Source organism: Nonomuraea sp. NPDC050786 (assembly GCF_040654115.1).
Lineage (GTDB): Bacteria > Actinomycetota > Actinomycetes > Streptosporangiales > Streptosporangiaceae > Nonomuraea.
This window is the reverse complement of record NZ_JBFAHJ010000001.1, coordinates 163,359-219,641: the sequence shown is the minus strand read 5'-3', so window position 1 is coordinate 219,641 and position 56,283 is coordinate 163,359. Positions and strand designations below refer to the sequence as shown.

Annotated in this window: 53 protein-coding genes (2 of these 53 running past the window's edge); 32 read left to right on the top strand and 21 right to left on the bottom strand. The window is 70.4% G+C overall.

Annotated elements, in window-relative coordinates; genetic code table 11:
* A protein-coding gene (locus tag AB0H84_RS01210) for an RHS repeat-associated core domain-containing protein (RefSeq protein WP_357596283.1) crosses the window boundary here: on the top strand, positions 1-361 show its final stretch. Its footprint begins 7,199 nt before the window's first position; only the last 361 of its 7,560 coding nucleotides appear in the window; its start codon lies beyond the left edge, outside the window; the stop codon is at positions 359-361.
* A 16-nt stretch (positions 362-377) separates the two neighbouring features.
* The gene (locus tag AB0H84_RS01205; protein WP_357596280.1) at positions 378-920 is read left to right on the top strand and encodes a hypothetical protein; all 543 of its coding nucleotides are present in this window, start codon (positions 378-380) and stop codon (positions 918-920) included.
* 1,007 nt (positions 921-1,927) lie between these two features.
* Here the strand turns inward: AB0H84_RS01205 and AB0H84_RS01200 are convergent.
* Positions 1,928-2,149, bottom strand: a complete 222-nt coding sequence (locus AB0H84_RS01200) for a hypothetical protein (protein ID WP_357596277.1) — start codon at positions 2,147-2,149, stop codon at positions 1,928-1,930.
* A 422-nt stretch (positions 2,150-2,571) separates the two neighbouring features.
* On the opposite strand from AB0H84_RS01200, the gene AB0H84_RS01195 reads away from it, so the two are divergent.
* Positions 2,572-3,036, top strand: a complete 465-nt coding sequence (locus AB0H84_RS01195; RefSeq protein ID WP_357596274.1) for a GNAT family N-acetyltransferase — start codon at positions 2,572-2,574, stop codon at positions 3,034-3,036.
* An 88-nt stretch (positions 3,037-3,124) separates the two neighbouring features.
* Here the strand turns inward: AB0H84_RS01195 and AB0H84_RS01190 are convergent, their stop codons facing one another.
* Both AB0H84_RS01190 and AB0H84_RS01185 read right to left on the bottom strand, forming a co-directional pair.
* Entirely contained in the window at positions 3,125-4,174 is a 1,050-nt protein-coding gene (locus tag AB0H84_RS01190) for an IS630 family transposase (RefSeq protein WP_357596271.1), read from the bottom strand.
* Between the two features lie 298 nt (positions 4,175-4,472).
* The gene (locus AB0H84_RS01185; protein ID WP_357596268.1) at positions 4,473-4,982 is read right to left on the bottom strand and encodes a MarR family transcriptional regulator; all 510 of its coding nucleotides are present in this window, start codon (positions 4,980-4,982) and stop codon (positions 4,473-4,475) included.
* Between the two features lie 76 nt (positions 4,983-5,058).
* Between AB0H84_RS01185 and AB0H84_RS01180 the strand changes: the two genes are divergently transcribed.
* The 7 genes from AB0H84_RS01180 (at position 5,059) to AB0H84_RS01150 (ending at position 15,261) form a co-directional block, all read left to right on the top strand.
* Entirely contained in the window at positions 5,059-5,514 is a 456-nt protein-coding gene (locus AB0H84_RS01180) for an NAD(P)-binding protein (protein ID WP_357596266.1), read from the top strand.
* The gene (locus AB0H84_RS01175; protein WP_357596263.1) at positions 5,450-6,001 is read left to right on the top strand and encodes an RNA polymerase sigma factor; all 552 of its coding nucleotides are present in this window, start codon (positions 5,450-5,452) and stop codon (positions 5,999-6,001) included. The genes AB0H84_RS01180 and AB0H84_RS01175 overlap by 65 nt, the downstream gene beginning before the upstream one ends.
* Complete coding sequence (locus tag AB0H84_RS01170) at positions 6,001-6,894, top strand: CU044_5270 family protein (RefSeq protein WP_357596260.1); 894 nt, start codon at positions 6,001-6,003, stop codon at positions 6,892-6,894. The genes AB0H84_RS01175 and AB0H84_RS01170 overlap by 1 nt, the downstream gene beginning before the upstream one ends.
* Positions 6,895-7,129: 235 nt before the next feature.
* A complete protein-coding gene (locus tag AB0H84_RS01165; protein ID WP_357596257.1) occupies positions 7,130-11,380 on the top strand; it encodes a HAMP domain-containing protein in 4,251 nt (1,416 codons plus the stop codon).
* Positions 11,381-11,494: 114 nt separating this feature from the next.
* A complete protein-coding gene (locus tag AB0H84_RS01160; RefSeq protein WP_357596255.1) occupies positions 11,495-13,795 on the top strand; it encodes a SpoIIE family protein phosphatase in 2,301 nt (766 codons plus the stop codon).
* 119 nt (positions 13,796-13,914) lie between these two features.
* On the top strand, positions 13,915-14,412 hold the full coding sequence (locus AB0H84_RS01155) for a sigma-70 family RNA polymerase sigma factor (protein WP_357597876.1): 498 nt from the start codon (positions 13,915-13,917) through the stop codon (positions 14,410-14,412).
* 153 nt (positions 14,413-14,565) lie between these two features.
* A complete protein-coding gene (locus tag AB0H84_RS01150; protein ID WP_357596252.1) occupies positions 14,566-15,261 on the top strand; it encodes a zf-HC2 domain-containing protein in 696 nt (231 codons plus the stop codon).
* Between the two features lie 2 nt (positions 15,262-15,263).
* On the opposite strand, the gene AB0H84_RS01145 is transcribed toward AB0H84_RS01150, so the two are convergent.
* The 5 genes from AB0H84_RS01145 to AB0H84_RS01125 form a co-directional block, all read right to left on the bottom strand.
* Entirely contained in the window at positions 15,264-17,534 is a 2,271-nt protein-coding gene (locus tag AB0H84_RS01145) for a hypothetical protein (protein ID WP_357596249.1), read from the bottom strand.
* Positions 17,531-19,216 carry an ABC transporter permease subunit gene (locus AB0H84_RS01140; RefSeq protein ID WP_357596247.1) on the bottom strand — a complete coding sequence of 562 codons (1,686 nt, stop codon included), beginning with the start codon at positions 19,214-19,216 and terminating at the stop codon, positions 17,531-17,533. Before AB0H84_RS01140 ends, AB0H84_RS01145 begins: the two co-directional genes overlap by 4 nt.
* On the bottom strand, positions 19,213-20,415 hold the full coding sequence (locus AB0H84_RS01135) for a hypothetical protein (protein WP_357596244.1): 1,203 nt from the start codon (positions 20,413-20,415) through the stop codon (positions 19,213-19,215). Before AB0H84_RS01135 ends, AB0H84_RS01140 begins: the two co-directional genes overlap by 4 nt.
* Entirely contained in the window at positions 20,399-21,037 is a 639-nt protein-coding gene (locus tag AB0H84_RS01130) for an ATP-binding cassette domain-containing protein (RefSeq protein ID WP_357596241.1), read from the bottom strand. Before AB0H84_RS01130 ends, AB0H84_RS01135 begins: the two co-directional genes overlap by 17 nt.
* A gap of 85 nt (positions 21,038-21,122) precedes the next feature.
* Positions 21,123-21,725, bottom strand: coding sequence for an alpha/beta family hydrolase (locus AB0H84_RS01125; protein WP_357596238.1), 603 nt, complete (start codon positions 21,723-21,725; stop codon positions 21,123-21,125).
* A gap of 104 nt (positions 21,726-21,829) precedes the next feature.
* Here AB0H84_RS01125 and AB0H84_RS01120 point away from each other — a divergent pair, with 104 nt between their 5' ends.
* Positions 21,830-22,492 (top strand): hypothetical protein, encoded by a 663-nt coding sequence (locus AB0H84_RS01120; protein ID WP_357596235.1) that lies wholly within the window; start codon positions 21,830-21,832, stop codon positions 22,490-22,492.
* 56 nt (positions 22,493-22,548) lie between these two features.
* Here the strand turns inward: AB0H84_RS01120 and AB0H84_RS01115 are convergent, their stop codons facing one another.
* The 3 genes from AB0H84_RS01115 to AB0H84_RS01105 form a co-directional block, all read right to left on the bottom strand.
* The gene (locus tag AB0H84_RS01115; RefSeq protein WP_357596232.1) at positions 22,549-22,917 is read right to left on the bottom strand and encodes a hypothetical protein; all 369 of its coding nucleotides are present in this window, start codon (positions 22,915-22,917) and stop codon (positions 22,549-22,551) included.
* A 68-nt stretch (positions 22,918-22,985) separates the two neighbouring features.
* Positions 22,986-26,477 carry a tetratricopeptide repeat protein gene (locus tag AB0H84_RS01110; RefSeq protein ID WP_357596229.1) on the bottom strand — a complete coding sequence of 1,164 codons (3,492 nt, stop codon included), beginning with the start codon at positions 26,475-26,477 and terminating at the stop codon, positions 22,986-22,988.
* Between the two features lie 104 nt (positions 26,478-26,581).
* A complete protein-coding gene (locus tag AB0H84_RS01105; protein WP_344997929.1) occupies positions 26,582-27,274 on the bottom strand; it encodes a response regulator transcription factor in 693 nt (230 codons plus the stop codon).
* Between the two features lie 176 nt (positions 27,275-27,450).
* On the opposite strand from AB0H84_RS01105, the gene AB0H84_RS01100 reads away from it, so the two are divergent.
* From AB0H84_RS01100 to AB0H84_RS01055, 10 genes are all read left to right on the top strand, one after another.
* Positions 27,451-27,702 (top strand): MoaD/ThiS family protein, encoded by a 252-nt coding sequence (locus AB0H84_RS01100; RefSeq protein WP_357596226.1) that lies wholly within the window; start codon positions 27,451-27,453, stop codon positions 27,700-27,702.
* A 73-nt stretch (positions 27,703-27,775) separates the two neighbouring features.
* Positions 27,776-28,441 carry a DUF2993 domain-containing protein gene (locus tag AB0H84_RS01095; protein ID WP_357596223.1) on the top strand — a complete coding sequence of 222 codons (666 nt, stop codon included), beginning with the start codon at positions 27,776-27,778 and terminating at the stop codon, positions 28,439-28,441.
* Between the two features lie 37 nt (positions 28,442-28,478).
* A complete protein-coding gene (locus AB0H84_RS01090; protein ID WP_357596220.1) occupies positions 28,479-28,991 on the top strand; it encodes a sigma-70 family RNA polymerase sigma factor in 513 nt (170 codons plus the stop codon).
* Positions 28,988-29,791, top strand: a complete 804-nt coding sequence (locus tag AB0H84_RS01085) for a zf-HC2 domain-containing protein (protein ID WP_357596217.1) — start codon at positions 28,988-28,990, stop codon at positions 29,789-29,791. Before AB0H84_RS01090 ends, AB0H84_RS01085 begins: the two co-directional genes overlap by 4 nt.
* Positions 29,792-29,819: 28 nt before the next feature.
* Entirely contained in the window at positions 29,820-30,269 is a 450-nt protein-coding gene (locus AB0H84_RS01080) for a thioredoxin family protein (protein ID WP_357596215.1), read from the top strand.
* A gap of 171 nt (positions 30,270-30,440) precedes the next feature.
* A complete protein-coding gene (locus tag AB0H84_RS01075; protein ID WP_357596212.1) occupies positions 30,441-30,854 on the top strand; it encodes a DUF4395 domain-containing protein in 414 nt (137 codons plus the stop codon).
* Positions 30,851-31,690 carry a sulfurtransferase gene (locus AB0H84_RS01070; protein ID WP_357596209.1) on the top strand — a complete coding sequence of 280 codons (840 nt, stop codon included), beginning with the start codon at positions 30,851-30,853 and terminating at the stop codon, positions 31,688-31,690. The genes AB0H84_RS01075 and AB0H84_RS01070 overlap by 4 nt, the downstream gene beginning before the upstream one ends.
* Complete coding sequence (locus AB0H84_RS01065) at positions 31,690-31,992, top strand: DUF1416 domain-containing protein (protein WP_357596207.1); 303 nt, start codon at positions 31,690-31,692, stop codon at positions 31,990-31,992. Before AB0H84_RS01070 ends, AB0H84_RS01065 begins: the two co-directional genes overlap by 1 nt.
* Before the next feature lie 100 nt (positions 31,993-32,092).
* Complete coding sequence (locus AB0H84_RS01060; RefSeq protein ID WP_357596204.1) at positions 32,093-32,653, top strand: RNA polymerase sigma factor; 561 nt, start codon at positions 32,093-32,095, stop codon at positions 32,651-32,653.
* Complete coding sequence (locus AB0H84_RS01055) at positions 32,650-33,417, top strand: methylated-DNA--[protein]-cysteine S-methyltransferase (protein ID WP_357596201.1); 768 nt, start codon at positions 32,650-32,652, stop codon at positions 33,415-33,417. Before AB0H84_RS01060 ends, AB0H84_RS01055 begins: the two co-directional genes overlap by 4 nt.
* Before the next feature lie 20 nt (positions 33,418-33,437).
* Here AB0H84_RS01055 and AB0H84_RS01050 read toward each other — a convergent pair whose 3' ends face one another.
* Complete coding sequence (locus tag AB0H84_RS01050) at positions 33,438-33,986, bottom strand: XRE family transcriptional regulator (RefSeq protein ID WP_357596198.1); 549 nt, start codon at positions 33,984-33,986, stop codon at positions 33,438-33,440.
* A gap of 146 nt (positions 33,987-34,132) precedes the next feature.
* Here AB0H84_RS01050 and AB0H84_RS01045 point away from each other — a divergent pair, with 146 nt between their 5' ends.
* Positions 34,133-35,434 carry a hypothetical protein gene (locus AB0H84_RS01045; RefSeq protein ID WP_357596195.1) on the top strand — a complete coding sequence of 434 codons (1,302 nt, stop codon included), beginning with the start codon at positions 34,133-34,135 and terminating at the stop codon, positions 35,432-35,434.
* Between the two features lie 6 nt (positions 35,435-35,440).
* On the opposite strand, the gene AB0H84_RS01040 is transcribed toward AB0H84_RS01045, so the two are convergent.
* From AB0H84_RS01040 to AB0H84_RS01030, 3 genes are read right to left on the bottom strand one after another with little or no spacing between them, the layout of a single operon-like run.
* Positions 35,441-37,165 (bottom strand): hypothetical protein, encoded by a 1,725-nt coding sequence (locus AB0H84_RS01040; RefSeq protein WP_357596192.1) that lies wholly within the window; start codon positions 37,163-37,165, stop codon positions 35,441-35,443.
* Positions 37,166-37,172: 7 nt separating this feature from the next.
* A complete protein-coding gene (locus AB0H84_RS01035; protein WP_357596189.1) occupies positions 37,173-37,826 on the bottom strand; it encodes a hypothetical protein in 654 nt (217 codons plus the stop codon).
* Complete coding sequence (locus AB0H84_RS01030) at positions 37,823-38,485, bottom strand: DUF5067 domain-containing protein (protein ID WP_357596187.1); 663 nt, start codon at positions 38,483-38,485, stop codon at positions 37,823-37,825. The genes AB0H84_RS01035 and AB0H84_RS01030 overlap by 4 nt, the downstream gene beginning before the upstream one ends.
* A 169-nt stretch (positions 38,486-38,654) precedes the next feature.
* Between AB0H84_RS01030 and AB0H84_RS01025 the strand changes: the two genes are divergently transcribed.
* Together AB0H84_RS01025 and AB0H84_RS01020 are read left to right on the top strand one after the other, a co-directional pair.
* Entirely contained in the window at positions 38,655-40,601 is a 1,947-nt protein-coding gene (locus AB0H84_RS01025; protein WP_357596184.1) for a hypothetical protein, read from the top strand.
* A gap of 71 nt (positions 40,602-40,672) precedes the next feature.
* Positions 40,673-43,645 (top strand): ATP-binding protein, encoded by a 2,973-nt coding sequence (locus AB0H84_RS01020; RefSeq protein WP_357596181.1) that lies wholly within the window; start codon positions 40,673-40,675, stop codon positions 43,643-43,645.
* Between the two features lie 157 nt (positions 43,646-43,802).
* Here the strand turns inward: AB0H84_RS01020 and AB0H84_RS01015 are convergent, their stop codons facing one another.
* Positions 43,803-44,237, bottom strand: coding sequence for a YjdF family protein (locus AB0H84_RS01015; protein WP_357596178.1), 435 nt, complete (start codon positions 44,235-44,237; stop codon positions 43,803-43,805).
* Between the two features lie 157 nt (positions 44,238-44,394).
* Between AB0H84_RS01015 and AB0H84_RS01010 the strand changes: the two genes are divergently transcribed.
* The gene (locus AB0H84_RS01010) at positions 44,395-45,624 is read left to right on the top strand and encodes a MurT ligase domain-containing protein (RefSeq protein ID WP_357596175.1); all 1,230 of its coding nucleotides are present in this window, start codon (positions 44,395-44,397) and stop codon (positions 45,622-45,624) included.
* Entirely contained in the window at positions 45,614-46,327 is a 714-nt protein-coding gene (locus tag AB0H84_RS01005; protein ID WP_357596172.1) for a glutamine amidotransferase, read from the top strand. Before AB0H84_RS01010 ends, AB0H84_RS01005 begins: the two co-directional genes overlap by 11 nt.
* A 70-nt stretch (positions 46,328-46,397) precedes the next feature.
* Here AB0H84_RS01005 and AB0H84_RS01000 read toward each other — a convergent pair whose 3' ends face one another.
* Positions 46,398-46,760 carry a DsrE family protein gene (locus AB0H84_RS01000; protein WP_357596169.1) on the bottom strand — a complete coding sequence of 121 codons (363 nt, stop codon included), beginning with the start codon at positions 46,758-46,760 and terminating at the stop codon, positions 46,398-46,400.
* A gap of 42 nt (positions 46,761-46,802) precedes the next feature.
* Positions 46,803-48,932 (bottom strand): transglycosylase domain-containing protein, encoded by a 2,130-nt coding sequence (locus AB0H84_RS00995; protein ID WP_357596167.1) that lies wholly within the window; start codon positions 48,930-48,932, stop codon positions 46,803-46,805.
* 117 nt (positions 48,933-49,049) lie between these two features.
* Here AB0H84_RS00995 and AB0H84_RS00990 point away from each other — a divergent pair, with 117 nt between their 5' ends.
* From AB0H84_RS00990 to AB0H84_RS00975, 4 genes are all read left to right on the top strand, one after another.
* Positions 49,050-49,538, top strand: a complete 489-nt coding sequence (locus AB0H84_RS00990; protein WP_357596164.1) for an FABP family protein — start codon at positions 49,050-49,052, stop codon at positions 49,536-49,538.
* 6 nt (positions 49,539-49,544) lie between these two features.
* Positions 49,545-49,841 (top strand): DUF2470 domain-containing protein, encoded by a 297-nt coding sequence (locus AB0H84_RS00985; RefSeq protein WP_357596162.1) that lies wholly within the window; start codon positions 49,545-49,547, stop codon positions 49,839-49,841.
* A 323-nt stretch (positions 49,842-50,164) separates the two neighbouring features.
* Complete coding sequence (locus tag AB0H84_RS00980; protein ID WP_344997875.1) at positions 50,165-50,578, top strand: Fur family transcriptional regulator; 414 nt, start codon at positions 50,165-50,167, stop codon at positions 50,576-50,578.
* Positions 50,579-50,645: 67 nt separating this feature from the next.
* A complete protein-coding gene (locus AB0H84_RS00975; protein ID WP_357596159.1) occupies positions 50,646-51,584 on the top strand; it encodes a glycine cleavage T C-terminal barrel domain-containing protein in 939 nt (312 codons plus the stop codon).
* 7 nt (positions 51,585-51,591) lie between these two features.
* Here AB0H84_RS00975 and dtd read toward each other — a convergent pair whose 3' ends face one another.
* A complete protein-coding gene (gene dtd / locus AB0H84_RS00970) occupies positions 51,592-52,017 on the bottom strand; it encodes a D-aminoacyl-tRNA deacylase (RefSeq protein WP_344997871.1) in 426 nt (141 codons plus the stop codon).
* A 59-nt stretch (positions 52,018-52,076) separates the two neighbouring features.
* Between dtd and AB0H84_RS00965 the strand changes: the two genes are divergently transcribed.
* The gene (locus AB0H84_RS00965) at positions 52,077-52,985 is read left to right on the top strand and encodes an asparaginase (RefSeq protein WP_357596156.1); all 909 of its coding nucleotides are present in this window, start codon (positions 52,077-52,079) and stop codon (positions 52,983-52,985) included.
* A 6-nt stretch (positions 52,986-52,991) separates the two neighbouring features.
* Here AB0H84_RS00965 and AB0H84_RS00960 read toward each other — a convergent pair whose 3' ends face one another.
* Together AB0H84_RS00960 and AB0H84_RS00955 are read right to left on the bottom strand one after the other, a co-directional pair.
* The gene (locus AB0H84_RS00960; protein WP_357596153.1) at positions 52,992-54,599 is read right to left on the bottom strand and encodes a DUF2207 domain-containing protein; all 1,608 of its coding nucleotides are present in this window, start codon (positions 54,597-54,599) and stop codon (positions 52,992-52,994) included.
* Between the two features lie 28 nt (positions 54,600-54,627).
* The gene (locus tag AB0H84_RS00955; RefSeq protein WP_357596150.1) at positions 54,628-55,719 is read right to left on the bottom strand and encodes an FAD-dependent monooxygenase; all 1,092 of its coding nucleotides are present in this window, start codon (positions 55,717-55,719) and stop codon (positions 54,628-54,630) included.
* Positions 55,720-55,821: 102 nt separating this feature from the next.
* Here AB0H84_RS00955 and AB0H84_RS00950 point away from each other — a divergent pair, with 102 nt between their 5' ends.
* Positions 55,822-56,283 carry the 5' portion of a TetR/AcrR family transcriptional regulator C-terminal domain-containing protein gene (locus AB0H84_RS00950; protein WP_357596147.1) on the top strand. 450 nt of this gene lie beyond the right edge of the window, so only the first 462 of its 912 coding nucleotides appear in the window; it begins with the start codon at positions 55,822-55,824; its stop codon lies off the right edge, out of view.

The following is a 56,283-nucleotide window of genomic DNA, read 5'->3' as shown; positions in this document are numbered from 1 at the left end:
AACGTTGAGAGATGTTGCAAGGCAGCTGTTTAATGCGGTCAGAGCCATCCATCTAACTGCCGCCTGGTTGAAGCATCTCAAGCAGAACATTGTCGTCACAGATTCGGACACTGGAGTCACTCGTCATATCAGTGACAAAGAAGCCGCATACGCTTATTGTGGATGCTCTGGAGTGGTGTTCAGAAACAAGGACGGGTCGGTAAACTACCCGGTTCCGAAATATGACAGATTCCGCGTCTGGGTACAAAGTGGCTACCGTTATCTCAACACCACTAATGCGGGCAACGCGATCCAGCGTAAGAAAGACCTGGACGCCATGCTGGAGCCAGGTACCGGCGAGGCTTGGATATTCGCACGGTAAGTCGAAGGAGACAGCTTTGGTCACGGTCGGCGGCGGCGGAGAAGTTCGCCGTCAAGGCATAAAAGATCACGCACTGCGAGGCAAAGCATGGAGGCTGGTTGCTCTGCTTGTCGCAGTAGTCTTCTTTGCCGCCGGATGCGGAGCAAAGGATCTGACTGCCCACCAGATGGCTACTGCTACTTATAGGGTGACTCCTGCAGCTCTCGATGATATACGAAGCATTGGATTGGTACAGGCAGAGTCCAGTGTAGAAGTAGACATGGACGAGTCGGTCGCGGTCACGAATACGTTCGTCATCGACGTTGGCAGTGCGAGCGCCAATGCAGCGACGGCAAAATCGGCCAGCCTCCTCCGTGAGCGCGGGTGGGAGATAATCGGCAAGGAGCGGCCGTGGTTCATCACGATGAAATCCACTAAATGGGACGCCTTTTTGGCTATCGATTCTTTCCAGTCTGTACATTTAGCGAGCCACCCTGACATCTTGAAGGCGCTCAAGGACAAGTCCGCGAACACCAAAGCGTCTGTGATCATAAATGTCGAGGTATATCAAGGGGGGTAACAAGTCGTCAGGCCACGCACGTTGTCCCGATCAACGGTATATCTGTATATGCCTATGTGCAGACGAGTCATCATGAGTTGGTCTCTCGATGACCGCTTGTGATCCTGCTCGTGCTGACACGTATGCAATGGCAGGGATTCGCCGGACTTTCTCTTATTGGGACAAGATTTTAATTCCAGACGGCGGGTTCCTCCGACAGCGAGCAGAGGACATCGGCCCGACCCGGCACATGCCTAAGCCCAGCCCGTGCTCCGAGCATCTCCGGTAGTCCTTTGTTCACCCAGGAGCCGATTGACCGTCTGCCTGTCCGCAGGCTTCACGTCAAGGTCAACGACGCATACGTCCGAAAGGGCCGGTGCGCCTGTCGACACTCAGCTCGTTCCTACGCGCCTTCGCTTGGGGCAACTCCGCCGGCCGGAGAAGAGCGCGGGTGAGATCCTGGTCAGACTGGCCAGGCACACACCGCTGCTACCGGGCGCGGACGTGCTGGCCTTACTCGACATCGACTCCATGCAGCGTGCACCTACGGCCATGTCAAGCAAGGCTCGGGCTTCGGCCACACCAAGATTGCGGGCAAGGGCGTCCTGGTGCGCGGGCTGAACGTGCTGGACGCCACCCGGTCCACGCCGCTGGCCGCCTCCATCATTTGCGGCACGCGGCTGCGGGGCGGCCGCGCTAACTCCGCCCGCGGCGCGGCGCCGTTCCTGCGTGAGTCGATTCCGCTGGCCCGCGCCAACGGCGCGATGGTCACGCTGATAGTGCGGGGCGATAGCGTGTTCTACGCCGCCGAAGCGGTGGCCGTCTGCCGCGACCACGACGCCCGTTTCTCCATCACCGCCAAGCTGAACCCAAGGTCAAACAGGCGATTGCCGCCATCGGCGAGGACACCTGGACGCCCATCAAGTATCCGCTCGCCCTCTTGGATGAGCAGGCCGGCGGCGGGGTCTCCGATGCCGAGGTGGCCGAGACCTCCTGCACCGCCTTCACCAGCAAGAAGGATAAGGCCGCTACCGCCCGGCTGATCGTGCGCCGCATCCGGCGGCGCGGGCGGTGGCGATCCACGCTTCGAGGCGGTCGGCGTTGTCTTCGCGTGGCCGGAGCAGGCCGGCGAAGCCGCGGACGACTTCAGCCAGCTTGATCATCTCGGAGCAGGTGGTGATGAGCTCGTCGAGCAGGGGACTGTGGTGGGCGCGGTCGTAGGCGCGGGTGGCGCAGGTCGGCGTGGCCAATGGCGTCCTGGACGTCGCCTAGCGCAGCGCCGACGTTCAGAGCGATGGCGGCGAAGATGTGACGCAGGCCGCGCGGCATGAGCTCGGCGGCGGGGCTGCGGGCGTACGGGCGATGCGGCGGATGAGTTGGTGATGGCCGAGGGGTCCATCCGCTTGCCGCCCGGGTGTGGGTCGGACTGTTCAATGGCAAGCAACGGCATGGATCAGTTGGTCGCGAGGCATGCCAGCGAGGTGGGCTGCTGCTCGCGAGCGGTGATGGGTGGTGAAGTTGGCGAGGAGGGCTACGGCGCCTGTGCCCTTGCATCAGGCTTCCGCTGTGGAACCGCAGGGTGATTCGTGAGGATTGGCCAGAGATCTACTAGTGCCGCAGCAGGCAACGTTTGCCCCGTTGAATTGTCGGGGGTGATCCGTAGGGTGGCGGAATGACTTCATCGCTGCGCCTGGAAACGATCACGCCGGACAATGTCGATGCTGCCTGCCGGTTGAGAGTTCGGCCCGAGCAGGAGGATTTCGTGGCCCCGGTCGCGTGGTCGCTCGCCGAGGCGTATGCGAACGGCGAGACGGCCTGGCCTCGGCTCATCTTCGATGCCGACGAGCTCGTGGGCTTCGTCATGGGCGGCTTCGATCCGCAAAGTCCGGTCGACGTGTTCCGCTGTGGGATCTGGCGGTTGAACATCGCGGCCGGTCAGCAGGGCCGGGGTTACGGGCGTTTCGCGGTGGAGTCGGTATGTGCGGAAGCCCGCCGTCGCGGGCAGGATCGGGTAACGGTGCTGTGGTTGGCAGGCGAGCATGGCCCCGAGCAGTTCTATCTGCGGCTCGGGTTCCGTCCGACCGGGCAGGAGATCCACGGACAGATCGTCGGCGAGTTGCTGCTCGCCGAGCGCTGAGGCGATCAGGCGACGCTTGCCCGTGCGACCACCTTGCGGAGGCGCTCGTCGGCGGCGTGCTCGTTCCGCCAGATGATGTAGCGGCGGATCATGCTGCCCTGGGCCTTGTGGGTGAGGTGTCGGTGCCGTCCAGGGCGAAGTAGGGCAAGGCGGTGAACTGGGCCTCGATGCGATTGAGCCAGGAGCTGTTGGTGGGTGTGTAGGCGATCTCAACATTGTTCGCCTCGGCCCAGTCGGCCACCCTGCGGCACCGTTTGGTGGCCAGATGCGGGGAGAAGTTGTCGCAGACGATCGCGATGCGCACATCCGTTGGGTAGAGGGTGCGCAGGTAGCGGCAGAACTCCAGAAACTTCATCCGCGTCTTGGCTTTCTTCACGTGGCCATAGAGCTTGTCCTTGCCCAGGTCGTAGGCGGCGAACAGGTGCCGCACTCCAGGCGGGCGGGTGTAGGTGGCCCGGCGTCGGGGCCGCGGCTCGCGGTCGGGGTCCTTGCCCCTGCCCCCGCGTTCGGCCCATTGCCGGCCGGGGTGGGGCTGGAGGTTGAGTGGCCCGAACTCGTCCAGGCAGAACGTAACCTCAGGCTCGCCCACTTCGGGGATGACCTCGCCGTCGGCGATGGCGTAGAGGTGCTCGACGCGGGCCTTCTTGGCGGCGTAGTCCGGGTCTCGGGAGGTCTTCCAGGTCTTCACGCGTTGAAAGGAGACGCCTTCCTCGCGGAGCAGGATGCGCAGGCCCTCGTGGCTGATGTCGTCGACCACCCCCTCGGCGACCAGGAAGTCGGCCAGCTTGGCCAGGCTCCAGGTCGAGAACGGCAGGCCGTGCTCGGCCGGCTTGGATTTCGCGATCTTCTTGATCTCCCGGCGTTCGGGAAGCGTGAAGGTTTTGGGCCGCCCGCCTCGGTACTTCGGGTAGAGGGAGTCGAAGCCGTCGGCGTTGAAGTTGTGCAGCACGTCGCGGACCCGGTCGGGGCTGGTAAACGTCACCGTTGCGATCTTGTTGACGTCCATGCCCTGTGCGGACAGCAGTACCATCGGGGCGCGCCGCCAGGTGACAACTGACCCGGTGCCTCGGCGGATGATCCGCAGCAGTCGTTGTCCCTCGTCGTCATCGATCTCTCGAACCCGCACGCGTTCTGCCACGAGGACAGCATGGCGCGTCCGCGCCGCCCGGGGCGGCACCCGGACAGCGCGTTACCTCACAACAGGGCAAACGTTGCCTGCTGCGGCACTAGCTCGATCCAGCTCTTTAGACCGTCAGCGGGGGCCAACGGGGAGCCAAGCAGGGGAGCCAACGGAGTCAAACATGCGACGACCGTATCCGACAGCTTGAGACGTTCATGCAGGTGGATAGCTCCCCGCTCGACTCCCTCAGACCTCCCCGGACTCCTGTTCCTTGCCGTCGCGTCAAGGTCAAGCCGCTGCCACCTGCCGTCCGCCGTCAGCCATCCGGTCGGTTGGGGTCGAGGCGGGTGATCCGCCGCGTGTTGGCAAGCAGTGCGTCGGTGGTCCTGCGTACGAAGTCGAGGATCGCGCTGAGCTCGTCGGCGTCGTATCGGCCCATGATCGCGGTGATGTCCCCCACGAACGGGCCGAACGCCGCTGCCATCAGGGCGTCCATCCGCTCGTTGGGCAGCAGCTGCACCACGACCTTGCGGCGGTCGTGCGGATCGGGACAGCGCTGCACATAGCCGGCCTTGCTTAGCCGGTCGACCATGCGGGTGACGGCTCCCGTGGTGAGCCCGGTGTGTTCGCCGATGGCCCCCGCTGTCACCGGCCCCAGCCGTTGCAGCAGGTCCAGGCATTTGCGCTCGACCGCGCTGAGCCCCAAGAGCTGACCGACGGCCTCGTGGAACACCACGATCGCCATGGCGAACTCGCGACCGATGAGCTCTCCGGCTGCGGCCTGATCGACGGGGTCGCCGCCGTCGCGGCGCGGGGCTTGCCTCACTCATCCAGCATATCTTACCGTTGCAGTATCTTGAGATCGTGATAATGACGAACGCAGATAATGAACAGGACATGTAATGAGAGTCGTCGTGGTAGGAGCAGGGCTCGGCGGGTTATGCGTGGCCAACGCGCTACGCCGCATCGGCGCGGACGTCGAGGTGCTGGAGGCGCGCGACAGCATCACCGACGCCGCACAGGGCTACCGGATCAACATCAACGCGACCGGGCATGACGCGCTGCACGCCTGCCTCGAGGCCGGACAGTTCGAGGACTACGAGCGCATCCTGCACCGCCAGGACGACACCGCGACGTACCTGTTCTCACCTGCCTTGCAGCTGCTGTCCCGCGACGAGACGGGGCCCGTTCCCGGGGCCGTCGATCGGGCGGCGCTACGGCGCGTGCTGGCCGAGGGTGTGGCAGACCGGATCACCTTCGGCCGTGAGGTCAATCCGAGAAGGGCTCATATGCATGACCGTCACCCGCGAAGTCGACCAGTCCGACGACGCGACCCTCATCCAAGAGTCACTCCGTGAACCGGAGATCTTCGCGGCGCTCTTCGACAGGCACGCACCCCTGTTGCACCGCTATGCCGTACGCAGGTTAGGCCCGGACGCGGCCGAGGACGTCGTCTCCGACACCTTCCTCGCCGCCTTCAAGCACCGGGACCGCTACGACCGCTCGCGTCCCGACGCGCGCCCTTGGTTGTACGGCATCGCCTCGAATGTCATCGGCAAGCAGAAACGCACCGAGCTGAGCCTGTACCAGGCATATGTCCGCAGTGGCGTGCATCCGGGGGTGCCGCCGGTGGAGGACGAGGTCAACACGCTGGCCGTCAATCGGCCGCTGGCCGCGGCGCTGCTGAAGCTCAAGCGCGGCGACCGCGACGTGCTGCTGCTGGTCGCCTGGGCGGAGCTCACCTACGAAGAGGTGGCCACGGCGCTCGGCATCCCGGTGGGAACAGTGCGCTCCCGGCTGAACCGGGCCCGCACCAAGATTCGCGAGACGTTGGGAGAAAAGTGATGGACGACCTCAAGGCCATGTGGGCGGAAGTTCCCGCGGGCACTGAGCGCGACCTGGCCGGGGCCCGGCACCGGCTGCTGAACGGCATGCGGCAGCCCCGGCGCAGCCGCGGGAAGGTCAGGTTCGCGGTCGCAGGGGGGCTGGCCGCGGCGCTGACCGTGGGGTTCGCCGCCGTACAGGTGACCACGGACGCCAGGCCGGCCAATGCGCAGGAGCTGCTGGCGCGGGCGGCGGAGTCGGCCGGGTCGGAGCCGGATCTCAACCCGCGTCCGGGCCAGATCGTGCACACGGTGGGCCGCGACCTCTACTCCAGCGGCGCCAGGTCCGGCGGCTCCGGGGGCATCGAGGCCGAGGCCCGGGAGGACTGGCAGCCCGCCGACGGCTCACGCGAGTTCATGATGCGCCAGGGCGATCAGGTCACCCTCATGAAGCTCTGCTCCGACAGCTTCATCAAAACCGTGGGCATGACCTACGCCGACCTCTCGAACTGGCCCACGGACGTCGCGGCACTCAAAGAGCGGGTACGGCAGGTGGCGGCCAAGCACCCCGCGGAGCCGCGGCTGCGCGAGACGTTCACGCTCCAGGATCTGATCAACATGTCCGCGGTACGGCCCAGCCTGCGTGCCTCGCTGTTCAAGCTGATCTCGGAGATGAAGGGGGTCTCCATCCAGCCGTCGGTCACCGACGCCCTGGGACGTAGTGGCATCGGCGTGCAGACCCCCGACCGCATGGTCCTCATCTTCGAGCCGGAGACCTACCGCTACCTGGGCTACAACTCGCTGGACGAGCAGGGACGGCTGGTCGGGGGAGGCGCGGTCGAAAAGGTGGAGCTGCTCGACAGGCTCCCGAAGGAGAAGGTGACCTTCACCGAGCCGAAGTGCATACCGGCCTGACGCCGCGGCGTCCGTACAGCCATGGAGATTGTCCCCTCTAACTGCGACGTCACCCTCCCGACACAGCCCGGCGGATTACAAACGCGCCCCCATCAAGTAATCTCACGTACAAAGATTCAGGAAACGAAGCTCCCTCTTTGGCCGTGTGGGCGTCGATCGGGGCGCGGTGATCGCCCCGTGGCGGGTTGCAGCATCGCACCGGGCTTGACCGTGAGGCAGAACAGCGAGGTGGACAATGAGTGGCTCGACCATCGAGGGGTCCCGTTCGGCCGGTGCTCCCGGGGCCGAGGTGGGGGAGCCAGAGCTGCGGCAGCTGCTCGCCGGATTGACCGCGATCAAGGACGGCAATTTCGGCACGAGGTTGCCCGGCGACGCCGACGGTCTCTTCGGCGAGATCGCCTCCGTCTTCAACGGCATGGTCGACCAGCTGGCCCTGGTCACCTCTGAGGTGACCAGGGTCGCCCGCGAGGTGGGCACCGACGGGCGGCTGGGCGGCCAGGCCGAGGTCAAGGGTCTGTCGGGCACCTGGCGGGATCTGACGGAGTCCGTCAACGCCATGGCCGGCAACCTGACCGACCAGGTCCGCAGCATCGCCCAGGTGACCACCGCCGTGGCCAAGGGTGACCTGACGCAGAAGATCACCGTGGACGCCCGGGGCGAGATCCTGGAGCTGAAGAACACCGTCAACACGATGGTGGACCAGCTGTCGTCGTTCGCCGACGAGGTGACACGGGTCGCCCGCGAGGTGGGTACCGAGGGCGAGCTCGGCGGCCAGGCCGACGTCAAGGGCGTGGCCGGCACCTGGCGGGATCTGACCGACTCGGTCAACTTCATGGCCGGCAACCTCACCGACCAGGTCCGCAACATCTCCCAGGTGGCCACGGCGGTGGCACGCGGCGACCTGTCGCAGAAGATCACCGTGTCGGCCCGGGGCGAGATCCTGGAGCTGAAGAACACGCTCAACACGATGGTGGACCAGCTGTCGTCGTTCGCCGACGAGGTGACGCGGGTCGCCCGCGAGGTGGGCACCGATGGGCGGCTGGGCGGTCAGGCCGACGTCAAGGGCGTCTCGGGCACCTGGAAGGCGTTGACGGAGTCGGTCAACGTGATGGCCGACAACCTCACCGCCCAGGTACGCAACATCGCCGAAGTGACCACGGCCGTGGCCAAGGGCGACCTGTCGCAGAAGATCCGGGTGGACGCGCGCGGCGAGATCCTGGAGCTGAAGGAGACCATCAACACGATGGTCGACCAGCTCTCATCGTTCGCCGACGAGGTGACGCGGGTCGCCCGCGAGGTCGGCACCGAGGGCAACCTGGGCGGCCAGGCGACTGTGCGCGGGGTGTCGGGCACCTGGAAGGACCTCACCGACAACGTCAATGTGATGGCCTCCAACCTGACCAGCCAGGTGCGGAGCATCGCCCAGGTGGCCACGGCGGTGGCGCGTGGCGACCTGTCACAGAAGATCACCGTGGAGGCCAAGGGCGAGGTGGCCGCCCTGGCGCAGACGATCAACACCATGGTCGACACGCTGAGCGCGTTCGCCGACGAGGTGACGCGGGTGGCCCGCGAGGTGGGCACCGAGGGGCAGCTGGGCGGCCAGGCGCGGGTGCCCAACGTGGCCGGCACCTGGAAGGACCTCACCGACAGCGTCAACTCCATGGCCGACAACCTGACCAACCAGGTGCGCAGCATCGCCCAGGTCACCACGGCGGTGGCCAAGGGCGACCTGACCCGCAAGATCGACGTGGACGCTCGCGGGGAGATCCTGGAGCTGAAGACCACGATCAACACGATGGTGGACCAGCTGTCGTCGTTCGCAGCCGAGGTGACGCGGGTGGCCCGCGAGGTGGGCAGCGAGGGCCGGCTGGGCGGGCAGGCCGAGGTTGAGGGCGTGTCCGGCACGTGGAAGCGGCTGACGGAGAACGTCAACGAGCTGGCCGGCAACCTGACCCGGCAGGTGCGCGCCATCGCGGCGGTGACCAGCGCGGTGACCTCGGGCGATCTGACCAGATCGATCACTGTGGACGCCGAGGGCGAGCTGGCGGACCTGAAGGACAACATCAACTCGATGGTGGAGTCGCTGCGCGAGACCACTCGGGCCAACGAGGAGCAGGACTGGCTCAAGTCCAACCTCGCCCGCATGTCGGGGCTCATGCAAGGACACCGTGACCTGGCCACGGTGGCCGAGCTGGTCATGAACGAGCTCACGCCGCTGGTGTCCGCTCAGTACGGCGCCTTCTTCCTGGCCGACGGCGAGGAGCTGCGGCTGATCAGCGCCTGCGGCTACTCCGCCGATTCCAGCCGTCCCACCAGGTTCAGGGTGGGGGAGGGGCTGGTCGGCCAGGTCGCGAGCACGCGCAAGAGCATCGCCCTCACCGATCTCCCGCCGGGCTACGTCAAGGTCTCCTCCGGCCTCGGCGAGGCGCCGCCCAGCGCCCTGGTCGTCCTGCCCGTCATCTTCGAGGAGCAGGTGCTCGGTGTCATCGAGCTGGCCTCGGTGCACGCGTTCACCCCGGTCCACCGGTCCTACCTCGAGCAGCTCACCGAGACGATCGGCGTCAACCTCAACACCATCGTGGCCAACGCCCGCACCGACGAGCTGCTGGCCGAGTCCCAGCGCCTGACCGCGGAGCTGCAGGCCCGATCCGCGCAGCTCCAGCTCCAGCAGGAGGAGCTGCAGCACTCCAACGCCGAGCTGGAGGAGAAGGCGCGGCTGCTGGCCAGCCAGAACCAGGACATCGAGGCGAAGAACCTGCAGATCGAGCAGGCCCGCCAAGAGCTGGAGGAGCGGGCCCACCAGCTGTCGCTGGCCTCCAAGTACAAGAGCGAGTTCCTGGCCAACATGAGCCACGAGCTGCGCACCCCGCTCAACTCGCTGCTCATCCTCGCCCAGCTGCTGGCCCAGAACCACACGCGCAACCTCAGCCCGAAGCAGGTCGAGTACGCCGAGATCATCCATTCGGCCGGCTCCGACCTGCTGCAGCTCATCAACGACATCCTCGACCTGTCCAAGGTCGAGGCAGGCAAGATGGACGTCACCCCTGAGCGGGTCTCCATGCGCCGGCTGATCGAGTACATCGAGGCCACCTTCCGGCCGATGACGAGCCAGAAGAGCCTGGACTTCGAGATCGTCACCGCGCCCGGCATCCCGGTGGAGGTGCTGACCGACGACGCGCGGTTCCGCCAGGTGCTGCGCAACCTGCTGTCGAACGCGGTCAAGTTCACCGAGACGGGCGGGGTCGAGCTGCGCATCGAGCCCGCCGACCCCGGCGAGCTGCCCGCCACGGTACGCGCCCACGGCGCGGCGCTCGCCTTCCGGGTGATCGACACCGGCATCGGCATCAACGAGCACCAACTCGAAATGATCTTCGGGGCGTTCCAGCAGGCCGACGGCACCACCAGCCGCAAGTACGGCGGCACCGGACTGGGCCTGTCGATCAGCCGCGAGATCGCCCACCTGCTCGGGGGCGCGATCACCGCGCAGAGCGTACCCGGCCAGGGCAGCACCTTCACCCTGTACCTGCCGATCGCCCACCCTGATTTCGAGGATCACGTCGCCCTCGCGGAGCCCTCCGCCGAGGCGCAGGAGGCCGTAGCGGGCGAGCCCGCGGAAGCCGGCCCCTCGCCGGCGCCGTCTCCGCAGCACCGGCGGCTCCTGGTGATCGAGCAGCGGCCCCGCGGGCTGCTGTCCCTGGTCACCGAGACGGTGGTGACGGAGCTGTCGGGAAGGTGGGACGAGACGATCGAGCTCGTCACCGCCGCAGGGGTGCAGGAGGCGGCCGCCACGCTCGCCGACCAGCCCTGCCATTGCATCGTGCTCGACCTCGACCTGCCCGAGGGGGCGGCCTACCACCTGCTGGAGACCATGGAGAGCGACCCCGCCCTGGCGGGGGTGCCCGTCCTGGCCTACAGCAGCTGGCGTACCACCCAGCAGGAGACGCGCCTGCGCTCGCACTCCCCGGACCGGCCCCTCGAACAGCTGTCCAGCCTGGACGAGCTGCGCGAGCGCATCGCCCTGCACCTGACCGCCAATCGGGCCGGGGAGGTGCCGCCGCTGATCCGGCGCGAACCGGCGCAGGCGCCCGCGGCGGTCGAGAGCGACAGCCCTCTGGCGGGCCGGACGGTCCTGGTGGTCGACGACGACACGCGGAACCTGTTCGCGCTCACCAGCATGCTGGAAAGCCGCGGCATGGCGGTGCTGCACGCCGAGAACGGCCGGCTGGGCATCGACACCTTGATCGCCAACCCCGACATCGATATCGTCCTGATGGATGTGATGATGCCGGAGATGGACGGTTACACCGCCACAAGCGCGATCCGGGCCATGCCGCAGTACGCCGACCTGCCGATCATCGCGGTCACGGCCAAGGCCATGCCGGGTGACAAGGAGAAGAGCATCGCGGCCGGAGCCACCGACTACGTCACCAAGCCCGTCGAAATCGGCCATCTCATCGATCGGATCCGGCACTGTCTCAACGCCTGACGCTCACCAGGCTCGCAGGTCACCGGCAAGGAGCATCCGAAGTTGCAAAGCCATCAGCAGTCACCCGCCCCCCTCTCGCGGGCCGGCCGTGCGTCAGCCGGCGCTGTCACGAACGTGGGGCGGCTGGCGGCCACCGTCGAACGACTGCGTGAGGAGATCCGGCGTGCCCAGCGCGCCGCCGAGGGGCGTGCCCTGATCGAGGTGGCCAAGGGCATCCTGGTCGAGCGGCTCCAGTGCGGCCCGACCGCGGCCGCGCAGCAACTCGCCACTCTGGCCGAACAGGCGGACCTGACCCAGCTCGAACTGGCCGCCGACATCATCAACCAGGCGGCGCGCGACCGCATCAGCCAGACCGCGCGTGACTTCCTGGACGGGACGCGGTCGGGACGGAGCCCGCGCGAGGTGACCGACGTGGCGGTCCGGCTGCGCTCGGCCGAGATCGGCATGCTGACGGCCACCGAGTCCCAGGCTGTGGCGCAGTCGCTGCTGGAGAACGCCCTCGCGCCGCTGGGGGCGACGGGTGTGGCCATCTGGGCGGCGGGATCCGACGCCTCTCTCACCCTGGTGGGCCATGCCGGATTCAGCGCCGCGGAGGCCCGGCGGTGGCGCTATGTCCCGCCGGGGGTGGCCACCCCAGCGCAGCGTGCGCTGATCGAGCGCGAATCCGTGTGGACGCAGGCGCTCAGCGAGGTCGGCCTGCCCTCGATCGGGATGCGCGAGGCGCCGGACGGGGGGCGGGTGACCGTGCCGGCGGGGACGGGCGGGCGCATCCTGGGCGTGCTGGAGATCGGCTGGCCGGCTCCGCTGGAGCCGCAGCCGCCGCAGGTGATCAAGCAGGTCGAGGCCCTGGCCGACCTGTGCGCGCACACCCTCGAACTGCCTGCCGGCTCCGGCAACCTGCTGGGCCTGGTCGAGCTGGTCAACCTGGCCGACGCGCTGCCGGACGCGGCCTTGGTGCTGACGCCGCATCTTGACGGTGACGGCAATCTCGCCGATTTCCGCATCAGCCACATCAACCCCCGCTTCGTGGATCCGGCCGGCCGCCCGGCCGGCGCCGTCAGCGGCGCGCTGATGCTGGAGGCGTACCCGCTGGCCGCCGATGAAGGCGGGCTGTTCTCGATGATCGAGCGCGTGCACGCGACCGGCGAGCCGTTCATCGCCGACCAGATGACGATCACGGCTCTGGTGGATCAGGTCCCGCTGGACAACATCGCGACCGTCAGCGTCACCCGTCACGGCGAGGGCGTGCTGCTGATCTGGCGGCTGCAGGACGAGTCGGCGCGCCTGGCCAGCCTGCTCCAGCATGCCCAGCGCCTGGGCCGCCTCGGCGCGTTCGAGGAGGACGCGCTGACCGGGGAGATCACCTGGAGCGGCCAGCTCTACACCCTCCATGGGCTCGAGCCGGGCCAGCCTCCCATCCCGCTGGAGCAGCTCGCCGACTACGCCCACCCCGACGACGCCGACGCCATCGGCCGCTTCGTTCGCAAGCTGCTGCATCACCGCCTGCCGGACTCCACCACGTTCCGGTTGCAGCGGCCGGACGGCATCGCCCGGCACATCCGCGTGGTCGCCGACCCGGTCCTCGCCCCCGACGGAAGGCTGCTGGCCATCCGGGGCGCGTTCCAGGACATCTCCTCCCAGCACTGGACGGAGGTGGCGCTTGCCGCCACCCGCGACCAGCTCGCCCACAGCGAGCAGCAAGCCGCCGAGCGCAACCGGCTGGCTCTGCAACTGCAGCGGGCCATCATGCCGCCCACCCGAGGGCCGATGGAGGCCTTCGACCTGAACATCGCCGTGCGCTATCGGCCGGCCGAGCACGAGCATCTGGTCGGCGGCGACTGGTACGACGCCGCCGTCCTGCCGTCGAAGCAGATCCTGCTGTCGGTGGGCGACGTCGCCGGTCACGGGATCGAGGCGGCCACCGGCATGGTCGTCCTCCGCAACGCGCTGCGTGGCCTGGCAGCAACCGGCGCCGGCCCCAGCCAGATGCTGGGCTGGCTGAACCTGGTCGCCCACCACCTCACCGAGAACGTCACGGCCACCGCCATCTGCGCGCTCTACGACCCCGAGACCCGGGTCCTGCGCTGGGCCAGGGCCGGACACCTGCCCCCTATCCTCATCAGGCGGGACGAGGCGGTGGAGCTGGACCTGATCGGCGGGATCCTGCTCGGCGCCGTGTCCGAGGCCGACTACGACGAGGGCCAGATCCAGCTCGAGCAGGGCGACATCATCCTGATGTACACCGACGGATTGATCGAGCGGCGTGACCGCGACCTGCACCACTCGCAGGAGCAACTCCTGCGGACGGCGACGCGGCAGACGTCCACGCTGGAGCACCGCCTCGACTACCTGCTCACCCACAGCAACTCCGACACCGACGACGACACCTGCCTGGTGGGCATCCAACTCCGCTGAAGAGCCACCCGCCGGGCCTTCTGCTGGCTACAGTGAGAATTCCAATATCAGCGGGATATTTCGGGATATCCGCAGTGCGAGGAGCCCGAGGCGTGAATCACCGCGTAACCGACGAAGCCATGGTCCGAGCCCTGTACCGCGAGTACGGCGCCCCCTTGATGGCCTTCGCCGTCCGCCTCACGGGGGGCGATCGGCGCTGGGCCGAGGACGTCGTGCAAGAGACCCTGGTACGCGCCTGGCGCAATCTCCACGAGCTGCGTACCGACTCCGGCTCGCTGATGCCCTGGCTGGCGACGGTGGCCCGCAGAGTGGTGATCGACAACCGGCGGGGCTCCGGCTCGCGCCCGCTCGACACCGTCGAGGACGTACCGGAACGCGCCAACGCCGTGGCGGCGGAGGACGAGCGGCTGCTCCGCGAGATCGTCGTGACGGACGCGATGCTCTCGCTCTCGCCGGCCCACCGCCAGGTGCTCACAGAGACGTTCCTGCTGGACCGCACCGTCCAGGAGGCCGCGGAGACCATCGGCGTGCCGGTGGGCACCGTGAAGTCCCGCGTCTACTACGCCATGCGGGCGTTACGGGTCGCGCTGGAGGAACGGGGGGTGACGCTGCCATGACAGACGCTGCCATGACAGACGCTGGCATGACACGGGAGCCGCGTCACCGGGAAAGTCGCAACGGAAGTCACGGGGAAAGTCACGGGGAAAGGGGGGTGACGTTGCCATGACACACGAGCCGCGTCACGACAGCAGGCAGGAGGTGACGCGCTCATGACCGAGGTGCGTCACGAGGACGTGGCCGCGTACGCGCTCGGCCTGCTCGGCGAGGAGGAGCGCGTCGAGTTCGAACGCCACCTGAGCGGCTGCGCGAGCTGCGCGGAAGAGGCCGGGGCGTTCGCGGCGATGGGGGAGCTGATCAAGGGTGTGCACCCGGACGATCTGCTGCCCCACTCGCCCGAACCCGAGGTCGAGTCGCTCCTGGTACGCCGCGCCGCCACCGAGCGCCGCCGCCGGCGGCTGCACCGCGCGTTCATGTCCGCCGCCGCCTGCCTCGTCGTCGCGGCCGGCGTGTTCCTCGCGGTCGGTTCGGTGACCGGCGGCCCGAACCCCGACAGCGTCCACAGCCCGGCCCGCGCGCTCCTCATGACCGGCCACACGTACTCCGCCGTCGACCCGGCCACGGGCGTCTCCGCCGTCGTCGGCCTGGAGGACAAGGGCTGGGGCACCCACGTCGCGCTGGAGCTCAAGGGCGTCAAGGGGCCGCTGCAGTGCCGCCTCATGGCGGTGGGCGACGACGGCCGCTCGGAGACGGTGGCCAGCTGGGGCGTCCCCGACAAGGGGTACGGCGTGCCCGGCTCCCCTGACCCCCTGCTGCTGCACGGCGGCACCAGCCTGCCGGAGTCGGAGCTGAACCACTTCGCGGTCGAGACCTTCGACGGCCGCACCCTGGCCACCATCCAGGTGTGAGCTCAGAGAGCCGATAAGCTCGCCCGCAACTCGCTGACCTGCCGCGGCTCGGCGATCCCGTCCCAGGGAGCCAGCGCCGCCAGCCCGGCCGCCCGGTGCTCCGCGGCCCGGCCGGGCCGCAGCCGGGCCAGGTGCAGGTGGGTCAGCGCCATGCTGACCCCCGCGGGAGGCAGCCGCGGCTCGGCCTCCTCCAGCAGGGCGACCACCTCGTCCGGCCGGTGATCGGGCGCGTCCAGCAGCACCACGGCCCGCTGCACGAGGCAGCGGGCCCGCCCGACCTCGTCCGTGCTCTCCGCGTAGAGCCGCTCGGCCTCCTCCAGATGGGTTTTCGCGTCGTTGGGCTGGTCCAGGTAGTGGTTCGCGAGCGCGAGCAGTTCCTGCGCGTGCGCCGCCGCGCTGGGGTCCGCGGCCCGCTCCGCCAGGGCGTGCGACTCGTACAGCACGGCGCGGGCGTCGGAGTACAGGCGCCGGGCCTCGGTGCCGCGCCCGTCGTGGTCGAGCGTCTGCCCCTTGCGCAGCAGCAGCGCGGCCACGTTGGTCAGCCGGATCGAGTGCCCCGCGAAGTCGCCGCCGGACAGCGCCTGCCCGTAGCGTACGAGCGCGGACTCGACGGCGGTGAACTCGTCGCCGCCGGCCAGCAGGATGGCCGCGTGCTGCAGGTGCAGCTCGGCGGGCCACGACTCCACCTTGACGCGCAGCGCCGCCGCCTGGTCGAAGTGCTGGCGCGCCTTGCGCGGGTCGCCCCAGGTGAGCAGGGTCGCGCACTGGCGCAGCTCGGCCGTGGCCTGCACGTGCTCGTCGCCGATCGCCTTGGCCGCCCTGGCCAGCGCCTCAGCCGCCCGCAGCCGGTCCTCGTGCCGCTGCTCGAGCCGGAACCACGTCTCCAGGCCGTCCGCGATCCGGGCCAGCGCCCGCGCGGTCTTGGGCGCCGGGTTCTCGAACGCCAGCATCTGCAGCAGCACCCGGTCCTCGAGCGCGAACCAGGCGCGGGCCTCCTCGCCCGGCAGCAGGGCGCCGTACGAGTCGGCGCGGCCGGCGAAGTGCTCCACCAGGCGCCGCCAGGCCGCGGCCTCCAGCGGGGTGCCGCCACGGCGGAACGCGCCGGCCACCCTGACCCGCGTCATGCGCACGTTCTCGACGAGGCCCAGCTCGGCCAGCTCCCCGATGGCGTCATCGGCCGAGGGCACGCCGAGCAGCGCGGCGGCGGCCAGGTGGTCGACCTCGGCGATCGGCAGCCCCGCCAGCAGGACGAACAGCTGCTGGGCCATCGGCCTGAGCTGCGTGATGCTCCGCTCGAGCACGAAGTCGAGCATCTTGTCGACGGACACGCTTCGCAGGTCGTCGACCAGGTCCTGGAGCGTGACCTGGCGGTTGCGGGCGAGCCAGCGGCCGATTCTGATGATCTCCAGCGGGGTGTTGAGGCAGGCGTCCACCAGCAGGCCCAGCGCCTTGGGGTCGCGGTTGACGCGTTCCTCGCCGACGTGGCGGGCCAGCAGCCGCCGCCCGTCCTCCGAGGAAAGGGGGCCGATCCGGATCGGCTGGACGTGCTGCGGCAGCTCGTCGGTGAACGTCCCCGCCACCACGATGTGCGCGCCCGGCACCTTGGGCGGCAGCCAGGCGATCTGGCTCCACGTGCTGACGTTGTCGAGCAGGAGCACCCGTTCGGTGCCGGTGAGCGCCTCCATCACCTGCGCGGTCGCGTCCTGGGGCTCCTGGATGGTGCCGGGCGGCCGGTCGAGGGTACGCAGGACGCGCTGGGCCACGCTCAGCGGCGTCTCCGGACGGTCCCTGTCGGGGCCGCGAAGGTCGGCGTACCGCTGCTTGCGGGCGTCGTCGGTCAGACCCCACGTGGCCGCGATCGACACGGCGGACGTGCCCATGCCCGTCGCGCCCTGCACGACGACGATCCCGCTCTCCTTGGCGCGCTTCTGGACCTGCTGGATCTCGGCGTCCCTGCCGACGAGCCCGTCGATCTTGTCGGGGAACGGCTGGCGGTGGAAGATCGGCTGGGGTGCGGGCCTGCGGCGGCTGCGTACGACATGGGTGAGCCAGCCCGTGGCGACCGGCAGCGAGAGGATCAGGATGACGAGCAGCCAGGGCGGCAGCCACTCCGCCACCCGCTCCATCAGCTTCTCCTGCAGCAGCAGGACCGTGCCGCTCGCCGTCACCAGGCCGCCCAGCCCCAGCCCCAGCTCGGGCAGGTGGGCCCCGGCCTGCTTGGAGAGCCGGGACAGGCGGAAGCGCAGGCGGTCCTTTCGCGAGAAGTCCGTCATCGGCGTACCCCTCGCGTCAGCCCCCTGTACAGCCAGCGCGCGGTGGCGACGACCACCAGCACGGGCACCGCGGTCGCGATCACCGACTGCGCGGCCACCGCGCTCGCGGCGCTCATGAAGTGGCGCGACTGCTCCAGCACGATCAGTTGCAGGTGGTCGCCCGCCGGCCAGTTGAGCAGCAGCCCGACGACCGTGTCGTTCCACACCAGGACGAACGCCAGGACCCCGGCCAGCACCACGGCGGGGCGCGCCTCGCGTACCACGTGGAACATCTCCCACCGGTCACGCGCCAGCATGGGCGCCGGCACGCGGACGAACGCGTTGTGCAGCACGAGCACCGCCAGCGGGATCACCAGCGCCGCGTGCACGATGGCCAGCGCCGGAGCGGTGCCGACGGGGCTGAGCCACTGCTGCAGCGGCACCGCGAACGCCTGCGGCGGCAGCACGGCCAGGGCAACCGCGACCAGCAGCACCGGCCGCCAGGCGCGGCGCGGCAGCAGGTGCTCGTGCGCCAGCACGTATGCGGCCGGCACCGCGGCGAGCAGCACCAGGCACACGACCACGAAGGCCCGCAGGAACGTGGTGCCGAGCGCGCGGACGAACCCGGCGTCGGCCAGCGCGTCCGCGTACGAGCCGAGCGTCCACGGCCCGCCGCGCCACCACCCGGACTCCGCCGCCGCCACCGGGTCGCGCAGCGAGGTCAGCACGAGCACCGCGAACGGCAGCACCCAGAGCACCGACACCGCCACGGACGGCAGCCACACCCGCCAGCCCTTCCGCGAAGGCGCGGCGGCCACCGGCCCGGCCCAGGTCGCCCGCCCGCGCAGCCCGGACAGGGCGGGCACCGCCATCACGGCCACGAGCACCGACAGCCCCACAGAGAGCGCGGAGGCCCGCGTGTCGCCCAGGTCGCCGTGGTGCCGCCACCAGAACAGCCCGCCGCCCTCGATCTCGGCCTGCATCGACCCGGGCGCGCCCATCAGCACGACGTCGAACACCCGGGCCGCCGCGACCAGCGCGAAGAGGTACGCCAGCGCGGCCGGAGCGGCGAGCGCGGGCAGCAGCACGGACCAGAGCCGGCGCCGCCGCCCGATGCCGAACGCCCTGGCCATCCGGAGCAGGTTGGTCGGCATCCGGGCCAGCGCCTCGTGGAAGACCAGGAATGCCACCCCGGCCCACTGCCAGATCAGCGCGAGCCCGAACACCAGCCAGATCCACACGGGCCCGAGGAAGGCCACCTCGGTGCCGAACAGGGCGTTGACCAGGCCGCGCCGCGGGTTGGTGTCGAACATCAGCCGGAAGATCGCGCCCGTGGTGAGCGGGGAGACGGCGGCCGGCAGCACCAGCAGGAAGCGGAGCACGCCGCCGAGCACCGGCCCCGCGTTCCTGGCCAGCCAGGCCAGGCCGAGCCCCACGACGCACACGACCACGGCCAGCACCAGCCACACGAACGAGTTGCCGAGCGCCTGGAGCACCTTGCCGTCGAAGAGCACGTCGTACGCGCCGAGCCCGCCGGAGAGGCTGAGCACCACCGTCGCGCAGAGCGGGACCAGGATGACGCCCGCCGACAGCAGGACCGCGAGCAGCAGGTAGAGCGAGGCCCGCCAGCGGCTTATCCCGTGCCTGACCACCGGGATCCTGGCGTCGTGATGCGGCGCCACCTCGAACATGAAGCTGTTCACAGGGCGCCCTCCCTGCTGCCGGCGTAGAGCTTGTCCTGGGCCGCGCGCGCCGCGGTGTCCGGCTCGACCGTGTTGACGGTGACGTCCGTGAACAGCTCGGTGAGCACCCGCCACAGCCCGCGCCCGTCGCCGCCCTCCAGGCCGCCGAGGAGCCGGTCGGACAGGTCGTAGTGGGCGTTCGCCGCGGACTTCAGCTCCTGGGCGGGCTCGCGCAGCAGCTCGTGCGGCGGCAGCGTGAACGGCGTCAGGAAACCGCCGTCGGCCACCCAGCGGGTCAGCGCGTCGGGTTTCTTGCGCTCCCTGGTCAGCCAGTTGACGAAGTCGACCGCCTTCTCGCCGCCGTCCTTCATGGCCACCGCCACGTCGCCGCCGACGACCAGCGGGGGCGGGTTCTGCCGGTAGGCGGGGAACCGGAAGTACGCCGCGGCGCCCTTGCCGGCGTGCCGCTCGATGACCGGCAGGGCGAAATCGGGCGCGGCCACGAAGTCGGCGGTGCGGTAGACGAACACGTCGAGTATCGAGTCGTGGAACTGCATGGTGAGAGCGCGCCTGCCCTGCTCAGGGGTGAACGCGCTCCGCCAGACCGTTCCGAGCAGCTTGAGCGCGCTCGCCACCTGCGGCGCGCGCCACCAGTCGGCACTGTCCAGCGGCGGGAACAGCCCGCCGTAGACCTCGGGGGCGTAGGCCAGCAGCACGTTCTCGAACCAGTCGCTGAGCACCCACCCGTCGGCCGCCCCGATCGCCAGCCTGCCGGGCTGCCAGCCGTCCAGGTCCGCGGGCGGCGTGCCCTCGCCGGCCCGGTGCCAGACCAGCGACTTGTGCGCGATCTTGAACCAGGCCCCGAGCCGCTCGTCGCTCCCGTACGGCGTCACGAGCCCGCGCCAGAACGCCGGCTGCCGGGATCCCGCCTCGGCCAGCGGTCTGATGCGGCTCTGGATCGACGGGTCGAAGAGCAGGCCGAGCCGGGGGATCACGGCCACGTCGGGAAGGACCTCCCGAGCCGGCCCGCGCAGCAGGGCGCCGATGTTGTCGCCCGCCGAGTAGACGTTGACGGAGCCGTACTCGTCCACCACCTCGTTGAAGCGCCGCAGCTCCTCGCCGCTCCACACCACCGCCACCTGCAGCGGCCGCTCGCCGGCGCAGCCCGCCAGCGCCGCCGCCGGGATCGCGGCCAGGAACGTTCTACGGCGCAGGGACATCGTCGATCTCCCGGTAGGACGAAGGCGAGGGCAGGCTGGCCACCCTGGTCCTGTCATCGGCGACGACCAGCACGGGCAGGTTGCGATCGGCGCGCCGCGCCGCGCTCACGGCCGCGTGGCAGGGCCCGAAGCCGGCGCGGTCCTCTATCACCATCACCTTGGGCGGGCGCTTGCGGCACAGGGCGCGGACCAGCGCGACACCCAGCCGCTCGTCGTGGGCCAGTTCGTGCGGCCTCGACCGTAAGAAGCCGTGGATGTCCATGCGCTTGGCGATGTACGCGACCCTGCTGTGGAGGAACGAGGGCGGGAGGTCGTCGCGCGCGGCCAGCATCAGGTTCTGCTCGACGGTCAGGTGCGGCAGCAGCCCCGCGCCGGCCGGGACGAGCCCGATCTCGCGTTCGGAGGGCAGCCACATGGTGATCTCCTGGCCGTCCAGGCGGATCCGGCCGTCGTCCGGCATCTCCAGGCCGAGCAGGATGTCGGTGAACGTGTCGGCCTCGGCGCTGTCGGCCGCCACCACCACGGCGGTGTGCCCTGAGCCGACGGTCAGGGACTTGGGCCCGAGCCTCCGGGAAGTCCCGCGCGTCTGCCAGGTGAGACCGGAGAGCTCAAGAAGTGGCACGTCCCCAACCGCCGTCGAGTCGGATGTCCTCCACCTCGACGTTTTCACAAACAGTGGATCACGGCAACGTAGTTGCGCGATTCCGCTAAGTGCCCACCCGGAGGAAGTGGGTCGAGAACCAGTCTCTGGCGTGCTCCGCCACGGCCTGCAGGGCGCCGGGCTCCTCGAACAGGTGGGTGGCGCCGGGCACGACGGTGATCCGGCTCTCGGCACGCAGATGCCGCTGGGCTTCCTCGTTCAGCTTCACCACGATCGGGTCCCGGCCGCCCACGATGAGCAGCGTGGGCGCGCGGACCGCCGCGAGCCGGGGCCCCGCCAGGTCGGGCCGCCCGCCGCGCGAGACGATCGCGGCGATCTCGTTGTCCGGCTCGGCCGCCGCCCACAGCGCCGCCGCCGCGCCGGTGCTCGCGCCGAAGTATCCGACGGGCAGCCCCGCCGCCGCGTCCTGCCGGCGTACCCATGCGGTGCTCTCCCGCAGCCGCTCGGCCAGGAGCCCGATGTCGAAGACGTTCGCCCTGTCGCTCTCCTCCTCGGGCGTGAGCAGGTCGAACAGGAGCGTGCCCAGGCCGGCCTGGCCGAGCGCCTCGGCCACGTAACGGTTGCGCGGGCTGTGCCGGCTGCTGCCGCTGCCGTGCGCGAAGACCACCACTCCCTGAGCGGTGTCAGGGATGACCAGATCGCCCTCCACCTGCCACACCTCCCTCTTCGCTCTCTCCCTCCGCCTTCCCCGCAGGCCCGCTCTTGCACCACGTTTCCCCTGCGACGGCGAGACGTGATCCCTATACTGCGCGGATGTCCGATTTCCTTGACTTCCGGGCCAGAGGACGGGAGGCCTTGCTGGCAGGGCGGGCGACCCACGACTCTCCCATGGTGGAGGGCGGCCGGCGGTGGGGAGCGTCGGCCGTGCTGCGCCCTGCGGGCGAGGTGCTCGACCGGCTGGCGGCGCTGGCCGGGACCATAGAGGCGCCGGGGCACTGGGTGCACGGCCGGCGGACCCTGCACCTCACCCTGAGGGGGCTGGAGCCGTACCGCGAGCGGATCCCGGCCGGCGACCCGCTCCGCGTGGTCTACCGGGACGCCCTGATCGAGGCGGTGGACGGTCTCGCGCCCGCGAGGGTACGGCTGTCGGGCGTGAGCCCCCATCCGGGCGGTGTCGTGGCCTGCGGCCACCTCGAGGACGACACGCTGGTCACGCTCTGGAAGCGGTTCGCGCACGCGATGGAGTCCCGCGGCGTACGTCACCTGGAGCACGGCCGGGTACGCGACCGCTGGTACGTCAGCCTGGTCCACTTCGCGGGCCCGCTGACGGACCCCCGCCGGATCGTCGAGTGGTGCGACGCCCACGCCGACGTCGACCTCGGCCTGGCCGAGCTGGACACGGCGGAGATCGTCCGGTTCGTCCACACGGGGACGGGCATCCGGATCGAGGAGCTGGAAGCGGCCAGGCTGACATGAGACGGCGGGGCGACACCCGGCCCCATTCCGAGGGTGTCGCCCCGCCGCCGGCCCGGTCAGCCCAGCACCAGCGCGGTGACGAAGTGCAGCAGGTGCCAGGCCACGTAGGCGCTGAGCGAGCAGAACGCCCACTCCTTCCCCTGGCTGATCCTGGAGACCCACCGGAGCTGCTCCGCCGGCTCCTTGCGCGCCCTGACGGTCCTGGTGACGAAGTACGCCGACATCAGCCAGGCCGCGCACGAGCTCCCGAGCAGCCCGAGCGAGAGGGCGAGCAGAACCGGCGACCCGGCCGGCGGGTCCGACGGCGGGAGCTGGCGGATCCAGGCGGCGAGCACTCCGGCGAGCACCGCGGCGGTGATCCGCCGGTCCTTGCGCGCCTGGCGCTTCAGCCATTGAAGGTCGCGACGCACGTGGTTCTTGAGCATCCGGATCACCCCCGTGTGAGTAGCTGGTAAAACCAGCTAATGGGAATGTCCGGATAAGATCTCCGACCTCACATCCGAGATTTCACGACTTTTAGCGATGTTTCAGTGCCCGATACGGCCCCGAGCTCGCGCAGCTCCACCGCCACGCGCCGCGCCTCCAAGGCGTCCCCCACCTCTTCGAGCAGCCGCAGAGCCTCCCGGAGCTGCTCGACCGCCGCCGCGCGGTCGCCCTGCCTGGCGGAGACCAGGCCGAGCGCCCGCAGGGCGCACCCGAGGTCCCTCCTGGTCCCGCACTCCAGGTGGACGTCCCTGGCCTGCCGCGCGTACACCAGCGCCTCACCGGCCAGGTCCAGGTCCAGCAGGATCATGGCCAGCGTCGTGAGCGCCGCCGCCCACCGGTCCTTGGTGCCGGTCTCGTTCTGCAGCTCGACCGTCTCCCACGCCAGCTTCAGCGCCGCCTGCGGCTTGCCGGCCGTGTGCAGCGCCTGCGCCATCGACAGCAGCGCGCTGGCCCGGTTGTCCCGCAGCTCCTCCCTGATCGCCAGCGACGCCTTGGCCGCCTCCAAGGCCGGCTGGTGCTGCCCCAGCGACAGATACGTGTTCGCCAGCGTCTCCTGGACGTCCGCCTCCGCCCGCCGGTTCCCCAGGCCCTGCACGATGTCGAGGGCTTCGAGCGCGTACACGAACGCCACGTGCGGCAGCCCCTGCCGCCGCCGCACCCTGGCCAGCCGGTTGAGCATGCGGGCCTCCACCGGCTCGTCGCGGATCACCCGGCTGATCGCCAGCGCCTGGTTGAGGTAGTCGTCGGCCCGCAGGTAGTCCGCCAGCCGCCAGTGCACCAGCCCGATGTCCCCGAGCGTCTCCGCCTTGCCCTGCTCGTGGTGGAGCTCGACCTGTACGGCCAGCGCCTGCTCGTAGTACGACAGCGCCTCGTCGTAGCGCGAGCCGTTGCGCGCGATCCGCCCGAGCGCGCACAGGGCTCGCCCGCAGCCGTACTGGTCGCCCGTCGCCGTGTAGCCGGCCAGCGCCCGCTCGGCGTCGCGGCGGGCGTCGTGCGGCAGCCGCAGCAGGTCGTAGATCTCGGCCAGGCAGAGCAGCGTCTCGGCCTCGGCGTGCTCGTCGCCCAGCTCGTGGCAGATCGACAGCGCCTCCAGGCCCTCCGACAGCGCCGCGTTGGGCTCGCCCAGGCTCCGCTGCACCGTGGCCAGGATGATCAGGCTCTGCGCCGTGCCCTTCCGGTCGCCGAGCTCCTCGCGTACCTCCAGCGCCTGGCCGGCGTGCTGCAGCGCCAGCTCGTACCGCTCCTGGGACAGGTGCAGCCGCGAGAGCGTATGCAGGCAGTTCGCCACCCCGGCCAGGTCGCCGATCTCCCGGTAGAGGTCGAGCGCCGCGCCGGCGCACTTCAGCGCCTCGTCGTTGTTGCCCGCGATGCCGTGCACCTCGGCCAGGTCGTTGAGGGCGCGGGCCCGCCCCTCGGCGTCACCGAGCGAGGCGAAGTCGTCCAGCGCCTCCGCGATGAACCTGGCCGCCAGCGTCGACGGCCCGATGTCCCGGTGGATCGAGCCGAGGTTGCCCCGCATGAGCGCGATCGCCCGCCGGTTGCTGACCTGCATCGCCGAGGTCAGCCCGGCCTGCTGGATCTCCAGGTTGTTCTCGTAGTAACGCAGGCTCCTGAACGGCTCGAACACGGCCTTCGCGAGCCGCCACGCCATCCCCTGCGCGCCGCTCTCCTCGGCCATCCGCACCGCCGAGACCAGCGAGCGCCGCTCCGCCTCGAACCATTCGGGGGGCGTCGCGGGGTCCGTCGCCTTCGCCAGGTAATGGTCGAGCAGCCGCACCCTGGCCTCGCGCACGCCGCCCTCCGCGTGCCTGCCCAGCTCCCTGGCCAGCCGCTTGACCAGGTCGTGCACCCGGTAGCGCGGCCCGGCCAGCGGCTCCACCAGGTACGCCCGATGCAGCCCCTCCACCGCCACCACGGCCTCGCTCACCGGCACGCCGAGCGCCGCGGCCAGCACCTCGGGCGTGAAGTCCCGCCCGGGCAGCAGCCCCACGTGCCGGAACGCCCGCCGCTGCCCCGGGCTCAGCGACTCGTACGCCAGGTCCAGCGCCGACCTGAACGCCTCCTCCGGATCGCCCATCAGCAGCCGCCCCGGCCCGCGCAGCTCCTGGACCCGCTCCTGAACGCTCAGCCCGGGGTTCTCGGCCAGCTTGGCCGCCGAGATCCGCAGCGCGAACGGATGGTACGAGCACACCCGGGCCAGCTCTGCCAGCGCGTCCCTGTCGGCGGCCCGCGGCGAGTCCCCGCCGAGCACCGCCACCAGCAGCGCCACCGCGTTGCCCGGGTCGAGCACCGGCAGGTCCATGAGGTCGGCGTGCCCGGTGGCCCGCAGCGGAGCCATCCGCGTGCGGCTCGTCACCAGCACCACGCAGTCCTTCCCGCCCGGCAGCAGCGCCCGCACCTGCGCCGGGTCGGCGGCGTTGTCGAGGATGAGCAGCAGCCGCCGGCCCGCGATCCTGCTGCGGTAGAGCAGCATCAGCTCGGCCCCGTCGTCGGCGGGCATGTGCTCGCCCACCCCGAGCGAGCGCAGGATCTGCCCCAGCGCCTCGGCCGGCGTCATCGGCGGCTGGCTCGGCGACTGGCCCCGCAGGTCGATCACGATCTGCCCGTCGGGGAACCGGTCGGCGTGCAGGTGTCCCCAGTGCGTCACCAGCGCGGTCTTGCCCACGCCCGGCAGGCCCTGCACGACCATGGTGTTCGTCCGCCTGGGCCGCTCCAGCCAGTCGGTGAGCAGGTCGAGGCTCTGCTGCCGCCCGGTGAAGTCGGGCACGTCCGCGGGGAGCTGGCGCGGCTTCGGCACCCCGCCGACCGGCAGCGGCTCCATCGCGCCCGGCCGGGTCAGGAACGGCGTCACGTGCCCCTGCCACGGCGCCGACAGATGCTCCCAGCCGCCCGCCGCGTCACGCAGCGCGGACGGGTCGGCGATCCGCAGCCGCCGGTAGCCGGGCCGGACCAGCCAGCCCCGCCGGACCCACTGCGTGAGCTGCCGCTGCACCACGTCGGGAGAGCTGCCGACGAGGTCCGCCAGCGTCTCCATCGACAGCGGCGGCGCCGACTCCGAGGCCAGCGCGTAACGCTCGTCGAGGTGCAGCAGCCACACGGCCAGCCGGGCGGAGACGGGGGCGCGGGCGAGCGCCTCGTGCCTGCGGGCCGCCACGTTCCTGGCGAACAGCTCCTGCACCAGCGCGGTGGCCACGGCCGGGCTGGTGGCGGCGTGCTCGCGTAACCGGCGCAGGTCGATGGGCCAGGCGCGCAGCTCGGTGAGGGCGTCGATCTTGGTGCGCTCGGCGGGGCTCCAGAAGGCCAGCTCCCCGATGAGGTCGCCGTCGCCGCGGAGGTCGTGAATGGCCTCGCGCTCGCCGGCGGGGGTGTATTCGCGGGCGTAGCCGTAGTCGATCACATAAACGCGGTTGACCGGCCGCAACGGCGAGCAGACGGTCTCATTGCGCCGGAAGACGCGGGGCCTCGCGCCCTCGTCGATCAATGACCGGAACAGATCCACCGCGACACCACCCAACTGGGGACGGCGGTGTCCTCCTCATATGACAGACGTGAAACAGCCTCAACGACAATTTGTCACATCAGCGGGCGCGCCTGTCAATCGGCTCAGACGGCGGCGGTGTCCTGGCGGTCGGGGACGAAGCGGTAGCCGACGTTGCGGACCGTTCCGATGAGGGACTCGTACTCGGTGCCGAGCTTGGCGCGCAGGCGGCGTACGTGGACGTCGACCGTCCTGGTGCCGCCGAAGTAGTCGTAGCCCCAGACCTCCTGCAGCAGCTGGGCCCGGGTGAAGACCCTGCCGGGGTGCTGCGCGAGGTATTTCAGCAGCTCGAACTCCTTGAACGTGAGGTCGAGCACCCGACCGCGCAGCCGCGCGGTGTAGGTGGCCTCGTCGATCGACAGGTCGCCGCTGCGGATCTCGTCGGGCACGTCCTCCCCGCCGGCCTGCGAGATGCGGCCCGTGGCCATGCGCAGGCGCGCCTCCACCTCGGCCGGCCCCGCGCTGTCGAGCAGCACGTCGTCCACGCCCCACTCGGCCGTCATCGCGGCCAGCCCGCCCTCGGTGACGATCACCAGGAGCGGGCAGTCGATGCCGGTCGTGCGGATCAGCCGGCACAGGCTCTTGGCGTGCACGAGCTCCTTGCGCGCGTCGACGAGAACCGCGTCGGCCGGAGGCGTGTCGATCAGCGCGGACGCCTCCGCGGGCGAGACCCGGACCGAGTGGAGCAGCAACCCCAGCGCCGGAAGCACCTCGGCGGACGGCTCGAGGGCGTTGGTCAGCAGGAGCAGGTTGCTCATTACGGCCTCCTCAAACACGCAAGGACCCGGGGGCTACGTCGCCCAGGTCCTGTAGGTGAGGATATCCCACGAGCAAGTCGCGTCCATTGCGCGTCCAGCAGGTGAACAGCGCGTCTCCTGAAACAACTTCGTTAAGGGCGACGCACAATAGACCAGAAACTGATTGTGAGGTGCCCATGGCCACGGGAAAGGTCCGTTATTGGGCCGCGGCGAAGGATGCGGCAGGCGTGGCGGAAGAGCCGTTCGACGCGGCCAATCTTGGTGAACTCATGACGAAAATCACAGAGAATCGAGCAGAGCTCGCACGGGTGGTGCGGCGGTGCTCGTTCATCGTGGACGGGTCCCCGGTCGGCAAGCGGCCCCATGACGAGGTCGTCCTCGCCGACGGGGTGACGGTGGAGGTGCTGCCGCCGTTCGCCGGGGGGTGATGGGCGGCTTCGTACGGGAATGAGTGATGCCAGTCGATAGGCTCTTGCCCCCTCGCCATAGACAGGTAGCCCCATGCGCAAGCTGATCGTTTTTCTGATCGTGCTGATCGTCCTCCTCGGCGTCGTCGACAGGGTCGCCGTGGCCGGGGTCGAGCGTGACCTTGCGAACAGGATCGCGGCCGCGTCCGACCTCTCCGGAAAGCCGACCGTGACCATCGAGGGCATCCCGTTCCTCACGCAGGCCATCTCCGGGCGCTATCCGGAGGTACGGTTCGATCTCGGCACGTTCACCTACGGCGGCGTGCCGGTCGAGAACCTGCGGGGCGCCGCCTACGACGTGACGGCGCCCCTGGCGGACGTCCTCCAGAACAGAGCCAACATCCAGGCCCGCCGCGTGGCCATCAGCGGCATCCTGAGCAGGAAGACGATCGACAAGTACGCCCCCCAGGGCGTCAAGATCGGCGGCAACGGGCAGCGGCTCACCGCGTCTGGCGAGGTGACGGTGGGGGTGCAGAAGGTGAAGTTCAACGCCGAGATGCGGGTCGAGGTGGCCGACGGGGGCATCAAGCTCCAGGCGGAGAAGATCAACGGCGTGCCGGGCCAGCTCGCGCAGCTCGTCTCCTACACGATCCCGTTCAAGGGGAAGCTGCCCTTCGACGTGAAGGTGACCGGGGTCAAGAGCGTGACCCAAGGGTTGGAGTTCTCGGCCGAAGCGTCTGACGTGCCGATTCGTGGATGACGTTGAACCGGGGGCGCCCGGCATACGTGAAGGGGACGTGAGCGCAGCCGGCACCGCGGACGAGGAACTCGTGAGGACCCTCTTCGACGAACACGCCGGGCCACTCTACGGCTACGTCCTGCGGCTGACCGGTGACTCTGGGAGGGCGGAGGATGTCGTGCAGGAGACCCTGTTGCGGGCCTGGCGGCATCCCGAGGCTCTCGCCGGCAAGCCGATCCGCGCGTGGCTGTTCACGGTGGCCCGTAACCTCGTCGTGGACCAGCACCGGGCGAAGAAGTCCAGACCACAGGAGACCGGCGACGAGGCGCTGGCGGTCCTGCCGGCCGACGACGACCTGGAGCGCGCGGTCGAGTCGTGGGCGGTGGCCGAGGCGCTGGCCGCGCTCAGGCAGGAGCACCGCGAGGTGCTGCTGGAGGTCTACTACCGGGGGCGATCGGTGAAGGAGGCGTCGGCGACGCTGGGCATTCCGCCGGGCACGGTCAAGTCGCGTACCTACTACGCGTTGCGGGCGCTCAAGCTCGCCCTCGAGGAGCGGGGGTTGGCGCCATGATGACGTGCGAGGAGGTACGGCTGGCCCTGGGCGCGCACGCCCTGGGCGCGCTGGACCCCGACGAGGCGCTGGAGGTCGACCAGCACCTGGCGACCTGCGAGGAGTGCGGGGCCGAGCTGCTCGACCTCGAAGGCGTGGCCTCCTTCCTGGGCAAGGTGTCGGAGCGCGACGTCCAGCTGGTGGCCAGCCCGCCCCGGCAGGTGCTCGACCGGCTGCTGAACGACCGCGTCAAGCGGACCAGGCGCGGCCGGCTGCTGCTGGTGGCGGCCGCCTCCGTCGTGGCGCTGGCGCTCGGCGGCACGGTCTGGACGGCCATGAGCGACAGCCCTCAGCAGAGCGCGATGCCCGTGTCGGCCCGCCCGGAGTCCACCCAGCCGCCGGCGAGCGTGCTCGACGCGCCCGAAGACAGCAAGGCGAAGTCGCTGAGCAGCCAGGCCGAGCCGACCGCGAGCAAGCTGCCGAGCAGGGCGCCGCGGGACGCGGTGGACGGGCCCACGTTCAAAGGCAGGAACCCGGCCAACGGCTTCAGCGCCAGCGTGTCGGCCTGGCCCGGCGACGACGGCGGCACGGAGCTGGGCGTGCAGCTCGGCGGCGTGCCCGTCGGCACCACCTGCAGCCTGCTCGTCGTCGCCGCGGACGGGCGGCGCTACCGCACGGAGAGCTGGGCGGTGAGCCAGGAGGCATATGAGGCGAACGCCGTGGTCAAGGTGGAGACGTCGCTGCCCATGACCGAGATCACCAGGTTCTACGTCGTCGACCAGTCGGGAAAGGCGCTCGTCAAGGTCCCGGTGCGGAAGTAATCGCGGGCGCGCGTGGTTGCATCGGGAGATGACTGGTTGGTGGGTGGCGCTGGCGACCCTGGCGCTCGGCACTGTGATCGGGGTGGTACGCCTGCGCCGCGACGGACGGGTGCGTGACACGGACGGAGACCGGCTGTCCGAGGTCGATCTCGGCGCGAGACTGGGCGAGCGGGCGACCCTCGTCCAGTTCTCCACGGCGTTCTGCCAGCCGTGCCGGGCGACCAGGCGGATCCTCTCCGACGTGAGCGGGCTCGTGCCCGGGGTGAGCCACGTCGAGATCGACGCCGAGTCGCGGCTCGACCTCGTACGGCGGCTCGACATCATGCGCACGCCGACCGTCCTCGTGCTGGACACCGGCGGAAGGATCGTGAAGAAGGCCGCCGGCCAGCCCCGCAAGGCCGACGTCCTGGCGGCGCTCGCCGCGGCCGTCCCCCCTGCGCCGTCTCAAGAATCGTCTCACCAACCGGACGAGATGTGACAGATGACGAGACGCCGAGTAGTGTCTTCGGCATGAACCCAACGACAGAGCTGCTGACGAAGCGGCGCGCGGTAGATTTCTGCCGTGTGACCACCGCGCTCTGTCGCGCTGCCTGAGGACGATCCCGCGGACGTCTGGTCCGCCCCATCGACCCTTCAGGAGCATCCTTCGATGCGTGCCGACCCCAGAGCGCTGCGCTTCGGCGCGGCCATCACCACCCTGGTTCTCGCCCTCGTTCTGGTGACGGGGAGCGCCTGGCCGCTCGCCGCCCAGGCGGTGGTCTTCGCGCTCGGAGTCGCATGGCGCTCGCCGTACACGGTGCTCTTCAAGGCGCTCGTCACGAGCGTGCCGAAGGAGACGGAGGACGCCCGCCCGCCGCGCTTCGCGCAGGGGGTGGGGCTCGCCTTCGCGGTCGTGGGGCTGGCCGGGTACCTCGCCGGGATCGTGCCGCTGGCCCTCGCGGCCACGGCCGGGGCTCTCCTCGCCGCCTTCCTCAACGCAGCCTTCGGATTCTGCCTTGGCTGCGAGATGTACCTGCTCATTCGCCGTCTACTGCCCGCCGCCAACATGGAGGTTCCCAAATGAGCCGCTCCGCCGCCCTGGTGGACGCCGACTGGGTCGAGGCCAACCTCGACACCCCTGGAGTCGTCCTCGTCGAGGTCGACGAAGACGTCAGCGCCTACGACAAAGGCCACATCCGTGGCGCCGTGAAGGTCGACTGGCGGCAGGACCTGCAGGACCCGGTGCGCCGCGACTTCGTGGACAAGACCGGTTTCGAGGCCCTGCTGTCCGACCGCGGCATCTCCAACGATGACACCGTCGTGCTCTACGGCGGCAACAACAACTGGTTCGCCGCCTACGCGTACTGGTACTTCAAGCTCTACGGTCACGAGAACGTCAAGCTGCTCGACGGCGGGCGCAAGAAGTGGGAGCTCGACTCCCGCGAGCTGGTGCGGGACGTGCCCGAGCGGGCCAAGACGCAGTACGTCGCCCAGGAGCAGGACACCAAGATCCGCGCCTTCCGCGACGACGTGGTCGCCGCGATCGGCAAGCTCAACCTGGTCGACGTGCGCTCGCCCGACGAGTTCACCGGCAAGCTGCTCGCTCCCGCGCACCTCCCGCAGGAGCAGGCGCAGCGCGCCGGCCACGTGCCCACCGCCCGCAACATTCCGTGGTCCAAGGCCGCCAACGACGACGGCACGTTCAAGTCCGACGACGACCTGCGCTCGCTCTACGGCGAGGCCGGGGTCGACTTCGGCAAGGACACCATCGCCTACTGCCGCATCGGTGAGCGCTCGGCGCACACCTGGTTCGTCCTGCACGAGCTGCTCGGACAGGACAACGTGAAGAACTACGACGGTTCGTGGACCGAGTACGGCTCGCTCGTGGGCGTGCCGATCGAGCTGGGGGAGGCCCGCTGATGACGACTGCACAGGGTTGCGGAGCGCCGGAGCAGACGATCGCGCTGCCCGCCGGGATCGACCTGGCCACCCAGGCCGTGATCCAGGGCGTGGTGACGGGCGCCGGCACGGCGTACGCACGGCTGCTCGACCACTCCGGCGAGTTCACGGGCGAGGTGGTGGTGTCCGACGAGGGCATCTTCCGCTTCTTCGCCGCTCCCGGCGACTGGACCGTCCGCATCATCGCGGGCGGCGGCGTCACCAGGGACATCAAGGTGGAGGCCAAGCTGGGCGAGGTCGCCTCGCTCGCGGTCGCCGTCTGAGCCGTTCAGCGCAGAAGCCCGCGTCCTTCCCGGACGCGGGCTTCCGGTTTTTTGACCGCGGTGCTGCAACGGATCGGCACGCGGCGGTGTTGTAGCAAGCGTGAGTGAAACCGACTGTCTCGACCCGGTGCGCAAGGCGCTGCTCGCCGACCTCGACGAGGGGTTCGCCGAGCTGTACGGCGCCTACCGCGGCCTGGTCTTCTCGACCGCGCTGCGGTTGAGCGGGCGCTGGGCCGACGCCGAGGACCTCACCGCGGAGGCGTTCCTTCGCGCGTACCGGGCGCTGGCCGGCTACGAGCGCGACCGCATCGCCGCGCTCCAGCCGCGCGCCTGGCTGATGACGATCCTGATGAACCTCTGGCGCAACTGCGCCAGGGCCAAGTCCCGCAAGCCGCCACCCGAGCTGTATGACGAGCCGGTCGAGGAAGCCGATCCCGGACAGGACGTCGAGGAGAGCGCGGTGCGCCGCGAGACCGGCGACGAGCTGGCCGAGCTGCTCGGCCTGCTCCCCGAGGAGCAGCGGGTCGCGGTGGTGCTCCGGCACGTCGTCGACCTGCCGGTCAGTGAGATCGCCACCGTGCTCAAGATCCCCCAGGGTACGGTCAAGTCGCATGTGTCACGCGGGCTGCGGCGGCTGCGCGTACTGGGAGGTGCCCGATGACCCACGACCCGCTGCTCGATGGAGCACAAGCGCCGGACGGGCTGCTCGCCGCGCTCGCCGGGCTGGCCACCGACGCGCCACAGGGGCTGCTCGATCGGATCGCCGCCCGCTGGGTACGCGTGCCGAGCCCGATCGGTGAGCTCGGGGCCGCGTTCACCGACCAGGGCGTCGCCTACGTGCACCCGGGCGAGGGGTTCGCGGAGGCGTTCAGGAAGCGGTTCGCCCGGCCGCTGCTGCCCGCGGAACGGCCGCCCGCCGGACTGCTGCCCGCGCTGCGCACCGGCCGCGCGTCCAGGATCCGGCTGGACCTGCGCGGGCTGAGTGACTTCCAGCGCGACGTGCTGGAGGCGGCCCGTACGATCCCGCGCGGCGAGGTCAGGCCGTACTCGTGGATCGCGGAGCGGATCGGCCGGCCGGGGGCCGTACGCGCGGTGGGCACGGCGCTCGGCCGCAACCCCGTGCCGCTGCTGATCCCGTGCCACCGCGTCACCAGGTCGGACGGCGTCGTGGGTGACTACGTGTTCGGCCCGGCGGCCAAGGAGCGCCTGCTGCTGGCCGAGGGCGCCGATCTGGAGCGGCTGCGGGAGCTGGCGGGGGAGCGGGTCTTCTACCTGGCCAGCGACACCACGGGCGTCGTGTGCTTTCCGACGTGCCACAACGCCAGGCGCATCACGCCCAGGCACCGGCACGGCTTCCGCACCCTTGCCCAGGCGAAGGCGGCCGGTTACCGCCCGTGCCGCACCTGCCGGCCCGCCGCCGCGTAGTCGAGCAGGACGGGGGCCGCTCAGGGCTTGGCCGGGTAACGGATGAGGACGGTGGCGCGTACGACGTCGGGGCCGCGCGCGCGGTAGCCGTGGGGCACGTCGGAGACCCACGAGATGTGGTCGCCCGGCCCGGCCGTGAGCGGCTCGTCGATGGGCCCCGCGCTGAGCGTGCCGGTGAAGACGGTGACGTGCTCGCTCACGCCCTCGTGATGCGCGGGCGAGGTCTGGGTGAGGCCGGGCGGGACGGTGACCCGGTAGAGCTCGTACGTGACGCGCTCGTCCTCGAACACCTCGAGCAGTTCCGCCTCCATCGCCGTGCCCCGCATGATCTGCGGCTCCGGCGGGTCGGCGAGCAGCGCCCCGATCGGCACGCCGAGCTGCGCGGTGATCGCCCAGAGCGTCTCCAGCGTGGGATTGTGCGTGCCGGTCTCGGCGTCGGCCAGGATGGCCTTGTCGACGCCCGAGTGCTTGGCGAGCTCCGACAGCGACACGCCGCGCTCCTGACGCAGTCGCCGTAGGCGATCCCCCACCACGCGGGGGTCGGCGTCCATTGCGGGCTGCGGCTCCATAGAGCCATGGTGCACGCGTCACGCTTCGTGGTCGCGAGTCCTCGCCGATAATTCTTTAGTCACTGCCAGGGGACGACACCCGCACCGACACGCACTTTGGGGAGTTGCGGCTGCGGCAGATGGGGCAGACCGATACGATTCTGCAGATGTCCGGTTCGACAGGTGTGATGGCGCCGCCCCGACCTGGGCCTACGCCGGCTCCGGGGATGCCGTCGCCGTACTCGCTGCCCCTGCACACCCTACGGCTGGCGGGCAAGTGCGCCCTGCCGCTGATCTTCTGGTTCGCCGCGGGCCGGCTCGCGCGCTTCGTCCTGCTGTACGGCGCCACCGAGGTCGCGTACGGCGACTTCAGGCAGGTCCGCCTGGTCGCCGTGATGACGTTGCTCACACTCATCGTGCTGACCGCCATGACGGTCACCACCGGCATGCTCTACTCGCTGCGCGGCGCGCTGTGGGAGATGCGCGCGAGGGTCGAGGAGGGCGTGGCGCAGGAGCGCTTCTTCCGCGTGCTCGACCGGGTGGCCCCGGCCTTCGCCGTGCTCTACCTGTCGTGGGGGTTCCAGACGGAGGACGCCAGGGACGTCTACCAGATGGACATGTTCCACCACTTCCACGACCTGACGGGCGCGGCCTGGTTCGGCGAGAAGTCGCACGTCGGCCGGGGGCTCATCGATCTGGACTGGCGGGTGTCGCTGGGGACGATGGTCGTCATGTTCGGGCTGAAGTGGCTCTTCGCGAAGCTCGTCGAGAAGGGTAAGAACAGCTTCTACGGCTTCCTCGCCGCCTTCTCCGAGTTCGCCTTCGTCTTCTACGGCCTGAACGCCACCTTCTTCATCGCCACCGCGCGCTCCGAGTGGATCCAGCACCGCAACGTGGTCGCCGGCACGGAACACTTCTGGGCCGAGGCGCAGAAGAGCGTGCCGCTGTGGGAGGCCGTCTCCGGCTTCATCGGCGACGTCTGGCCGCTCTTCCTTGACGCCGTCGCCGTCCCGCTGGCCTGGCTCACCGTGGCGATGCTCGTCTTCGGCGGCTACTCCGACGAGACCCGCGCCCTGCTCAAGGGCACGCGCCTGGAGAAGGGCGTGGACCGGCTCGAACACAGCCACGACCTCACGCAGAAGTCGTTCGACCACCTCACCAGCGGCTTCAGGGACCGCTGGCTGCCGCTGGCCAACTCCCTGCGGATGGTGGTCAAGAGCGGGGCGCCGCTGTTCGGGATGATGTGCCTGTGCTACGGGATCATCACGGTGGCCGGGCAGTACGCTTCGCGGGGGCTGCTGACGCTGGTGGGGACGCAGCAGGAGAACGCGTTCGCCTTCATCGAGCCGCCGGTGTCCTTCGTGCGCGACATGATCGTGACCGTGCTGACCATGTCGCTGCTGGCGGCCGCGTACGACATCGCCGCCACCAGGGCCCGGCGCAACGGCGAGCCGCTCAACGACGTCTGAGCCGTCTCACCTGCGCCTGAAGCGGAGCACCTCGAGGTCTTGGTCCATCTTCGCCACCTTCTCCCGGTTGAAGAGATCCTCGGTGGGGGTGTCCGACCGGTAGTTGCTCGGCCGGAAGGAGAGCTCCACCTCGTTCGCCACCGGGGTCGGCACGATGCCCAGCCCCTGGATCTTGTACTCCCTGCCCACCTCCATCCGGTCCGTCGGGGGGTCTTGCGCGTCCGAGATCTCCACGGTCCAGGTACGGCCGGAAGCGTCCTCGAAATGGACGCCGTAGGGCTTGGCCGTCATGGTGGCGCTGCTCTCGTCGAGGACCTTCTTCGTGATGTCCACCTTCAGCCAGGTCACCTCGGGGCCGTGCTTGCTGTTCGCGGGAGGCTTGGCGGGCGTGACCACGGCCCGGTACTCGACGTTGTGCACCGTACCGGCCTGGCCGGCGGGCACGATGATCTCCTTGGTCTCCGTGGCGTTGCTCTTCTCGAAGAAGAGGTAGCCGTCGTACGTCTGGGCGGCCGTGGTGAGGAGCGACACGATCACCGCGCCGGCGGCGATCAGCAACGTCCGCTTACGCCGCGCCTTGGGTGCGGTGGCCCTCGGCCCTTCTGACGGCCCTTCGACCGGGTTCGGCTCGAGCGGGCCTTCGGCGTGGCTCGTCCCGTACGGGCCGTCGGCGGGGTGCGGCGGCCCGTACGGATCTGCTCCGGAGTGCGGCGGCTCGGACGGGGCCGCTCCGGAGTGCCGGGGGAAGGGCGTGGGCGGGCCGGATGGCGACGCGCTCTGCTGCGGCTCGAAGGGCAGAGGGCCCTCGACGGCCGGTAGCGGCTGAGTGGCGCCGCCGACGGGTTCGCGGGGGGCCGGCGGCCACACCTGCTGGTCGGTCAGCGCATGCCGAGCCCGGCCCGGCGCGCCATGGCGCCCCTGCCCTGAGGCGTGCCTCGGACCCTGAGCCGCAGGGGGCGGCTCGGGCGTGCCATGCGCTCCATGGGCCTCGTGCGCCCCATGGGGCCGCTCCGGCGCCCTGTGCGGCGCCGTGGGCTCCGACGTGCCCCGCGGCGCGCTGAGCCATTCAGGAGCCTTCTGTGGCGCGGTGGGGTCGGATGCACCGTGCTGGGGGCCGGGCCATTCAGCTGCCTTCTGTGGCGCGGTGGGGTCGGATGCACCCTGCTGGGAGCCGGGCCATTCTGCTGCCTTGGGCGGTGCGGTGGGTTCGGACGCGCCATGCGGGGGGCGGTGCCATTCGGGGGCCCTGCGCGGTGCGGTGGGCTCGGACGCCCCCTGTGGCGAGCCCGGCCATTCCGGAGCATTCCGCGGCGCGCTCGGCCACTCCGGCACCTCCTGTGGCGTGGCGTCCGGCCACCCCAGCACGTCCTGCGACTCGCTCGGCTGAGCCTCGAGCGCGTCATGGCCGGGAGGCGGCGTCGCGCGGCCGTGACGCCCCCCGTGGTGCGCCCCGTGGTGCGCCCCGAGGCCGGGCAGCGCGCCCCCAGAGGGCAGCCGGGGGACGGGCGCCGTCTCGGCGCCCGGCGGGTCCTCATCCCAGGACCCCACCCAGGCGGACGGCTCCTGACCAGGTCCCGTGCCGTGCCCGGAATGCCGCCCATGACCAGACGGCCCGGAGTGGGAGCCCAGGCCGGGAGGCGGCTCCTGGCTGGGCGGGGGCGGGGGCGGGGGCGGTTCCTCCTCACGCCGCTCGTCCCTGGGCGAGAACCAGTCGCGCTCGTTCGTGCTCATCCTGCGATCACTTCTTGTCGGTCGAGTAGACGTCCTGAGGCGAGGCCGCGAGCTTGCGCGCGCCCTCCTCGTCCAGGCCGAGATCCACCTCGACCTCCGGCTGGTACGCCTCCACCAGCACCTGCTGCGGCAGCCTGAACAGCACCTTCGCCCCGGGCAGCGCGGAGGGCGGCACCTCGAAGAAGAACCGCCCGCTCACCCAGATGTCCGGCTGCACCCAGGTGTTGGCCAGCGTCAGCATGCTGCTGACCCGGTCGGTGGCGGAGAAGCGCTTGCCGTCGGCGGTCACCAGCACCGGCTGCGCCAGGTGATAGGGCTTGCGGCTGGACTTGGCCGAGGCGGTCACGATGAGGAAGAGGTTGTCGGTCCCGAGGGTGCTGTCGCCGGTCTGGATCGACTTGGCCGCGGTGAACGAGTCGAGCCGGACGGTGAACCGCCGCGCGTCCACGGCCTCGCCCTTGGCCCCCGTATAAGTGAGGGGATCTGCCTCCTCACCCTCGGTCATGTGCAGAGTCTGCACCCCCACGGCGCCGGCCACCAGCACCAGCCCCACGAGCACGCCGAGCAGCCGGGCCCCGGTCCCCTGGCGCCGACCGGCCCGCCTGCCGCCACCGCCGCGGCGGCCGGGCGCCACCGCCGATCTCCGCTCCGTCGTGGTCACGCCGCGTCGCCCTTCTTGACGGTCAGCGTCACCCGGGCCTTGACCTCGGGGATCCACTTGTCGCCCACTTCCTCGGCGACCATCTTCCAGACCGGTACGTTGCTGCCGAACTCGGGTTCGAGCTCGAAGGAGGCCACGTCCATGCTGATCCTGTCCGGCGGGCGCTCACTGTCCTTCAGCTCGTAACGCACGATGACCTGGCTGGTCATGCCCGGCTGGAGCTGCTGGGTCTGGCCCCCCTTGGCCTGCGCGTAGGCGAACGGTCCCGCCTCCTTGTCGAAGGCCGGGGTGATGTTCAGCAGTGAGGCGGCGAAGGCGTCGGAGGTGAAGGCCTGCTCGATCTTCTTGGCGGGCATTCCGACGGAGAAGGTCTCGTCGCCCTGGTTGGTGACGTCGAAGACCAGCTCCACGAAGCGCTTGTCCTCGTCGAACTGCGTCTTCGCCCGCTCCACCGTCACCCGTGACTCGACGAACTTGGTGGAATAGAGGCCCTGATCGAGCACCGCGCCCTGGCCCAACGGCTCCGGCTCGTCAGGGGCCTCGCGCAGACCGCCCAGCAGGGCGGTGATGCCGACGGCGGTGAACGCCACCAGGGCGATTGCGGGCACCACTACCGGGCGTCTGGGCTTGTTACTGCTTGCGCCGGAGGGTTCCGTCATGAGTAAGGATGGTAATAGGTCTCGTCTGTCCCATCTGCCGCAATGCTCCCATCGGGCAGGGAGAATTGCCGAGAAACCCTGCCGCTGCGGGGCCGGAAACTCATACGCTGTCACGGAGCGGAAAGGGCTGGCCCCTACCCTAACGACATATCGGCGGCCGGAGGGTCACGTGACGGACGTGCATCCCGAGCATGCCCAGCTACAGGCGGACCGCATCTACCTGGGCTGGCAATACATCCTGCTGCACCCCGACCCTGGCCCCCCGCCCAAACGCCCCTCGCCGGTCGAGGAGCCGCAGCCCGCCCCCACGCCCGACGTCGCCGCGCAGGAGCTGCTGCGCCGTGAGCGCCGCCAGGAGGACATGCTCAACCAGCCGGTGCGGATCGTCCGGACGTTCATGCTGGTGCTGGCCGTGCTCATCCTCGCCGCGGCCATCGCGGGCTACCTCGCGTGGCCGTTCGCGTTCGCCGGGCTCACCGCCGCCGGAGGGGTGGCCGCCATCTGCAGTTACGCGCTGCTGCAGGGTGACAGGGCGGTCAAGTACCGCGTGCTGGAGCAGCAGGCCAGGGACGAACGCCGGCGCGAGGAACGTGACAAGGAGCTGTTCCGCGCGCAGGAGGAGCACGCGCAGCGCTACCGCGAGTGGCAGGACTCCAAGGAGCGCCACGACAGGCAGCTCACCTGGTACGCGGTCGCCGTACCCGACGAGATCGACCGCATCGACGTGGCGGGCGGCACGCTGCCCGGCTGGTCGGCGCTGATCACGCTGCTCGGGGCCACGCGGCTCTACAGCGGCGGCCACCTCACCGTGCTCGACCTGTCCGAGGGCGCGATTGCCAAGGACCTGATCGAGCTGGCCCGCAAGGGCGGCGACGACCCGCTGGTGTGGGTGCTGCCGGTCGATCTGCCCAGGCTCGACCTGGGCGCCACGCTCAAGCCCGAGGCGTTCGCGGACGTGCTGGCGCACGTGGTGAGCGTGAGCGAGGAGCACCGCACCACGCGCGACCTCAGCTTCGACAACGCGATCCTGGAGCGGGTGCTGGAGGTGCTCGGCGAGAACGCCACGATCAGCCAGGTCACGGCCGCACTGCGGGCACTGGCGCAGGTGGGCGATCCGCGTGACGACCTGAGGTTCGGGCTGATCACGGCCACCCAGCTGGAGCGCATCGGCACGCTGTTCGGGCGCGGGGTGAGCGACCGGGTGGTGATCGAGCGGGCCTGGGCGCTGGAGTCGCAGCTGCGCAAGCTGGAGACGCTCGGCACCGAGGCCGTCCGGCTGCCGCCGGCCAGGCTGCGGGTGGTGAGCATGGACCGGCAGGCGGGCGTCTTCGGCAACCGCGTGCTCGGCACGTACGTGGCCACGGCCCTCACCCACATCCTGCGCCAGTCCCCCGCCTCGGACCGGCCCTGGTACCACACGATCATCGTGGCGGGCGCCGACAAGCTCAGAGGTGACGTGCTCGACCGGTTGATGGACGCCTGCGAGACCTCCCGTACCGGGCTGGTCCTGACGTACCGGTCCCTGACCCCCACGGTGCGGGAGCGGCTGGGCAGGGGGCACGCGGCGGTGGCCTTCATGCGGCTCGGCAACGCCGAGGACGCCCGGGTCGCCAGCGAGCACGTCGGCACCGAGCACCGGCTGGAGCTGGCCCAGCTCACCGAGACGATCAGCGAGTCGCTGCCCGGCCTCGACGGCGGCTACACCTCGACGATCTCGCAGCTGGACGACGACCGGGAGACCAGGGACGAGAGCCACGCCGACCTGGCCGGCGACATCACCGAGTCCACCGAGTGGGGCAGGACCGCCGACAAGATCTCCGAGAAGGAGCGGGTGCTGCAGCGCTCGCGGGAGTTCCTGGTCGAGCCGCACCAGCTCCAGCAGCTCCCCACGACCTCCGTGATCGTCACGGACGCCACGGCCCAGGGCAGGCGCGTACGCCTCGCCGACGCGAACCCGGCCATCCTGACCTTCCCCAAGACCACGCTCGGCGAGCTGGAGGAGGTACGCGAGGCCGTGATGGCACTCGACCCCAAGGCGCGCGACGGCGACGGGGAGCCCCCACCGAACCTCGGACCACCACCGCCACGCCTGGACTGGCGCAAGGGCAGGCAATGACATGGTCAATGTCAAGGTGACGAGCTGACGGTTGGCGGAATTTACTAAAGAACCGTCTGTGGGGGAGTGAAATGCAGCCGAGTGTCTCGCTGAGTGGGCCCTGGTATCGAATCCAGTCGATCGCAGCACCCTCGCGAAGCTCGTCGGCGGAGTGGGATTTCGTCACCGTGCTGCCCGCGGTGCTGTCGGCCGCGCAACGCGACCGGCCGTTCGTCATCGGGTGGCTGTCGCGAGGGTCCGGCGCGCCGCTCGAGCTCATCACCAACGCGGGGCCGCTGTCGCCGCCGCGCCAGCCGCGCAGGTCCACCGACGCGGCCGAATACCCGAGCGGCCCCCAGCCGCTGCTCTTCCCGGGAGGGGCGCGCGGGGTCCAGCTCAGCGAGGAGTACCTCGCCGACCTGGCAGACCTGGTCTGGACGCCGTGCCCGGGGCGGCAGGCTCCGCCGCTCGGGAGCAAGGGGCGCGAGTTCGACCCCGACGAGCTCAGGCGGCCGACCCTGTTCGAGGCGACGCTGGTGACGCTGATGTCGCGGCCGTTCGCCTGGCTCGTGGTGGCCGAGCCGACCGACCTGCTCGACGCCGAGGTGGCGCACCTGCGTACCCAGCTCAACGTGCTCAGGCAGTACGGCGACGCCTCCGAGCGCTCCCGCTTCGACGCCGAGCGGGCCGAGCGGCGCATGCAGGAGCTGGACGCGTTCAGGGAGGCGGGGCTCTGGAACGTGCGCGTGCTGGCCGGGGGCGCCACCGCCGACGAGCTGCGGCAGATCGCGCCCGTGCTGGTCGGGTCGGTCGAGATGAGCCAGCACCCGTACCGGCTGCGCAGCTCGCACGGCGCGGCCTACACGCTGTCGGAGGCCCTCGCCATCACCATGCAGGACCCGGCCGACGGCGCCGCCGCCCCGTTCGCCGCCACCGCCGGCGCCCTCGCGGCGCTGGCCGGCCTGCCCAGGCGGGAGGTCCCCGGGGTACGCGTGCTCGAGTCGGGCTTCTTCGACGTGACGTCCGAGGCCGACGGGGGCGAGCTGGAGCTGGGGGAGATCCTCGACGGGCAGGACCGGGGGGTCGGGACGTTCCGGGTGCCGCTGGCCACGCTCAACCGGCACGCGTTCGTCACGGGAGCGACCGGCTCCGGCAAGTCGCAGACCGTGCGTCACCTGCTCGAGCAGCTCAGCAGGGCCGGCATCCCGTGGCTGGCCATCGAGCCGGCCAAGTCCGAGTACGCCGCCATGGCCGGCCGCGTCGACGAACCCATCACCGTCATCAACCCGTCGGCCCCCGACGGCGTGCCGTTCAGCATCAACCCCCTCGAACCCGAGCCCGGCTACCCCGTCCAGGCCCACATCGACATGGTCAGGGCGCTGTTCATGGCGGCGTTCGACGCGGAGGAGCCGTTCCCGCAGATCATGTCCCTCGCGCTGCAGCGCGTCTACGAGGCCACCGGCTGGGACGTCGTCACGGGCGGCGCCGTGCCGGGCTCGAACGTGCCGCCCAGCGTGCCCACCCTCGAACAGCTCCAGCAGCACGCCATGGACGTGATCAAGGAGATCGGCTACGGCCGCGAGGTCCAGGCGGACGTCGAGGGCTTCATCTCGCTCAGGCTCCGGTCCCTGCGGGTCGGCTCGGCCGGCCGCTTCTTCGAGGGCGGTCACCCGGCCGACATCGGCGGCCTGCTCGAACGCGACGTCGTGCTGGCGATCGAGGACGTCGCCAACGACGAGGACAAGGCGTTCCTCATGGGCACGCTGATCATCCGGATCGTCGAGCACCTGCGCATGCGGGCACGCAGGGAGAAGTCCCACGAGCTGCGCCACGTCATCGTGATCGAGGAGGCGCACCGGCTGCTGCGCGACCGGGGCCACGGCCGGGCCTCCACGCACGCGGTGGAGCTGCTGGCGGGGCTGCTCGCGGAGATCCGCGCGTACGGCGAGGGCATCGTGGTGGCCGAGCAGATCCCCACCAAGCTCGTCTCCGACGTCGTCAAGAACACCGCGCTGAAGGTCGTGCACCGGCTCCCGGCCGAGGACGACAGGAAGCTCGTCGGCGCCGCCATGAACCTGAGCGACGAGCAGTCCCGCCACGTGGTCTCCCTGCAGCCGGGCTCGGCCGCGGTCTTCGCCGACGGCATGGACCGGCCGCTGCGGGTCCGCGTACCGCTGGGGGAGTCCAGGGAGAAGGTGCTGCCCGGCCCGCCGCCGCCCATCCGCGGGCGCCGGTCGGCGGCGTGCGGCACGGCCTGCCGCACCGGGCAGGCGTGCACGCTCGTGGAGCTGCGCGAGGCCGACGTGCTCGCCGACGCGCCCGACTGGGCCTGGCTGCGGATCTGGTGCGACACGGTCGTGCTCGCCTTCGTCAGCAACCGGCCGCTGCCGGGGGTGCCGCGCGCCCTCGCGTCCGCCTGGGCCGACCTGCCGGCGCGGCGCAGGGAGTGCCTGCTGGCCACCCTGATCGAGCGCTCGGTGCAGCGGCGCGCCTGGTCGCTGCGGAGCTGGTTCGACCCTTCGCTGCTCACCGAGAAGGCGGCCGCGACCGCCACGCGGCTGCTCGCCGGGCTCGACAGCGGCGGGGAGCGGCCGGGGGCGCAGTGGGTGATCCCGCAGGTCCGGTGGCTGCACGAGGTGGACAGGCTCTTCCCGTACGGCCAGCCCGCCCCCAACCTGCGCAGCCCGGCCCCGCCCATGGAGTACGCCCTCTTCCGCCAGCCGCCGAACGGCAACGGCTCCTCGCCCGATCTCGTCCACACCGAGCTGCTCGGCCACCGGGCCAAGGCGCTCCGCCACCACCCGCTCTCCATGGAGGTGGACCGGAACCGGGCGCTGGCCTGGCGGGTGATCCTGGGGGACGACGAGAACGAAGGGGTCCAGCGGGACATCATGACGGTGGCGATCGGGATCGAGTCGTCGGCGCGGGTACGGCATGTGGGGCAGACCATGGGGGCCGGGTGGCTGGAGGGCGTGCTCTCCTGGCCTCGGCGCTTCGTCCTGCCGTTCGACCAGGGGGGCGCCCTGGAGATCACCTTCGCCGAGTCCGCCCCGAGCCCTTCCTGAGCCCGCGCCCCCACCGCCCCGGCCCCGTCCCGCCACCAAGCGCAGGCGCCGGGCTTCGCGCCGTCGACGCCTGTCGCGGGGTTGAGGTCCTTTCAGCGAAGGGGACGGGAGGCGGCGGGTCGCTCCGGGGCGAGGCCGGGCCGCGGCGGAGCAGGGATCACCGGTCTCGGCGGCGCTCGATGCGTTTGCGGCGGGCCACCTCCCGCTTGTGCTCCGCCGCCTCCCGCCGCCGGGCCCGCCGGTCGTCCGCGGCCTCCGCCTTCCGGCCCTCCAGCTCCAGCCGCAGCGCCTCCTGGGAGGCCGTGCTCCGGCCGGCCACCCTGGCCGCCGCCCGGGCCGCCAGCTTGGCGGCCCGTTTGGGGTTGACCCGCTTGACCTCCCGTTCCTCCGACGGGACGGCGGGCGAGGAGGCCGCGCGTTCCAGGAGGGCGACCCCGTGCCGCCGCAGGAACTCGTACAGCTCCGGGTCGGTCGGCTCGGACCCCAGCGTGAAGCGGGTCGCCCGGACCGTGCCGTCCTCGACGATCTCCAGGACGCCGACCCAGAACGGCCCGTCCAGATACACCGACAGCGTCACCACGATGCCCTCCATGCGGCATGCCGAAACGACGGCCTGACGAGGCCGATTCCGGCACACCGGACATCCCATGGAAGGGCGGATACGGTAGGACTCGCCCGGGCTACCGACCGGGCCGCGTTTTCGTGTGCATCTCCAGACTATCGGCCAAGGCCGACTAGGATCCTTGGACATGACCCAGCTTCCTCTGCGGGCCCAGCTCGCCAGCGCCCTGGGCCGCAGTGCCGCCACGCTGTCCAGGATGACCGGACGCGGAGACGGCTCGGTGATCGGCGGCCGAGTGGGCCTGATGCTCGAGCCCGATCTCCTGCGCAAGCTGGCCCGCGACCGCAAGCTGGCCCTGGTCAGCGCCACCAACGGCAAGACCACCACGACCAGGCTGATCACCTCGGCGCTGCTCGAGCTCGGCGAGGTGGCCACCAACGCGTTCGGCGCCAACATGCCCGCCGGCCACGTCTCGGCGCTCTCCCAGCACAAGGACGCCCCCTACGGCGTGCTGGAGGTGGACGAGAAATACCTGCCGGAGGTGCTCGACACCACCGGCGCGAGCGTCGTCTGCCTGATGAACCTCAGCCGCGACCAGATGGACCGTGCCGCCGAGATCTGGCTGCTCGCGCAGAAGTGGCGCAGGGCCCTGTCCGGCAAGCCCACCCACGTCATCGCCAACTGCGACGACCCGCTCGTGACCTGGGGCGCCTCCACGGCCGCCAAGGTCACGTGGGTCTCCGGCGGGCAGCGGTGGAAAGAAGACTCCTGGTGCTGCCCCGAGTGCGGCGGCCCGCTCGACCGCAAGGACGCCTTCTGGGCGTGCAGGGAGTGCACGTTCCACCGGCCTGAGCCGCAGTGGGCGGTCGACGACGACGTGGCCGTCGACCCGCGCGGGCAGCGGTGGCTGCTCGACATCCAGCTTCCCGGCCTGGCCAACCGCTCCAACGCGGTGATGGCGCTGGCGGTGGCCGAGGCGTTCGGGGTGCCGGTGGAGCGGGCGCTGCCCCGGCTGCGCGAGGTCACCTCCGTGGCCGGCCGCTACACCACCGTCGAGCGCGACGGCCGCCACGCGCGGCTGCTGCTGGCGAAGAACCCGGCGGGCTGGCTCGAGGCGTTCGACGTGGCCGACCCGCAGCTGCCGATCATCCTCGGCGTCAACGCGCAGGGCCCCGACGGCCGCGACACCTCGTGGCTGTGGGACGTCGACTACCGCATCCTGCGCGGGCGGCCCGTGTTCGTGACCGGCGAACGCCGGCTGGACCTGGCGCTCAGGCTCGAGGTGGCGGACGTGCCGTTCACGCTCTGCGGCTCGTTCTCGGAGGCCCTCGCCATGCAGCCGCCGGGCCGGGTCGACGTGATCGCCAACTACACCGCCTTCCAGCACATCCGATCGGAGTTCGGCCGTGCCGTCTGACAGCGCCCTGCGCATCGTCTGGATCTACCCTGACCTGCTGAGCACGTACGGCGACCAGGGCAACGTGCTCGTCCTGGAGCAGCGTGCGGCCCGCCGGGGCATCGAGACGGAGACGATCCACGTACGGTCGGCGGACCCGGTGCCGGAGAGCGGCGACATCTACCTGATCGGCGGCGGCGAGGACCGCCCGCAGATCCTGGCCGCCGAGCGCCTGCGCCGCGACGGCGGCCTCCACCGCGCGATCGCCGGCGGCGCCGCCATGCTGGCGGTGTGCGCCGGATACCAGATCATGGGCAGCACGTTCGGTGGCGAGGAGGGCCAGCCGGTGGACGGCATCGGCCTGCTCGACATCGCCAGCTCCCGCGGGCCGGCACGCGCCGTGGGCGAGCTGGTCGCGGAGGTGGACGCCGCGCTCAACCTCCCCACGCTGACCGGCTTCGAGAACCACATGGGCGTCACCCACCTGGGGCCCGGCGTCAGGCCCCTGTCCAGGACCGTCGTGGGCGTGGGCAACGGCGACGGCTTCGAGGGGTGCTACGCGGGACACGTGGTGGGCACCTACCTGCACGGGCCCGCGCTGGCCCGCAACCCCGCGCTGGCCGACCTGCTGCTGTCGTGGCGGGTGGGCGAGCTGGTGCCGCTCGACGACACCCGCTACGAGGCGCTGCGCCAGGAGCGCCTGGCGGCCGTCCTGCCCGACTGACCTTTCGCTTCTCCTTCCGGCCGAGCCGCACGCGGAGACCGACGCGCGTGCGGCTCGAGCTTTCCCGCCGTCAGTAGACCAGCGCCTGCGCGCCTTCGCTGACCGCTTCCTCGACGAACGCCGGAGCGCCCGCGATGCGGACCCCTTCGATCACGTCGTCCACGGTGATGTTCCTGCGGGCCGCGCACTGGGTGCAGAGCGTCAGCCGCCCTGCCGCCAGCACGGCGTCGAGCAGGTCCGCGAGCGGCGCGGCATGCGGCAGGCTGAACTCCTTGGCCCGGCCGGGCAGCGCGAACCACGACGCCTCGCCGGTCAGCCAGAGCGAAACGGGCACACCGCTCGCGAGTGCGGCGGCGGCGACGGTGAACGCCTGGTTGCACCGCTCGGGAGCGTCCGCCCCGGCGGTCACCTTGATCACCAGTGATCGTCCCATACCGCCACCCTAACGCCCCGATCGAAGGCTCCGCGGCGCCGATCAGTCGCGAACCGGGTCGGGCTGGTCCTCCGCCTCCTCCGGACGGTCGTCGCGGGCCGGTGCGCAGCTCTCGGAGCAGCCGCCGAAGCGGGCCGTGTTCACCGGGGTGAAGTCCGAGGCCGGCACGCCCTTCAGCGCCGCCGTCATGGTGTCCTTCCAGATCGGTCCGGGCACCGAGGCGCCGGCGACCGAGCCGAAGTACCGGCCGCCGATCGTGACCCCGGTGAGCTTGTACCGCTGCGAACCGCGAGGGTCGCCCACGCTGACGGCCCCCGCGAGGTCAGGGGTGAACCCGGCGAACCAGGCCGTGGCGTATCCGTCCGTGGTGCCCGTCTTGCCCGCCGCCGGCCGGCCGATGCCGCCGACTCCGCGCATCGTGCCCTTGGTGAACACGCCGGACAGGACGTGCGCGGTGGCGTCGGCCACCTCCGGGTCCAGCGCCTTGTGGCACGACGGCTCGTACGGGGTCGTCGTGCCCGCCTCGCTCACCTTGGTGATGGCCATGGGCACGCAGTACGTGCCGCGCGCCGCGACGGCCGCGTACGCGCCGGCCACGGTCACCGGGTCCATCTCGTTGATCCCGAGCGTGAACGTCTCGTACTCCTGCAGCGGACCGCCGTCCGCGCGCCTGATCCCCAGCGACTTGGCCGTCCGCACCGTCTCGCACAGGCCGACCCGCTGCTCCAGCGCCATGAAGAACGTGTTCACCGAGCCCCAGGTACCGGTCGCCAGCGTCTTGAATCCCGGCGAGCCCTCGTCGTTGGTGACCGTCCAGGAGGGAATGCCCATGTTCTGACCCTTGCAGTTCTTGAACGAGGCATAGCCGGGAGCGGTGTAGGCGTTGGTCACGCTGATCCCGTCGTCGATCTTCATGCCCTGCTCGAGCGCCGTGATCAGCGTGAACGTCTTGAACGTCGATCCCGCCTGGAAGCCGATCAGCCCGCCGTGCTGCTTGTCCGCCACCGGGTTGTAGGAGATCTCGTTCCGCTTGGCCGACCGGCCGTAGGGGCGGCTGGCCGCCATCGCCCTGATCTTGCCCGTGCCCGGCTCCACCAGCGCCTCGGCGGCCAGCGCGCGGTCCGAGGCGAACACGTGCTTTCTGATCGCCGTCTCCGCCGCCCGCTGGGCCTTCGGCTCCAGGGTCGTGTAGATCTTCAGGCCGCCACGCTCGAACCGCTGCTCCCTGATCCGTGGCGTCCTGCCGAAGGCGGGGTTGGTGAGCAGCTCGTAGCGTACGTACTCGCAGAAGTAGGGATACCGGCTGTCCTGACAGCCGTTGGGCGCCTCGACCCCCTTGTAGCCGAGCTTCTCCGCCTTGGCCTGCGCCGCCTGCTCCGGCGTGATGCGGCCCAGCTCCGCCATCCGGTCCAGCACCACGTTGCGGCGCTGCAGCAGCCGCTCGCGGGCCTGCTTGCCGAGCTCGGGATCGGTCCTGTTGGGGTTCTGGACGGCGCCGGCCAGGGTCGCCGCCTGGGCGAGGCTCAGGTCGGCCGCCGAGACGCCGAAGAAGCGCCGCGCCGCCGCCTCCACGCCGTTGGCGCCCGCCCCGAAGTACGCGATGTTCAGATATCTGCGGAGAATCTCGTCCTTGGGGTATTTCTCCTCGACGCCCATCGCGTACCGCAGTTCCTTGAGCTTGCGCGCGTAGCTCGCCTCCAGCGCCTTGTTCTTGCCCGCCTCGGTGTCGGCCGAGTTCAGCAGGACCTGCTTGACGTACTGCTGGGTGATCGACGAGCCGCCCTGGGCGATGCCGCCCGAGGTGAGGTTCTTGGCCAGGGCCCGGATGGTGCCCTCGAAGTCGATCGCGCCGTGCTCGTAGAAGCGGAAGTCCTCGATGGCGACGATCGCCGTCCTCATCACGTCGGCGATCTGGTCCAGGCGGACGACCTTGCGGTTCTCGGCGTAGAACTGGGCGATGCGGTTGCCCTTGGCGTCGTACACGACCGAGGTCTGGGTCAGCGGCGGCTCCTCGAGCCGGGCGGGCCTGAGATCCAGCGTCTCGGTGGCCGAGACCACCAGCGTGCCCGTGCCGCCCACGGCGGGCAGTGCGAGCGCGGCCACCAGGGCGCCGGCGGCCACGGCCGCTCCGGTCAGACGGACAAGGCTCGACAACGGGCTCGAAGGGGACATGGGCGTCATGACAGCACAAGGCCGTTCTCGCTGTCCAAGACTGATATGCCCTGTACATCGATATCGGAATGGATATCGATGCCGTACGGCAGCCCGGGGCCACTAGGCTTGGGGAACATGGAAGAACCTGAGGTGCACCCCGACCTGGAGCCGATCGCGTTCCTGCTCGGGCGGTGGGAAGGCGCCGGCGTGGGCGGCTACCCGACGATCGAGAGCTTCAACTTCGGTCAGGAGATCGAGTTCGGGCACAACGGGAAGCCGTTCCTGTCCTACGTGAGCCGCACCTGGCTGCTCGACCAGGACGGAAACCGGGTCAAGCCGCTGGCCACCGAGTCCGGATACTGGCGTCCCCAACCCGACAGGCAGATCGAGGTGGTGCTCGCGCACCCTACCGGGATCGTCGAGGTCTACATCGGCGAGGTCGTCTTCCACAAGATCGAGCTGCGTACGGACGTCGTCGCCCGCACCGCCTCGGCCAAGGAGTACACCGCGGGCCACCGGCTGTACGGGCTGGTCAACGGCAACCTCATGTGGGCGTACGAGATGGCGGCCCTGGGACACCCGCTCACGGATCACATGTCGGCGGAGCTGAAGAAGGTAGCTTGATCCGGTATGAGCACGCCCTTCACCGCTGACGCCGTCGAGGCGATCAAGCGCCACATGAACGACGACCACGCCGCAGACGCGCTGATCATCGTGCGGGGGCTCGGCAGCCGGCCCGACGCCACCTCGGCGGTGACGAGCGACGTGGACGGCGAGGCGATCGAGTTCACCGTCGACGGCGGGGATCGGGTGCGGGTGCCCTGGGGTGAGTCGCTCACCGAGCGGGCCCAGGTGCGCGGGGCCGTGGTGCGGCTCTATCAGGAGGCGTGCGGCAGGCTCGGCATCGAGGCCAGAGGCGAGCACTGATCACCCGGACATGAAGAAGGGCCCCAGGCGAACTCCGCCTGCCGAGCAGGCGGGCCGGATGGACCAAGGGCCGGGATGGGATCCCGCCCTCCGGCTGCCAGGGGCCCCGGTGGTTGCCTCGTATTCGCGTAGGTCACGAGACAACAGTCCGCGACGTCAGCGGACAACCACCTCGCTAGTCCAACTATGATTCACCATTGCTTGGACCACCTCCTTTCCGCGTACCAATGAAGCTATGCGGTCATGCTCGGAGGGGGCAAGTGAATATCGGGGGCGTCCGGCAGCCCATCCGCAACGGGTGGACAAGCGCCTAAACTCAGGACATGACCGAGACGCAGTGGCATGAGGAACTTCGCGCCAAGGGCTACCGGGTCACTCCCCAGCGCCAGCTCGTCCTTGAGGCGGTCAAGTCGTTGGAGCACGCCACGCCGGAGGAGATCTGCGTCAAGGTCCGCGAGACCGCCCGCGGCGTGAACATCTCGACCGTCTACCGCACGCTTGAGCTGCTCGAAGAGCTCGGCATGGTCACCCACACCCACCTCGGGCACGGCGCGCCGACCTACCACCTGGCCGCCGAGGCCGACCACGTGCACCTGGTGTGCCGGGGCTGCGACGAGGTGTTCGAGGTGCGGCCCGAGCTGGCGGACGGGCTGGTCAAGGGGCTGGACGAGGAGCTCGGGTTCGTCGCGGACGTGCGTCACCTGACGGTCTTCGGCCGCTGCCGCAACTGCCGGTAGGCCGCCTGCCTTCCGTCTCCAGAAGCCGTATACGGGCATCGCCGTGGCTGCCGATAGCCTTGGGGGCATGCGTAGCCCTCTGCTCGACCTGCCCGGCGCCGTCCCCGCGGACGGGCCGGATTCCGACGTAGCCGCGCACTACGGCGACCTGTTCGCCGAGCAGCGCGCGCTGGCCAAGGGTGAGGCGGTCGTCGACCGCAGCAACCGCGAGGTGGTCCGCATCTCCGGCGCCGACCGGCTGAAATGGCTCAACGACCTGACCTCGCAGAAGCTCGACACGCTGCGGCCCGGCGAGTGGACGCAGACGCTCGACCTCGACCTTCAGGGTCACGTGCTGCACCACCTGACGCTGGTCGACGACGGCGAGAGCGTGCTGGCCCACGTCGAGCCGGGCACCGCGCAGAGCCTGATCGACTATCTCGACCGGATGCGGTTCATGCTCCGGGTGGAGGTGTCGCGGGCCGACGAGCTGGCCGTGCTCTCCACGGCCACGGAGGACTTCCTGGTGCCGCGCGACGAGCTGCCCGACCACCTGGGCAGGCCGCTGGCGGGGCTGTGGGCGTACGAGGCGCTGCGGATCGAAGCGCACCGGCCGCGGCTGGGGCTCGACACCGACCACAAGACCATCCCCCACGAGGTGGGCTGGATCGGTTCGGCCGTGCACCTGACCAAGGGGTGCTACCGCGGCCAGGAGACGGTGGCCCGGGTGCACAATCTCGGGCATCCGCCGCGCCGCCTGGTCTTCCTGCACCTCGACGGCAGCGTCGACACGCTGCCCCCGCACGGTGCCCCCGTGGTCCTCGAGGGCCAGGAGGTCGGCGTGGTCGGCTCGTCCGCCCGCCACCACGAGCTGGGCCCGATCGCGCTGGCCGTGGTCAAGCGCGCGGTGCCGGTGGACGCGACGCTGCTGGCTGGCGGGGTGGCGGCGGCTCAGGAGGTCGTCGTGCCGCCGGACGCGGGCCGCAACGTCACCATCGACCCCTCGCTGCGCCGCCGCATCCGCTGAGCAGGGCTCAGACCTCGACGACGAGGGTGATCGGGCCGTCGTTGACCAGCGAGACCTTCATGTCGGCCCCGAAGACGCCCGTCTCCACGCGCGCGCCCAGCGCGCGCAGCTCTTCCACCACCGCGTCCACCAGCGGCTCGGCGACGGGTCCTGGGGCGGCCGCCTGCCACGTGGGCCGCCGCCCCTTGCGGGCGTCGCCGTACAGGGTGAACTGACTGATCACCAGGAGCGGCGCCGACACGTCCGAGCAGGACTTCTCGCCGTGCAGGATGCGCAGACCCCACAGCTTCGCGGCGAGCTTGGCGGACGAGGCCCGGGTGTCGGTGTGGGTGACCCCCACCAGCACCAGCAGGCCCGGCTCCTCGATCGCCCCGACCGTGCGCCCGTCGACCACGACCGACGCCGAACTCACTCTCTGCACCACTGCTCGCATGCCAACCCATTCTGGACCAGGAGCGACGGTCCGTAGACTCAGGCCGAAAGGAGAGAGATATGTCGATGATTGTGGAAGTTGTCCGGTCTGGGTTCGTGGAGTCCACGCACCAGGCCCGGATACTGACCGTGGACGCGGAAGGGCGTCCGGTCGAGGCGAGGGGCGCGGTGCACGTTCCCGCGTCGCCACGGTCGTCGATGAAGCCGCTGCAGGCGCTCGGCATGCTCCGCGCCGGCCTGCGGCTGGAGGGGGAGCTGCTGGCGCTGGCCTGCGCCTCCCATTCGGGCGAGCCGTTCCACGTGGACGGCGTCAGGAAGATCCTCGCGGGCGCGGGGCTGGAGGAGTCGGCGCTGGGCTGCCCCGAGGACTATCCGGCCGACCGCACGGTGACCGAACGCGGGCGCGTCTACATGAACTGCTCCGGCAAGCACGCCGCCATGCTCGCCACCTGCGTGCTGAACGACTGGCCCACCGACTCCTACCTCGAGCCCAAGCACCCGCTCCAGCGCGCCATCCGCGAGACCGTGGAGGACCTGACGGGGGAGCGGGTCGCGGCCTCGGGGGTGGACGGCTGCGGGGCGCCGCTCTTCTTCGTCTCGATGCTGGGCGTGACCAAGGCGTTCAGGGCGTTCCCCAGGTCCTCGCCCGACTCGTACGAACGCAAGATCTTCGACGCCATGACCACCTACCCCGAATGGACCTCGGGCACCGACCGGCCGGAGGCCAGGCTCATGCGCGCGCTGCCCGGCCTCATGCTGAAGGCCGGTGCCGAGGCGTTCGACGCGTTCGCGTTCGAGGACGGGCGCGCGGGCACCGTCAAGATCGAGGACGGGTCGCAGCGCGCCCGCGTCCCCGCCACGGTCGCGGCCCTGCGCTCGCTGGGGCTGGACGCGCCCGAGCTGGCCGAGCTGGGCGCGCCGCAGGTGCTCGGCGGCGGCCGGCCGGTGGGTGAGCTCCGCCTGCGTTAGGGGGCGTCAGAGGGTGCGGAACTGGCGGGTGGCGGAGATGGCGCCCGAGGTCGTGGTGGTGAACGTACGCATCGACCCGGCGAACTTGGACAGGTCCCACTCCGCCGGCCCGTGGTACCAGTACAGGTTGTCGGCCTGGTGGCCGTTCCCGGTGACCGAGGCCACCACGCGCGACCAGTGCTCCACGCCGTCGAAGATCACCGCGTACGGCAGGTAGCGCGAGAACAGCTCCACCCTGTGCTGCTCGGGCACGTCGCCCAGCTCGCCGGAGAACAGGTACTTCCGGAAGCCCATGGTGTGCGCCAGCGCCGCCGAGCCCTTTGCCGTCTTGGCCGGCATGTACTGCCCGCCGACGGCCAGCGCGCCGCCCGCGATGATCAGGGCCAGGCCGAGCAGCCCGTACGTGGTGAACCAGGCCAGCGCCACCGTGGCCACCAGCCCGAGGCCGATGAGCACCACGCCGATCGTCGTCCACCTGGTGCGCTCGGTGTCGGGACGCCGGGCGAACCAGCCCTGCCTGACCACGTCGGCGTAGAGCGCGTCGCGCACCTTGCCCAGGTGGGCCGCGAACGAGCCGGACAGCTGCGACAGCAGCACCGCGTCGCGCCCGTCGAAAATGGCGTCGTACAGGGCGTGCTCGTAGGGCAGCAGCGCGTTGACGGGCGCGTTCGGCAGCCTGACCAGCATCCAGTCGGGCGCGTCGTACGCCTGCCGCGGCTGCTCGTCGATCCGCAGGTAGCCGCGGACCGCGAGATCCACGATCGTGGCGGTCACGTCGACCACGTCGGCCTGCTCGTCCACGAGCGTGCCGATCTGGCCGGGCCGCACCCCGTCGGGCGGGGAGAAGTGGCCGTTCTGCACCGGATCGACCGCGCCCTGCTCGTGGCCGGCGACCCTGGCGTCACGCCCGCGCGTCCAGTAGAGCAGGGCGAGGCCGCCGAGCAGCAGCACCAGCAGCCCCGCCAGGGCGCCGCCGGTGACGGTGTTCAGCGTGAAGGCGGCGGCCAGCGAGAAGCGCCTCTCCAGGATGGGGGCGCCGCCGCTGGAGCCCTTCGGGTATCCGACGACCACGGTCAGCGCCTGGCCGGAGGCGATGTTCTCCTGCTCGAAGTCGGCCTCGGTGGCCGAGTGGTCCATGGAGGCCGAGGTGCAGCCGATGGCCGAGGTCAGCTCCCCGGCGAAGCAGGACAGGTTCTGGACCTGCCCCGGGCCGTTCACCTTGACCGTGGCCTTGGCGACCTGCTGGTTCCAGCCGTTCACCGCGAACCAGCGCAGCTCCTCGACGCCGCCCGAGGTCGCCACCGCCCCCTTGACGTCGTACTCGACCGTGCCGTTCCCCTTCACGGTGAGCACGTCGCCTGCGAGGGTGCCGCCCTTGACGTTCGAGATCTGGTAGACGCGGTCGCTGCTGTCGTCGTACCGCGTCCTGGTGATGAACGTCCGCTTGAGCTCACCGGACGCCCCGCTGATCTTCTCGACCACGTGCAGGGTGCCGTTCTTGCCGAGGGTCATCGTCACCTCGTCCGTGATCCCGGCCACCGCTGCGTGCGCGGGAGCGGCGGTCAACGCCAGAGCGGTGGCTCCGAGCGCGGCGATCGTGAGTCTGGTACCCATGGCGGCAAATCGTATCGGTTCGTGACTGTCAGTCCAGCGTGATGCTGGTTGCGGCCCGCTGAACGCTCTCCGGCGCGGCGGGCCCGCCGGGGTTCTCGAGGGCGAGCGCCTGGTTCCGCGCGACGAACGGGCGCATGCGCTCCTCGTACCGGTCGAAGGCCGCCCTCGGGTCCCTGCCGAGCTCCTGCGCCAGCACGTACGCCCCCACGAGCGCCAGGCTCGTGCCCTGCCCCGACAGCGACGAGGCGCAGTAGCCCGCGTCCCCGATCAGCGCGACCCTGCCCTTCGACCAGCGCTCCATCTTGACCTGGGCCATGGCGTCGAAGTAGAAGTCGTCGGCCTGCCACATGGCCGCGAGCAGCTTGGGCACCTCCCAGCCCAGCCCCTCGCAGTGCTCCTGGACCAGGCGCTTCTGCTGCTCGACGTCGCGGTGGTCATAGGCGATCGGGCCCGCGCCGAAGCCCAGGTTGACCCGCATCACGGCGGCGTCCCGGTCGCTGAAGACGGCGCCGCCCGCGTCACCCTCGCGGAACCAGGTCTGCCAGCGGTCCAGGCCGAGGAAGTTGTCGGCGGTGAAGATGGAGACGTACATGCCGAGGTGGCTCAGGAACGGCTCCTCGGGGCCGAAGACGAGCCTGCGCACGTCGGAGTGGAGGCCGTCGGCGCCGAACACGTAGTCGTAGCGCTCCCGGCGGCCGCTCTCGAACGTCACGTCAACGCCGTCGCCGTCCTGGGCGAGGGCGGCGATCGAGTCGCCGTAGACGTATGCGGCGCCTTCGGTGGCAGCCGTGAGGATCGCGGTCAGGTCGTCACGCATGATCTCGAGGTCCGGGCTGTCGAACCGCCCGCCGCTGATCGTCTCCTCGTAGCTGCGCATGAGCTCGTTGCCCTCGCCGTCCACCATGGACATGCCGCGCATGGTCGTCCGCAGCGCCCTGATCCGGTCGATGACGCCCATCTTCTCGACCACCGTCAGCGCGGCCCCCCTGATGTCGACGGCCTGGCCGCCCTTGCGCGGGGCCGGGGCCCGCTCGACGAGCGTCGTCTCGTATCCGTGCCGCCGCAGCCAGTAGGCCAGGACGGGGCCGCCGATGCTCGCGCCGGAGATGAGTGCCTTCATGATGTGCTCCTGTCTGTTGACGTCGTACGCTGAATGTACGTCGTACGGACAGCACGTCACAAGGGTATGATGGGCGGATCTGTACTAGTACAGGAGGCTCGCGTGACAGCGCCCTACGCCCGCATCGTCGCCGACATCAAGCGGCGCATAGCCGACGGCAAGCTGCGTCCGGGTGACCGGGTGCCCTCGACCAGGCAGCTCGCCAGGGACTGGCAGGTCGCGCTGGCCACCGCCGCCAAGGCGCTCGCGCTCCTGGCCCAGGAGGGGGTCGTGGTCGCGGAGCCCCGGGTGGGGACGGTCGTGGCGGAGCAGCGCGGGGGCCGGGCGGCCGCTCGCCATCCGGAAATTTCCGGAAGTGACATGACTCGCGAGCGCATCGTGCGGGCCGCCATCGAGATCGCCGACGCCGAGGGGCTCTCCGAGCTCACCATGCGCGGCGTCGCCGACCGGCTCGGCATGGCCACCATGTCCCTTTACCGGCACATAGGCGGCAAGGACGACCTGGTGCTGCTGATGATAGAGGCCGTCATCGACGAGTTCCCGCTGCCGGAGGAGCCCCCGGAC

Bases quoted from the DNA above. Each gene is read 5' to 3' on its own strand.
- AB0H84_RS01070 (WP_357596209.1), top strand. From the start codon at position 30,851: ATGAGCCGCTCCGCCGCCCTGGTGGACGCCGACTGGGTCGAGGCCAAC.
- AB0H84_RS01155 (WP_357597876.1), top strand. From the start codon at position 13,915: ATGGTCCGAGCCCTGTACCGCGAGTACGGCGCCCCCTTGATGGCCTTC.
- AB0H84_RS01000 (WP_357596169.1), bottom strand. From the start codon at position 46,760: ATGGGACGATCACTGGTGATCAAGGTGACCGCCGGGGCGGACGCTCCC.
- AB0H84_RS01065 (WP_357596207.1), top strand. From the start codon at position 31,690: ATGACGACTGCACAGGGTTGCGGAGCGCCGGAGCAGACGATCGCGCTG.
- AB0H84_RS01170 (WP_357596260.1), top strand. From the start codon at position 6,001: ATGGACGACCTCAAGGCCATGTGGGCGGAAGTTCCCGCGGGCACTGAG.
- AB0H84_RS01120 (WP_357596235.1), top strand. From the start codon at position 21,830: ATGTCCGATTTCCTTGACTTCCGGGCCAGAGGACGGGAGGCCTTGCTG.
- AB0H84_RS01095 (WP_357596223.1), top strand. From the start codon at position 27,776: ATGCGCAAGCTGATCGTTTTTCTGATCGTGCTGATCGTCCTCCTCGGC.
- AB0H84_RS01100 (WP_357596226.1), top strand. From the start codon at position 27,451: ATGGCCACGGGAAAGGTCCGTTATTGGGCCGCGGCGAAGGATGCGGCA.
- AB0H84_RS00965 (WP_357596156.1), top strand. From the start codon at position 52,077: ATGTCGATGATTGTGGAAGTTGTCCGGTCTGGGTTCGTGGAGTCCACG.
- AB0H84_RS01105 (WP_344997929.1), bottom strand. From the start codon at position 27,274: ATGAGCAACCTGCTCCTGCTGACCAACGCCCTCGAGCCGTCCGCCGAG.
- AB0H84_RS01040 (WP_357596192.1), bottom strand. From the start codon at position 37,165: ATGAGCACGAACGAGCGCGACTGGTTCTCGCCCAGGGACGAGCGGCGT.
- AB0H84_RS00975 (WP_357596159.1), top strand. From the start codon at position 50,646: ATGCGTAGCCCTCTGCTCGACCTGCCCGGCGCCGTCCCCGCGGACGGG.
- AB0H84_RS01175 (WP_357596263.1), top strand. From the start codon at position 5,450: ATGACCGTCACCCGCGAAGTCGACCAGTCCGACGACGCGACCCTCATC.
- AB0H84_RS01115 (WP_357596232.1), bottom strand. From the start codon at position 22,917: ATGCTCAAGAACCACGTGCGTCGCGACCTTCAATGGCTGAAGCGCCAG.
- AB0H84_RS01050 (WP_357596198.1), bottom strand. From the start codon at position 33,986: ATGGAGCCGCAGCCCGCAATGGACGCCGACCCCCGCGTGGTGGGGGAT.
- AB0H84_RS01045 (WP_357596195.1), top strand. From the start codon at position 34,133: ATGTCCGGTTCGACAGGTGTGATGGCGCCGCCCCGACCTGGGCCTACG.
- AB0H84_RS01180 (WP_357596266.1), top strand. From the start codon at position 5,059: ATGAGAGTCGTCGTGGTAGGAGCAGGGCTCGGCGGGTTATGCGTGGCC.
- AB0H84_RS00955 (WP_357596150.1), bottom strand. From the start codon at position 55,719: ATGAAGGCACTCATCTCCGGCGCGAGCATCGGCGGCCCCGTCCTGGCC.
- AB0H84_RS01010 (WP_357596175.1), top strand. From the start codon at position 44,395: ATGACCCAGCTTCCTCTGCGGGCCCAGCTCGCCAGCGCCCTGGGCCGC.
- AB0H84_RS00980 (WP_344997875.1), top strand. From the start codon at position 50,165: ATGACCGAGACGCAGTGGCATGAGGAACTTCGCGCCAAGGGCTACCGG.
- AB0H84_RS01075 (WP_357596212.1), top strand. From the start codon at position 30,441: ATGCGTGCCGACCCCAGAGCGCTGCGCTTCGGCGCGGCCATCACCACC.
- AB0H84_RS00985 (WP_357596162.1), top strand. From the start codon at position 49,545: ATGAGCACGCCCTTCACCGCTGACGCCGTCGAGGCGATCAAGCGCCAC.
- AB0H84_RS00990 (WP_357596164.1), top strand. From the start codon at position 49,050: ATGGAAGAACCTGAGGTGCACCCCGACCTGGAGCCGATCGCGTTCCTG.
- AB0H84_RS01145 (WP_357596249.1), bottom strand. From the start codon at position 17,534: ATGACGGACTTCTCGCGAAAGGACCGCCTGCGCTTCCGCCTGTCCCGG.
- AB0H84_RS01085 (WP_357596217.1), top strand. From the start codon at position 28,988: ATGATGACGTGCGAGGAGGTACGGCTGGCCCTGGGCGCGCACGCCCTG.
- AB0H84_RS01150 (WP_357596252.1), top strand. From the start codon at position 14,566: ATGACCGAGGTGCGTCACGAGGACGTGGCCGCGTACGCGCTCGGCCTG.
- AB0H84_RS01135 (WP_357596244.1), bottom strand. From the start codon at position 20,415: ATGTCCCTGCGCCGTAGAACGTTCCTGGCCGCGATCCCGGCGGCGGCG.
- AB0H84_RS01080 (WP_357596215.1), top strand. From the start codon at position 29,820: ATGACTGGTTGGTGGGTGGCGCTGGCGACCCTGGCGCTCGGCACTGTG.
- AB0H84_RS00995 (WP_357596167.1), bottom strand. From the start codon at position 48,932: ATGTCCCCTTCGAGCCCGTTGTCGAGCCTTGTCCGTCTGACCGGAGCG.
- AB0H84_RS01195 (WP_357596274.1), top strand. From the start codon at position 2,572: ATGACTTCATCGCTGCGCCTGGAAACGATCACGCCGGACAATGTCGAT.
- AB0H84_RS01030 (WP_357596187.1), bottom strand. From the start codon at position 38,485: ATGACGGAACCCTCCGGCGCAAGCAGTAACAAGCCCAGACGCCCGGTA.
- AB0H84_RS01020 (WP_357596181.1), top strand. From the start codon at position 40,673: ATGCAGCCGAGTGTCTCGCTGAGTGGGCCCTGGTATCGAATCCAGTCG.
- AB0H84_RS01015 (WP_357596178.1), bottom strand. From the start codon at position 44,237: ATGGAGGGCATCGTGGTGACGCTGTCGGTGTATCTGGACGGGCCGTTC.
- AB0H84_RS00960 (WP_357596153.1), bottom strand. From the start codon at position 54,599: ATGGGTACCAGACTCACGATCGCCGCGCTCGGAGCCACCGCTCTGGCG.
- dtd (WP_344997871.1), bottom strand. From the start codon at position 52,017: ATGCGAGCAGTGGTGCAGAGAGTGAGTTCGGCGTCGGTCGTGGTCGAC.
- AB0H84_RS01165 (WP_357596257.1), top strand. From the start codon at position 7,130: ATGAGTGGCTCGACCATCGAGGGGTCCCGTTCGGCCGGTGCTCCCGGG.
- AB0H84_RS01055 (WP_357596201.1), top strand. From the start codon at position 32,650: ATGACCCACGACCCGCTGCTCGATGGAGCACAAGCGCCGGACGGGCTG.